Source organism: Serratia grimesii (assembly GCF_900186025.1).
GTDB lineage: Bacteria > Pseudomonadota > Gammaproteobacteria > Enterobacterales > Enterobacteriaceae > Serratia > Serratia grimesii.
In genome coordinates, this window is sequence record NZ_LT883155.1 from 3004484 (window position 1) to 3061128 (window position 56645).

The window sequence follows — 56645 nt, forward strand, 5'->3', positions numbered from 1 at the left end:
TTCCACGTTAGCTTTACCAATACGGCGGCGATTGCTGATCGATTGCTCATGAACGCGCTGGCGATACAGCGCCTTACTGATGTATTTCACCCGCTTGGCATTAAACATCACTTCGGTGGTCCAGGGTATATCCTGGTGATGTAATCCCGGTTCGAAATACAGCTGATGCTGTTTAATGAAATCAAGACGATAAACGGCTAACCAAACCACATGAATAAATTTTCTTGATTTCAGCGCACGCTCCAACCATTGAGTGCCACTGATAACATGCGTATCGCTTAGTCGATTTGGCGGAATAATCGGTTGAAGTTCATCCGCATGGGTGAAATAACGTTCACCATTACACTGCATGACATCCAATTGATTTTTTTCGGCCAGCTCAATGAGCGTTGAATACATTTCAGGCGCTAATAAATCATCGGCGTCAGGAAAGGCAACATATTTGCCTTTGGCAACAGCCAGCCCGGCATTGCGTGCACAGGATACACCGGCGTTACGCTGATCAATGACAGTAATATGTGAGTACTGTCGAGCATAACGATGGGCAATATCGCCAGAGCCATCGGTGGAACCGTCATTGACGATGATCACTTCCAATCGCTGTTCCTTTTGGGCCAGCAATGACGCCAGAAAAGGTTCAAACAGCTCACCCACGTTGTGCAACGGGACAATAACACTCAGCATTAGGGGCATAGGCAGCTCTTCGCAAAAGTAACGAATGAATATTTTTAAAAATATCAGGGTGCATTTAAATAAAGTGAGGCATTCACCAGTCGATTTATTCGAAGGCTTAAATGCGTCTTGTTACCATTTATATTTTTATACGCGCACTCTCACAGGCAGTAATTTATCACCCAAAATACAGAACATCTTTACCGTACTTAATACGAATGGATTCCTGTACTCTCGGCTAGTGATAACAATCAAAAATAATAACCAAATGAAACTAAAAACTGATTCTTCTGTTTTTAGCTTTAGATATAAGAAACATATCAACCATTGACTGATATAATTATTTTTAACATATTAGATTATAGCTAAAGTCGCAAAAAATGCTTCATTTGCAAAATTGTTTACTCGCCGTTTATGCAAAGTGTGCTTCACCTGCCGATGCCAAGACATGCACCCGCCGGTTGAATATGGCAGAATAGCCAACAGAAACAGCCGTCTGTTAGTCAGGTTTATTGAGGCCCATGAGCATAACCGCACCGAATATTAAGTCTTTACCTTATACCCGCACCGCACTGTTAGAGTTGTTTGCACCGCTTGCACAACAGCCTTGGGCGATGCTGTTGCATTCCGGTTTTGCCGAACATTCACACAACCGTTTCGATATCCTGGTCTCCGCGCCCTGCGCTACCTTAACAACCCGTGGCTCCATCACCGAGATCCACTGCGGTGAAGAGCATTGGCAATCTTCGGAAGACCCTTTCAGCCTGCTGCAACAGCAACTGGATCAACTGAATTTGCACCCCGAGATTGATACCTGTTTGCCATTTCAGGGGGGCGCACTGGGGTTGTTCGGTTATGATTTGGGCCGCCGCGTGGAAAAACTGCCGCAATTGTCTCTGGCCGATATCACGCTGCCGGATATGGCAGTTGGCATTTATAACTGGGCTCTGATTGCCGATCATCACCAACAAACGCTGACATTGTTGAGTTATGAGGATGTAGAGCAACGTTGGCAATGGCTCCGCGGCCAACAAGCTGAACCCCGACAAGCATTCACTTTAACCAGTTGCTGGCAAGCCAATATGACGCGACAACAGTACGGTGAAAAATTTCAGCGTATTCAGCGCTATCTGCGCAGTGGTGACTGTTATCAAATCAATCTGGCACAGCGATTTTCTGCTGAGTATCAGGGCGATGAATGGCAAGCATTTCAGCAATTGAGCACCAGTAATCGTGCGCCCTTTTCCGCGTTCTTACGGCTGCCACACAATGCCGTCCTGAGCGTTTCACCCGAGCGTTTTCTATGGCTGGAGAATCACCATATCCAGACTCGCCCGATTAAAGGCACCCTGCCACGCCTGGCCGAACCTGAACAGGATGCTCAACAAGCGCAACGGCTGGCGAGCTCCGCCAAAGATCGTGCGGAAAACCTGATGATTGTCGATCTGTTGCGTAATGATATTGGCCGTGTCGCCGAGCCTGGCAGTGTGAGGGTTCCTGAGTTATTTGTGGTCGAACCCTTCCCGGCAGTGCATCATCTGGTTAGCACCATCACGGCGACCCTGCCGGAACACACCCCTGCGACCGAACTGCTGCGCGCGTGTTTCCCAGGCGGTTCCATTACCGGTGCGCCCAAAGTGCGTGCGATGGAGATCATTGAAGAATTGGAGCCACAGCGGCGCAACGCGTATTGCGGCAGTATCGGCTACATCAGTGCCTGCGGCACTATGGACACGAATATCACCATTCGCACACTCATCACTGAAAACAACCGTATTTACTGTTCCGCCGGTGGCGGCATCGTTGCTGACAGTCAGGAACAAGCGGAGTACCAGGAAACCTTTGATAAAGTTGGCCGCATCTTGCCACAACTGGGGGAGTTTACCGCTTCGTGAACCAACCGACTTATCCAACCTCATTGGCAGCCTTCATCAGTCGTTTTCAACTGCAGCTGCCGCAGGCGTCGCAAATCTCACATAACGTTCGCCCGGCGGCGGTGTTAATCCCTATTATCTGCCGCCCCGAGCCTACGCTGCTGCTCACCCGTCGCGCTGATTCACTGCGTAAACACCCTGGTCAGGTCGCCTTTCCTGGCGGTAAAACCGATGCCGACGACGGCTCAGCGATTATCACTGCCCTGCGAGAAGCCCATGAAGAAGTGGCGATCCCGCCTCAAGCGGTCACCATTTTGGGGCAACTGGCGCCTCTCGACAGCAGTACCGGCTTCCAGGTCACTCCTGTTGTTGGTCTAATCTCTCCAGATGTACGATTTGTCGCCAATGCGGACGAAGTGGCCGATGTTTTTGAAATACCATTACACGAAGCACTGACATTATCGCGTTATTATCCACTCGATATTCAGCGTGCCGGTCATTCACACCGCATTTATCTTTCCTGGTATCAGAGCCAATTTGTCTGGGGGTTAACCGCCGCCATCATTCGGCGCCTCGCACAACAGGTCAGCATTTAGCGTTAATTCCGTGACGCAGCTCACAAGCCAAACGGTTACCTGCACAACAGACGTGGGTAAAGCGATCGGCATCACTTCATTCGTTTGCTTTTTCAACTAGCTTCTGGTTATCAGAGTTTTAAAAAAACTGTAAACCCTCTCTTCAACCTTACGAAATACCTGTAAAATACCGCCGTCCGGAATAAACCACTATGCAAGCAAGGTTTAAGCGGGTGCGTTCAGCAGTGAAAGCTGGCGCGATTGCCATTAACGGAGTTTAGGCAGCGGAAGGTTCCAGGGCCGGCCGAATGTCTGAGGCAATCACTAACAGAACTAACACCACGGATTATTTTATTTCATGCGAAAAAGACAGCCGAACCCGTACGGTCCTTTTACAATATCGCTGTTCCCTGCGCGGTTTTTAACCGATGCAGCCATAACAATATGCCTCTAAGGAGTTTTAGCGTGATTAGCGTTTTCGACATGTTTAAGATCGGCATCGGCCCGTCCAGCTCTCATACGGTTGGACCGATGAAAGCCGGCAAACAGTTTGTCGACGATCTGGTAAATAAAGGCCTGATGCCTTCTATCACGCGTGTTGCTGTAGATGTTTACGGCTCACTCTCATTGACCGGTAAAGGTCACCATACCGATATCGCTATCATCCTCGGCCTGGCAGGTAATATGCCGGATACCGTTGATATCGATAGCATCCCGGGTTTTATTCGCGATGTAGAACAACGTCAACGCCTGATGCTGGCCAATGGCCTGCATGAAGTCGATTTCCCACGTGATGGCGGCATGGTTTTCCGCAGCGACAATCTGTCACTGCATGAAAATGGCATGCAAATCCACGCCTTCGCTGGGGATAAACAAGTTTTCAGCAAGACTTACTATTCAATCGGCGGCGGTTTTATCGTCGATGAAGAAAACTTCGGCAAAGCCGACGAACATGAACTGAGTGTCCCATACCCGTTCAGTTTTGCTCGCGAAATGCTCGATCACTGTCGTGAAACCGGGTTGTCCCTGTCTGGCATGGTGATGCAGAACGAACTGGCATTGCACAGCAAACAGGACATCGAAACCTATTTCGGCAACATCTGGCAGACCATGCGCGCCTGTATCGATCGTGGCCTGAATACCGAAGGCGTATTGCCGGGCCCGCTGCGTGTTCCACGCCGCGCATCCGCACTGCGTCGTCTGCTGGTTTCTTCCGATAAGCTGTCCAGTGACCCAATGAACGTGATTGACTGGGTCAATATGTTCGCACTGGCAGTGAACGAAGAGAACGCAGCGGGTGGTCGTGTCGTCACAGCACCGACCAACGGTGCTTGTGGCATCGTCCCTGCCGTACTGGCTTACTATGACCACTTCATTGAGTCCGTTAGCCCAGACATTTACATCCGCTACTTTATGGCTGCGGGTGCTGTCGGTGCGCTGTACAAGATGAACGCCTCTATCTCCGGTGCCGAAGTCGGCTGTCAGGGTGAAGTGGGCGTAGCCTGCTCAATGGCTGCGGCCGGCCTGGCTGAACTCCTGGGCGGTAGCCCGGAGCAGGTTTGTATCGCGGCAGAAATCGGTATGGAGCACAACCTGGGTCTGACCTGTGACCCAGTTGCCGGCCAGGTTCAGGTGCCGTGCATCGAACGTAACGCCATTGCTTCCGTGAAGGCGATCAACTCAGCACGCATGGCCTTACGCCGTACCAGTGAACCTCGCGTGTCACTGGATAAGGTGATCGAGACTATGTACGAAACCGGTAAAGACATGAACGCTAAATACCGCGAAACTTCTCGCGGCGGTCTGGCGATCAAAGTGCAGTGCGATTAACTTCCTCACCCCGCCTTTACGGCGGGGTTTTTCTTGGTAAGAACGCTGGATAATCAAACCGCTAACTCACACCAAGTGACAACGTCACTATAAAATATGTCGACACTGTCACGCCGATCCTGCGGTTAACCCCCAATTTAGCCCTCTGTTTCGCCAAATTTAAATAATTTACTGGGTTACCATCACTCTTGTATAACGACAGGCTAGAATTAGCCAAGTATCATTTAGGGCAGTTTGGCCTGGCGGTGATTTTGGGCTGGCTTACCGAACAAGGATTTAGCGATGTTGATGACCCAACTTACCGTGACCAAATACCGTTATTACCGTTGGCTGCTGGCCGGGGCGGTTGGGTTGGCTATTCTGCTACTCTCACTCTACACCCGCTATTATCAAGAACTTGGCACTATCGAACAAAACCGACAGTTTCTCGCTACCCGTACCGTCGCCAAGATAAACGATTTGCTGACGCCCGCCAGGCAACAAGCCGAGCGCTCTATCCCGCTGTTGGACCAATCTTGTGAAACCGTGATGTCGGCACTGCGTTTTCGGGCCGCACAAAACCAAGCTTTGCGTGCCATGCTGTTGGTCAAAGATGGCGTTATTTACTGTTCCAGCCTGTTCGGCGCACGTAAGTATGATTTCAGCGCTATTTTGCCCACCATAGCAAACGATGGCGCGACACTGGTGTTGCGCCCTTCGTTGACCGTCGCCAAAGGCGTACCGACGCTGATCATGTGGACACCCGTTGCGCCCGATGATAACCGCAACGGCGTTTTACACGTTTTCAATATAGAGTTGCTGGCAAACTTTCTGCTGGAACCTCAGGAACCCTATGCACAGCGCGTGGTGTTGAACGTCGGCAATTACAGCCTGGAATATGGTCGTCGGGAGATCTTACGCAGCGATACACTGACAGCAGACCTGCGGTATACAGCAAAATCTGCGCAGTATCCGTTCTCGATCTCACTGTTTGGCCCTCAGGCTAACGTGCTGGCGCTGGCGGCGTTGCCGCGTCATATCCCATTGTCACTGTTAATCAGTTTGTTGGCGGCCTATGTGGTGTATCTGCTTACGGCTAACCGCATGAGCCTGTCGTATCATATTGGACACGCCATTTCCCATCGTGAGTTCCGCGTTTACTGTCAGCCGATCATCAATGCCGAAACCGGCCGATGTGTTGGCGTTGAAACCTTGTTACGCTGGAAAAACAAACGCCAGGGGTGGATTTCGCCTGATGTATTTATCCCGCTGGCAGAACAGCATGGCTTGATCATCTCTCTGACACGCTACCTGATAACCACCGTGGTCGATAATCTGCACTTGTTCCCGCCACGCCCCTCTTTTTATATCAGCATCAACGTTGCCGCCGAGCATTTCAACGAGGTTACGATCATCGACGACATCCGTCGTCTGTGGCTGCCAGCCCACCCTATGCCATCACTGATGCTAGAACTGACCGAACGTACGGCATTGTCGGAAATTCAGTATGAGCAAATCAAGACGCTGAAAGAAATGGGTATTATGCTGGCGATCGACGATTTTGGCACCGGACATAGCTCCCTCAGCTATCTGAAAAAACTCAGCCCTGACGTATTGAAGATCGATCGCGGCTTTACTGCAGCCATCGGTACCGATGCGATCAACGCGACCGTCACAGATACCATCATTACCCTGGCGCAGCGTTTGAAACTGAAGTTGGTGGCTGAAGGGGTAGAAACTGCCGAGCAGGCGGATTATCTACGCTCACGTGATGTGAACGCCTTGCAAGGTTTCTATTTTGCCAAGCCAATGCCTATCAATGTATTTCCGTTGTGGTTACAACAGTATGAATCGCGGTTACGGACAGTGAATCCGCGGGACGAGCGGCAGAAAGAACACGAAATCAAGCCGGAGGCGTGATGCCTCCGGCCCGTGATATTACTGATGTTCCTCGTCTTGAGGTTCCACTTTGGTGATACGCACCAGCTCGATGCGGTACTCAGACACCTCAATGATCTCGAAGCGCAGTCGGTTAAGTTCAACCACGTCGCCCGCCGCGGGCATTTGCCCATAATGGGACAGCAAGAACCCTGCTAGCGTGGCATAGTCTGCCGTTGGGCTAACCAGATCTTCGCAGTTCAGGGCCTGCTCCAGTGAGTGCAGATCGGCTCCGCCCTTCACCAGCCACGCTGTACCCTCAACCACAATATCCGGCGTTTCGTCCTCATCGGGGAACTCACCCGCGATCGCCTCCAACACATCCAGTGGCGTAACCAATCCCTGCACGACGCCAAATTCATTGGTCACGACGACCAGACGCCCTTTGGCACGTCGCAAGACCGCCAGCAGGTTAATCACATCCATGGTCTCCGGCACAACAATCGGCGGAGTGCGCGCAGCGAACTCTGCGATATCTTCGCCCCGCTCTACTGCTACCAATAAATCCTTGGCACGAACCACACCGATAATCTCATCGAGAGAATCCCGGCATACTGGGAACAGGCTGTGCGGCGTATCCAGTAATTGTTCGCGGACTTCTTCGCGGGAACGATCGCAATCTACCCATGAAATTTCAGTACGCGGCGTCATGACGCTGCGCAGTGAACGTGAGGCCAACGTCAACACCCCGCTGATCATATAGCGCTCTTCCGCAGCAAATGTTTCATTTACCGGCATCGGCACCGCTTCATCTGTCTGCTGTGCACGTTGTTGCCCCATCAGGCGCATAATCGCTTCTGCGGTACGCTCACGCATCGGACGATGCGCCTGGTGCTTGATAAAATTACGACGTGCAATTTGGTTAAACAGCTCGATCAGGATCGAGAAGCCAATCGCAGCGTACAGATACCCTTTAGGAATATGCAGACCAAAGCCTTCGGCGATCAAGCTCAGGCCGATCATTAACAGGAAACTCAGGCACAGCACCACAATGGTCGGATGCGCATTCACGAAGTTTGTCAGCGGTTTTGACGCCACCAGCATGACTACCATGGCGATAATAACTGCTGTCATCATGACCGGCAGGTCGTTCACCATACCCACAGCGGTAATTACCGCGTCGAGCGAGAACACTGCGTCAAGGATGACAATCTGCACCACCACAGCCCAGAACTTGGCATAGCCACGGTTAGCGCCATCTTGGTGTGTCTGTCCCTCCAACCGTTCATGCAGCTCCATGGTGGCCTTGAACAACAGGAATACACCACCGAACAGCAGGATCAAATCACGACCGGAGAAGCTAAAGTCTGCCACGCTAAACAACGGCGTGGTCAGCGTTACCATCCAGGAAATGACCGACAACAGGCCCAGACGCATAAACAGCGCCAGCGACAGACCGAGTATACGCGCTTTATCACGCTGCTTCGGCGGCAGCTTATCGGCCAGAATGGCGATAAACACCAGGTTGTCGATACCCAGTACAATTTCCAATACCACTAGTGTCAGTAACCCAGCCCAAATTGAGGGGTCCATTAAAAATTCCATATCAGACTCCGAAAAAAAGACAGGATGGCCGAGCGATGCTCAGACGTGACGATGCCGACGCAGGATTCGCGCAAACAACAGCAAGATAACGGGATTGTAGTACCGGGGGATGGCCGAACGGCCGTGTGACTTGTGCTACGCCAGCAGGTGGCGGGTGGAACCTTGAAAAACAGTAACTTCGGTGACAGTCCATAGGGTGGGCTGAGGCCCTTCACTCCTAAATATGAAAGAAGAAATACTCTATCAGGAATTTTTTTGTCGGCAAAGAAGCTTTTTTACCTTCTGCATCGTCTTGTAACAGCTCTGTTGTTTAATTCCGCAAACATCGCGTTAGGACTTATCTGAGCGTTCAATAACAGAGCAATGTCACAAAATTTATTTTTTCACTCACTAAAATAAATAGCGCTGACGTGGTTCAACACGCACAGGCTTTTGAAACTGCGCGAGAAATGTTAAGAGCGGGTTTCCAAATTTCTACCATAATGTATCTGAACCACGGAAGTGACCTGCCAGGAAGCAAATGAACTAAAGAACGACACAATCCGTGCATGAAGTTCAATGAGGAGGTAGCGAGTGGCAATAGCTATTATCATCGGCACACACGGGACCGCAGCGGAACAATTGCTGAAGACGACGGAGATGCTATTAGGCGAACAGGACAACGTCGCTTTTATAGATTTCGTCCCCGGTGAAAATGCCGAAACGTTAATCGAGAAATATAACGAAAAAATCAGCGGACTCGACACCAATGGTGGCGTCCTGTTTCTGGTGGATACCTGGGGCGGCAGCCCTTTCAATGCGGCTAGCCGCATCGCCGTCGATAAAGAAAACTATGAGGTCGTCACCGGGGTTAACATTCCCATGCTGGTGGAAACATTCATGGCAAGAGATGACAACCCAGGCTTTGACGAATTGGTCGCGCTGGCGTTGGAAACTGGCCGTGAAGGCGTGAAAGCCCTGAAGAAACCGGCAGAAGAGAGTGTTAAGCCCGCGGCACAACAAAGTTCTCCCGTCGCAAAACCCGCAGCGCCACAGGCGCCTCTGGGCCCCAATGACCACATGAAGATCGGCCTTGCCCGCATCGATGACCGTTTGATTCATGGTCAGGTGGCCACCCGTTGGACCAAAGAAACTGACGTCAGTCGCATTATCGTTGTCAGTGACGAAGTCGCCGCCGACCACGTCCGCAAAACCTTACTGACTCAAGTTGCCCCACCCGGCGTCACCGCACACGTGGTTGACGTAGCGAAAGCTATCCGTGTTTGGAATAACCCCAAATACGCTGGCGATCGCGTGATGTTGCTATTCACCAACCCCACTGACGTGTGGCGTTTGGTGGAAGGCGGTGTGGACATCAAATCGGTGAATATCGGTGGTATGGCATTCCGTCAGGGTAAAACCCAGGTAAATAATGCCGTTTCTGTTGACGAAAAAGATATCGAGGCGTTTAAGAAATTAAACGAGCGCGGTATTGAATTGGAAGTACGTAAAGTCTCGTCCGACAGTCGGTTAAAAATGATGGACCTGATTAACAAGCTCAATTAATGGCGACAGCCAATAATTATTTTACTCAGAGATCTTTGGTCATAGGAGAAGTGCAATGGAGATTACCACTCTTCAGATTGTACTGATATTTATCGTTGCCTGTATCGCCGGGATGGGTTCCGTCCTCGACGAGTTTCAGTTCCACCGTCCGCTGGTCGCCTGTACCCTGATCGGCTTTATTCTCGGTGATATGAAAACCGGCATCATCATCGGCGGTACGCTGGAGATGATCGCCCTGGGCTGGATGAACATCGGTGCGGCAGTTGCGCCAGATGCTGCGTTAGCGTCTATCATTTCTACCATTCTGGTTATTGCCGGCGGGCAAAGCGTCGGTGCTGGTATCGCCCTGGCCATACCGCTGGCGGCGGCCGGGCAAGTGCTGACCATCATCGTGCGTACGCTGACTGTCGCCTTCCAGCACGCAGCGGACAGTGCGGCGGAACGCGGCAGTTTGCGCGCCATTACCTGGCTGCATATCTCCGCCCTGCTGCTGCAGGCGATGCGTATTGCTATCCCGGCGGTTATTGTCGCCATTTCGGTGGGTACCTCAGGCGTTCACGCACTGCTTAACTCGATCCCAGAAGTTGTCACCAGCGGCCTGAACATCGCCGGTGGGATGATCGTGGTCGTCGGTTACGCAATGGTGATCAACATGATGCGTGCCGGTTATCTGATGCCATTCTTCTACCTCGGCTTCGTGACAGCTGCCTTCACCAACTTTAACCTGGTCGCACTTGGTGTCATCGGTGTGGTGATGGCGGTGCTTTATATTCAGCTCAGCCCGAAATACAACAAGTCTCAGGTTGTACAAGCTGGCCCGGCGAATAATGACCTCGATAACGAACTGGACTAGGAATAGGTGAGAGAAATGGTTGATACAACAGCTCAAAAGAAACTCACGCCAGCCGATATTCGCGGTGTGTTTATGCGCTCGAATCTGTTCCAGGGTTCATGGAACTTCGAACGTATGCAAGCGCTGGGTTTTTGCTTCTCAATGGTACCGGTGATCCGTCGCCTGTATCCGGAAAATAACGACGACCGTAAACAGGCGATTAAACGCCACCTGGAGTTCTTTAACACCCACCCTTACGTGGCAGCGCCAGTGCTTGGTGTGACCATGGCAATGGAAGAACAACGCGCTAACGGTGCGCCTATCGACGATGCGGCCATTAACGGTATCAAAGTCGGTTTGATGGGACCACTGGCTGGCGTGGGTGACCCGATCTTCTGGGGGACTGTGCGCCCGGTATTTGCCGCGCTCGGTGCCGGTATTGCCATGAGTGGTAGCCTGCTTGGCCCGATTTTGTTCTTTGTCCTGTTCAACCTGGTACGCCTGTTGACCCGCTATTACGGCGTGGCTTACGGTTATCGCAAAGGGGTTGATATCGTCAATGATATGGGTGGCGGCTTCCTGCAAAAACTGACGGAAGGAGCGTCCATTCTCGGCCTCTTTGTCATGGGTGCGTTAGTTAACAAGTGGACGCACGTGAATATCCCGCTGGTAGTCTCGAAGATTACAGACCAGACCGGGCATACCACGGTGACCACAGTGCAAACCATCCTCGACCAACTGATGCCGGGCTTGGTACCACTGTTGCTGACCTTCGGCTGTATGTGGCTGCTGCGCAGAAAAGTGAATGCGCTGTGGATCATCATCGGCTTCTTTGCCATCGGTATCTTTGGTTACTGGGTTGGGTTGCTGGGCCTGTAAGTCTGTTGACAGCCGGGGGGAAACCCCCGGTTTGAGTTTGTTGTTTAGCCCAAGGTACTCGGGCCTAGAGCACCGAGAGCGCTCCGATGGACAAGCCGCTACGCTCCCCCTTCGGCACGCTCTTCCTAATAACTGGCTCTGCCAGCCGTATGCCCGGGGGAAACCCCGTTTTTTTATCTGTGGAGTTAAAGATGTCGCTGACCGATGGCGTATTACTTATTTTCACCGCGCTAATGCTGGTGTATGCGATTTACGACGAGTTCGGCATGAACTTGCTGAAAGGCAAAACGTTACTCAAGGTACAGTTAAAACGTCGTAATCGGGTTGATTGCCTGATTTTTGTTGGCCTCATCGCGATACTCATCTACCGTAATGTCACCACCCAGGGTGCGGTATTAACCACCTATCTGCTTATTTCTTTAGCACTGATTGCCATTTATATTTCTTATATCCGTTGGCCCAAGATGTTGTTTAAAGCGCAGGGCTTCTTCTATGCAAATACCTTCATTGAATATAACCGTATTAAAGCCATGAATTTATCAGAAGATGGCATTCTGGTGATAGATTTGGAACGACGCCGATTACTGATTCAGGTTACTCAATTAGATGATCTGGAGAAAATTTATCACTTTTTTGTTGATAATCAGTGAATAAAAAACAACCTTAATCCTACCGCGGCCCGCCCTGCGCTGAATGTGGGTAATTAATCACCAGCGCACAAGGCTACCTGATTATTATTTACGCAACATTGTTGCACTCGCCTACATTATATTCCTTCTTGCATGTTTCATTAATGAAAACAATTATCAATTCAGAAAAAATATCCATTTGGAATAAGGGTTGTTGCTGGCGGAAATAATATGGTATGGTTGCGCCGTCATTGGGGAGTAGCCGGTTTCTGGACAATAAAGCACCAGGAACGCCCGTATCAACATACTCGTTTTTTCATTAAAACGTGGTGCGGGCAGCCAGGTAAGGTTGGCGAGACCATAGACACGTAACTCCGTCGTATGGTTGGGGGTGGGTTACGTGTATATGGAGCCGCCCGGCCGAGGCTATTTAACATGAACTTGTCAGCTACACTAATTCTCGCTTTTGGCATGTCTATGGATGCGTTTGCCGCATCGATCGGCAAAGGTGCCAGTCTGCATCAACCCCGTTTTCGTGAAGCCCTGCGTACCGGACTCATCTTTGGTGTGGTCGAAGCTATTACCCCCATTATCGGTTGGGGTATCGGCCTGTTTGCCAGCCAATACATTATGGAATGGGATCACTGGGTCGCTTTCTCGCTGCTGTTTATTCTCGGCATGCGCATGATCGTAGAAGGTGTCAGAAATCGTCCAGATGAAGTGGAAAAAGTGAAGCGTCACGGATTCTGGCTACTGGTCGCTACCGCTATCGCCACCAGCCTTGACGCCATGGCTATCGGTGTCGGTCTGGCCTTCTTGCAAGTGAACATTGTACATACCGCCATGGCGATTGGCATGGCCACCATGATTATGGCGACATTAGGCATGATGATTGGTCGCTTCATCGGCCCACTCCTCGGCAAGCGTGCGGAAATCCTCGGTGGCGTGGTATTGATAGGCATCGGTATCAATATCCTGCTAGAGCATTTGGGCTACCTTGCCTGATACCGCTAAATGCGAAGAAAAACCTGCCAACGGCAGGTTTTTTTGTTTCTAAACCCTCAATCACCCTGCCCATTACCGGCTGCCGTCATCGGTTTAGCGGAAAGCTTGAGCGCGAAAAACCACCCAGCAGCTGCAATCAATGACAACCCGATGGCACTGCACACGGCGATATAAATACCGCAGGCTTGTGGCAGGAGCATTGACATCAACGCGCCAAAGATCGCCACACCAAACGCCGACCCACTTTGCCGGGCAACGTTAAGCACCCCAGCGGCAATTCCCGCCCTTTCATTCGTGACTTCATTCATTAGCACCGACGTGGCTGCTGGGGTAATCACACCGGCTACCAGGCCAAGCAACGGCAAACACAGCGCAATACGCCAGTAAGGTGGGTTTTCCACCAATACCAACAAACCGGCAAATCCCAACGCATAAAGCAGCAAACCATAAAAGACGACCCGACCTGCCTCTAATACTCGAACCAACCGACCAGAAATAAAGCTGCCAAACGCGACCATGATGGTTAGTGGAAGAAACGCCAGGCCAGCCTGTAATGGCTGCCAACCGCGTACCGTCTGAAAATAGAGACTGAGCAGAAAAAACGCGCCATAGAACACCAGCGCTGAGACCAACGAAACTAACGCCGCCGCGGAAAACATTGCGTTGCCAAATAACATCAAGGGCAATATCGGCTGTTTGCGCCGGCGCTCGATGGCCACAAACATCAACCAACTCACGACTGCAATAGCGGCACCGCAGATGATCCAGCCTGAAGTCCAGCCAAGCCTTGCGCCCTCGATCAGTACGGCCACGGAACTGGCTAACGCCATGATCACCATCCCTTGCCCGGCATAATCCATTTGCCGTAAGGTTATGACCGAATACGTTGCCTTAATGCGCAGGGTAAGACCGATACCCACGGCAATCACGGGTATATTGACCCAAAACAGACTGCGCCATCCTACAAGTGCGATCAGCACACCGCCGACCAACGGACCCGCCGCCATCGCCACCCCACCGCATCCAGCCCATACGCCAATAGCCGCCAACCGTTGTTTCGCATCGGGAAACCCCGTATTAATCAGCGTTAATGAACTGGGCACCAGTAACGCAGCACCAATACCCTGAAGTGCTCGGGCAACCACCAGCTCAGGCAAAGTTTCTGCTAACCCACAAATGGCGGAAGCAGCTGCAAAAACCGCCAATCCGCCGAGATAGGCCCGTTTTGCACCCAACCGGTCCCCCAATAGCCCGCCACTCAATAACAAGCTGGCAAACGCCAACGTATAAGCATTTACCACCCACTGCAAACCGCTTAGCCCAGCGCCCAATTCAGCTGCAATCGACGGCAAGGCGACATTAACAATAGACGTATCGAGAATGACAATGACATAGCTGAGGCTGGTCGCCATCAAGACCGATGTTTGATACTGATTCAAGTTTGCCACGCGCAGCGGCTCCCGCCAGAAGAAATAGGCATTGACTATAAGCAACGATTCGCCTGGAATACTTCGAGCCGTATCGAAGCATGCTTCAAGCGTTTAAAACATCACCAGACATCCGGGGAGGATAACGCCGTGGGTCAACATAATATTGCCATCGTGGCGCACCTGATTGCTGAACCGGTGCGGGCGGTAATGCTGATCGCACTGGCTGACGGCAATGCCCTGTCCGCCAGTGCCCTGGCAGAGGTATCAGGGGTCACCCCACAAACCGCCAGTTCACATCTGGGTAAGTTGCTCGACGGTGGGCTATTGAGTGTCGAACAAAGGGGACGCTACCGCTATTACCGCCTTGCAGGGCCCCATGTTTCACATCTGCTGGAAAGTCTGGCATCGATAGGACCTGTTACCCCTGCCTGGCGCAGCACCCCCAATCGGTCTGCACGCGAGATGCGCTTTGCACGCTGTTGTTACGATCATTTGGCCGGAAAGGTCGGTGTGGCGATAATGCGCGGTTTACTGGAGCAAGGGCTGATAACCGAAAACGGCTTGCGAGAATATGTACTGACCCCCGCAGGCGCCGATTGGCTACAGGAGTTGGGCATTGAGGCCGCTGCTTTGACGTCTGGTGAGGTGAGTAATGGACGCCAGTGTCTGGATTGGACAGAAAGACAATATCATCTTGCAGGACCACTGGCGGCTCAGTTGCTGAAAGCTTTTCATCAGTGCGACTGGTTACAGAGCCTACCGGGCTCCCGAGCACTCGCGGTTACCCCAACAGGATGGCTGGCGTTGAAAAAGTATTTCGCCCTCACGCCTGAAAACCTGGAGGACGATACTTTTCATGATCAACCACTCTGTTCACCGGTTTAATCGGACTGGCGGCGGTACAGCGCTATCGCAAAATCGGTTTCGCAGGCGAACACTTCACAGCCTTTGAGATGTTCCTGCACCTCTGGGGAGGCCCGCCAGGCAAAAGGTGTCATCTGCAACAGATTAGCCGCCTGTTCTCCCGGCAATGTCATCGGATACGCCAACGATTCAACCCGTTCACAGTCAAAACCTGCGAATTGCTCATCCTGCTCTTCATGCAGTTGTACCTGCTGATAGACCTGCTCTTTCAGTTGGTACAAATGGCGTGGGCCCGGCGATACCGTCACGACAACCCCGCCGGGTTTCACCACCCGCGCCAACTCTTCAGCCTTACAGGGCGCGTAAATACGCAGTATGGCGTCTAAAGAACCGTCAGCAAATGGCAGGCGATGGCTGGACGCGACACAAAATGACACCGCAGGATAACGCTTGGCCGCATAGCGGATTGCTACTTTGGCGACGTCCAACCCATAAACCGTAATATCACGCTGTTGCGCCAACCGTGCGGCTACCTCCGCCGTGTAATACCCTTCGCCGCAACCGATATCCAGCAAAGCCTGTGCGTCAGGTGCCAACGTTTGATCCAACAGCTCTGCCACGCGTTGCTGCAAAGGTTGATAGAAACCCGCATCAAGAAATGCACGCCTTGCCTGCATCATTTCAGCACTGTCACCCGGCTGCTTCGAACGCTTATGTTGTACCGGCATCAGGTTTACATAACCTTCTTTAGCACAATCAAACAGGTGGTTAGCGTCACAACGCCATTGCTGATGAGAAAAATGAAGCGGCTGATGACACAGCGGGCACTGATAAGACATGGTTTGGATTCCAAAGAGATACGGCGCGGCTAGTCTAAAGAAGGCTTCTATACGATGCAAGGCACATCCCGTATGGGTCTAGCCAAGGAGGAAAAAAACTGACTACACTGACGTTAAGTTTTCTGACGCAGGCAAAAACGTTATATGACTGATTACTCCCTACTGCTCAACACCATTCCGTCCATTCAACACGGTTTCGGTAATAAGAGCGCACTGCTTCCTGGGCATTTACAGCCCTACCGCACCACCTTGCCGGAAAAAAAGCAGGTCCACGGCACGCGCATTGTTGACGTCACACAGGCAGCGCAACTCTGCGGTGAAGCTGATGGGTTCTATACCACCCAACCTGGTATTTTGCTTAGCGTGTTAACAGCAGACTGTCTGCCCGTCATTTTCAGTCGTCATGATGGTTCAGCGATTGCAGCGGTGCATGCGGGCTGGCGTGGGCTTCTGGACGGTATTCTGGAGCAACTGGCGGCACGTATCCGCCGTGATGACTCAACGGCCAACTGGGTGGCTTCCATCGGCCCTGCTGCCGGCCCATGCTGTTATGAGGTGAACGAAGAACTGGTTGCACGCTTCAAGCAACAGTTGCCACTGCCCATGACGTTAATCAGCCCCCACTATCGCCACCTGGACCTGGCAGCCATTGCCGAATCCAAACTCCGTGAACTTGGGTTTGCTGACGTTGACCTTGCCGGGAGCTGTACCATCTGCACGCCAAATACTGATTCTCTCCAGCCGCAGCGCTTTAAATACACCAGCTACCGTCGAAACAGCCATCGACGTGAGCAAGATCCGAGCCATCCGGGTATTACCGGACGTAATCAATACGCAGGCATTATTATTACCGGCAGATAATAGAAACGAAAAAACCCGCACCAAGGCGGGTTTTTTGTACAGCTGACGCTGATTAGATTGCAGTAACGTTTACTGCAGATGGGCCTTTCTGGCCATCTTGGATTTCGAACTCAACGTTCTGGCCTTCAGCCAGGGTTTTGAAGCCGTTACCCTGGATTGCAGAGAAGTGTACGAACACGTCTTTGCTGCCGTCAGCTGGAGTGATGAAACCGAAACCTTTAGACTCGTTGAACCACTTAACTTGACCTTTGATCTTTGCCATCTTGAGTATTTCCTTTGGATTGTTTAAACCGCCCGTAGGCGTTACATAGACAAACTAGAGTCGTTACTGCTTGAGGCACTAAGATAAGGATCGGCAGAGAAGCGGTATTCAACGCTAACGTTTTTACTCAGAACTTCTTTACTGAAAATGCCACACATATACAGAACTGTACCTCGTTTTACCCAGATGCGTTATCACATACTCTGTATTCGATGGCAAGCCATTTTTAATCACTGATGGAGCTGTCGCACATATTTGAAACGGTCGAGAGCAACATAAGCTTAAATAGACTAAAAGATGTTGAAGCCTTAGCTATTTTCTGCTTAACACTTACACCACGCTACACTCCGCATCCTGACTGAATTTTAACAATTCTTTCATCCAATTGACCCACGCATGTTGCAACATATAAACCCAAACGGACGCTTAGAACGTTAAAAATTTTGAATCTTTATGGAATTTCTTATACAACATTTGAATATCGATGAACGGGCGCATTTGATATCGGATGATCCGACCATTAAGCCGCCATCTGGATGGCCTAACGCGGATACCACCGCCAGCCCGGTACTCCACCTGCCTGCAACAGTGAAATAATACTGAGGCTCATTATTGCCATGAGTGACGGTGGCCATAATTTGTGCAACGACGTTATCGTCACAAAAATCAAATAGCGTGCCACTTTAGGGTGCATAAGCATGCAAAATCAGAATTTACGCACTATGACCGTGCAGCAGCCAATAAATAGCGCGTTCGTAACGGGGATTAAATAACGGCAATAACATTGAGGTTTGTGGGAATGTATCGCGGAATTAGATCTTAAAAACAGAACGGGTATTTGCTCGGCCAATAACAATGTCCGTTTAGTGTATTAATTTTACCTTTTCGTATACGTCATCTCTATTCATAGCGATAGCGTAACCCCGATACCGGATAACACCAGCAACAACCCAGACATGGCTACAACCCGCAACCGAGCTGGCCTGCGGGTAATCACATTGCGCACTCCGGCCATGCCGGCCAGAGGGTTAACGCTTAAGAGTTAGACTCAAGCGCAATGCGCTCGCCAATTTTGATTGGCCGGAACTGGTGCTGCTCTATTCCTGCTGAACTCAACGCCAGATTTAATTGCTGAGGGGGCTCATCCAAAGACTCATCAGCTAACTCAAAAACCCCCCAATGGATAGGAATTACCCGTGGCGCATTTAATTGTTGGTACAGCGTCACCGACTGCTGCGGATCCATATGCTGTTCCTGCATGAACCAACGTGGTGCATAAGCGCCGATCGGCAAAGCCGCAACGTCAAATGGCCCTAAACGGGTACCAATATCCACCAAGCGATCCGAATAACCGCTATCGCCAGAGAAATAAAAACGCAGCGCCGGATGATGGATCACCCAACCACACCATAGGGAACGGTTGCGGTCCCAGAACGTGCGCATGCTCCAGTGACGCGCAGGCGTGCAGTGGAACGTCAGATCGCCCAATTGCAGGCTATCCCACCAATCCAGCTCTTCGACTCGCTGCAGACGATAACGCCTGAACCAATTTTTCAGCCCTAACGGGACAACAAAGGTCGCATTAGGAAAACGCCGTGCCAACTGCCGAACCGTACGTCGATCAAGATGGTCATAATGATTATGTGAAATTAATACCACATCCACCGTCGGTAACTGCTGCACCGTCAACGGCGGCGGCGTTTTACGCTTCGGGCCATAGAAACTCAGCGGTGATGCACGCTCTGACAATACCGGGTCGATCAGGATATAACGCCCCTCAAGACGCAGCAGCATGGAAGCATGCCCCAGCCACCAGATGCTATTATCGCTGCCGCGAAGGTCAGCACGCTGCCACCAGCGCTCTGTGAACTGCTGATACCCCATTTGCGGCGGTTTGGGTAACCCTTGCTGCTTACGCTCATCCTGCCAGCGCTTCAAATCCCCTTCCCGACGCTCAGAGGGTTCCGGATTGCGAAAGCCCTGCGGGGTATGGTGCGATTTGGCGGCATCATAGTAACGATTGGTTATCTTCATCCAGTTGCTCTCCTGACCACTGCGGACACCCTGCACGGGCAGGTTCGATAGCATAACAAGATACGCGATCATCACGTGTTGTGAACCGTGCTCACATTGGGGGACCTTTTCGCGTATTGTGTTGTCACAGTCCTTGTGAGAATGCCAGGGCCGCCTAGAGCCTGTTAAGCATCTCTTAAGATCCTTATGATTTACTTATAGGACATTCAGAAAAGGAGAAGTTATGAGCCGTTCTACATCACGCAAATCACGTGTTCGTATGGGCCGTATCCGTAGCGCGATGCTGGCACAGATGCAGTATTGGAAAATGTATGCCGCGATGAAACTACGTCGGGTACGTGTGCCGGCACCGTTGATGGTGTTATTGGGGGCGTTGGTCAGTGTCTTCATGCTGGGCATGCTGATGCTTAGCGTGGTCGCTATCGATGTCATCACCACCCTGTTCTTGCTGTGCAGGAAAGTCTTGGGGTTGGGCCGCGCAAATCCAGGCAATGCCTTTATGCCACGCAGCTAAAGGTTGAACCGGAGGCGCACCTGGCGCCTCCGTTAACGCTTATCGGCGTACTTTAGCGCTTTTACGGCGCGTCAGCATAAATCCTATCCACAACAGCAAAATCCACACTGGCATCAACAAGACCGAAATACGGATCCCTTCGCTGAAATACATGATCACCAGAATCAGGCTGAGGAACACCAGGCACAGATAGTTGCCAAACGGGTACCACAGCGCTTTGAACACCGGGATGACGCCTTGACGATTTTTCGCCGCACGGAACCGCAGGTGTGCCAAACAAATCATCACCCAGTTAATTACCAGGGTGGACACCACCAGCGCCATCAGCAACTCAAACGCCTTGCCGGGCATCACATAGTTGATAAGTACCCCCACCGAAGTCACCAGCGCCGACAGCGCAATTGACAGCATAGGTACACCGCGCTTATTCACTCGCGTCAATGCCTTTGGTGCATTCCCCTGCGTCGCTAAGCCAAACAGCATGCGGCTGTTGGCATAGACTCCGCTGTTGTACACCGACAGAGCGGCCGTCAGTACCACAACGTTAAGGAGCGTCGCCACCAGGCTACTGTCCAGTGCATGGAAAATCATGACGAACGGGCTACCGCCTTCCACAACCTTGTGCCAAGGATAGAGCGAAAGCAGTACCGTCAACGAACCAATATAGAAAATCAGGATGCGATACACCACCTGGTTAGTGGCCTTCGGAATACTGCGACGTGGGTCAGCCGCTTCAGCCGCAGTGATACCTACCATCTCCAGCCCACCGAATGAAAACATGATCACGGCCATCGCCATCACCAGCCCTTCGATGCCATGCGGCATAAAGCCACCCTGCTCCCACAGGTTATTGATGCTGGCTTGCGGGCCGCCATTACCACTCGCTAGCAGCCAGGCGCCAAAAACGATCATGCCAACGATTGCCACCACTTTGATGATGGCAAACCAAAATTCGGTTTCACCATACAGCCGAACATTGACCAGATTGATCAAGTTAATCAGTACAAAAAACACGGCGGCGGACACCCAGGTCGGGATGTCTGGCCACCAATATTGAATGTAAATGCCGACGGCGGTCAGTTCGGCCATGCCGACTAAGATGAACATCGCCCAGTAATTCCAACCGGACAGAAAACCGGCGAAATCACCCCAATATTTATAAGCAAAATGGCTGAATGATCCGGCAACCGGCTCCTCAACCACCATTTCACCCAACTGGCGCATAATCAAAAAAGCGATAAAACCGCCGATGGCATAGCCCAATAGCACAGAAGGACCGGCCATTTTAATGGTCTGTGCGATGCCAAGAAACAGGCCGGTGCCAATGGCACCGCCCAAGGCGATAAGTTGTATATGTCTATTTTTTAAACCGCGTTTTAGCGGGGTATCCTGATGCTGACCGCCCATCTTATCCTCATTTGGCGTGGGATCCTGTCGAGCCTGCACAAGATTTCGCCAATTAATAAATGTATCTGCGGGCGGCTTTTTAACACTTAACCCCGTGAGCATCAAGGAGTAGCGCCCCGGCAAGGGTGGCCAGGGCGCTATTTTATACTGGGAATTACCCCAAAATGGGGGTGTTTTTAACCGGACAAACCGCACAGTTTAGTGAGATTTCGGGCGCCGATCATCAGCGTGGCGACGTACGATTGGCGGCGCGTTACCACCTCTACGGCCACACGATCGTTTTGATATTTTATCAGGTAGGTGGAAGGCCAGCCCTGTCGGCGCTGACCAAAGCTTTCGGCATGACGATCGATTGCCGCATGGGCAATCACCAGATGAGACAAGTTTTTATCACCTTTAATAATGCGCTTCATAAACAGGCTCCGCCAGAGACAGTTCTGTTGTCATAAAAAGGGAAAAATCATCAGTAATTCTGGTGTTTCAACGTACCATTTCGCTGTTTTGCTGACTCAGCAGGAAGCAGATCATCGCTGCGCGCAGTGGGCTGTTGCTGTCCGCCTGCCATTCGCCACGCTGGGTAATCATACGTGCCTGCCACTGCGGGTTATCACTGTGACTGTCGGCATTGAGACTGATTTTGTTGGCGCAGATAATCGGCCAGGCATCGGAGGGATTCTTGCAATAATCTTTACCTTTAACGCCGCCGTAGGGATACCATTTGTCCGGGTTCTCTCCGGTGATCAACGCAATGCTGCGGTTCACCTCGGCGTCGCTTTCTTCATACCATTTAATCATCGGCTTTATCCATCTTTCGTAGAGTTGGCGCTACATTACGATGCCAATACGACAGATTTATGACAACAAGAGAGCTTTTCACATTATCTACACTAATGTTTTTCAGGCTTTAACTTTTCACTGCGGCTGATTACACTTTTACTGGTTTATCTCGCTCTGGAATACCTCTGATGCTGAACGGCCTTAACCACCTGACTCTCGCGGTTCGTGACGTCGATCGTAGCTTCAATTTTTATATCAACCTGTTGGGGTTTGTGCCACATGCCCGCTGGCAAAACGGAGCCTATCTGTCTCTTGGGGAACTATGGCTGTGTTTGTCATGGGACGCCGCACGAACAGCAAACGCAACAAGCGACTATACCCATTATGCCTTTAGCGTTTCGCCGGCAGATTTCGCAGAGGTGGCATTACGACTGCGCCAGGCAGGCGTTAAAGAGTGGAAAACCAACCGCAGCGAGGGAGAATCACTGTACTTTCTTGACCCCGATGGGCATCAATTAGAAATTCACAGTGGTGATTTGGCGAGCCGTCTTGCGGCATGCCGCGCACAGCCCTATCAGGGGATGGAGTTTTTCTGAGTGCTGCGGGTGGCATAAGGATCGCCCCACCACCCGGCTCACTATTTGATTAACGCTCTGGGATAAAACCTTTGAAATCCAGCGCCGGACTGAGATCATCATCGTCAGTTACGCTCTCGCCACGCGCGCTTTGCGCCAGGCTTTTCAATAATGCCGTTTGCTGACGCTGCTGCTCGGCAATGTCCTGCAGCAGACGAATTTGTTCATTGGCACGCACACTGGCGCGATTCACCAGGAACCAGACCCATAATCCCACCAGCAGTGCCAACGCGGCGATGGCCAGTGATACCAGGCCATTAAGACCAAAACCTAAATCGTACATGGAAAACCCTACCTACTGCTAAAAACAGGCGGACATCTTAGCACTCTGGATATGGACGCGAACATCGTGATAGAAAATTGTTACGCACCGCTACGCATCTCACCATGGAACAAAGCGGGTGACAGAGCAAATACCCAACGCAAAAGTTCCTCCTTCATCGCAATAGCTATCCAGCGCCAGCAGATAAAAAAATACGCAGGCCGCGAGGAAGGCGATTATCACGAAGATTTTTTTCCGTAACAAATTTAGCAGCCTCATTGTTATCTTGGTAATCTATTGATCATGCTATCACAGCCAACTTAAACGAAGTTTAACCTGTCGTTTAGAAACCAGCTTGAAGGTGATTTTTCAGATTGTTACCGTTGCCCCCGACGCCTGCGCATGGCTATATCATCGCAGCAACAATACATAACAAGGAGTCCCAATGGGCAAGCTGATTAAGTGGGTGGTGGCGCTGGCGGTGCTATACGGCGTATTTTTATTTTCGGGGTATGGCATGCTGGTCGGCAGCAATAAAAATGTGGGTGGTCTGGGATTACAATGCAAGTACATGACGGCGCGCAATCTGGTGATAGCGCAATATCTGCATGGTGACAACGGACTGATTGGCGTTGCGGACTGTCCATTGTTTAAAAAAGTCGAAACGGTGGTGGATTGATCACCACCGTCCAAAACCGCCGCTATGCGGCGGTTCCCGCATTTAGTTACGGGTAAACTTCATTTCAATCAGTGCAATCGCTTTTTCGATCGCCCGCCGGGTCACGGGATCAGCACCGGCAGGGTGAGTGGAAAAATCGATGCTTTTCAGCTGGCTTGCCATTTTGTCACGCACCTCGGTTGGCGCAATAACGTCAATAACATCCAAAATCTGCTTGATCACCAGTTGGCAGGCAACCAGGTCGGAGGCCAATTCCTGATCGTTGCTCAGCATGTCAGACATAATTACTTTCCTTCTTAATTCAGACGCCGCACAGAATAGCATGCCGCCTGACGCTTTGCCGCTCCCTGTCCGTTTGCCACTGAATTTTCAACGTTCTTGCGCATTGGACGTCAAAACACTCGACTAAATTGACCTATACTCAACGTTTGAACGGTGCACCTATCGGCGTACCCTTCAGCCACAACCCAACAGGAGAAAAGTTATGGCAAACCACAATGTGAAATCCTGGGCTACCGTGCGTGAAACCTCGGTTGAGATTGCCGAGGCTATTTTTGAACTGGCAAAAAATGATGAAGTTCTGGCACAAAAAATTTGGGAAGAAGGCAGCGATGAAGCGCTGCAAATCGCATTTGCCAAAACCAGTGCCGATCAACTGTACTGGGGTGAAGAAACCGTAGAGCGGAAGAACGTCTGATTGGATTGCGCTCACCAATAAAAAGCCCGGGTCACTTACGCGCCCAGGCTTTTTCGAAAGTCGATCAAACCCCATTGGGGGTCATGTTGTTCCCTGAAATCACGGTTCTTCACCTCCCACACCTTCCGCATTATTCATTCTCATCACCGGTGTCACCATGAAAGCGGCAACACCCACAATTACAACCAGAGTAATAATCACTGTCATTAACATGCGATCACCCCATCAACGCTGAATTGTCACGGCTGACTCTGCTTAGGCTGTTATTTATTGCGACCTGAACCACTTTATCAGCGGTAGCGGGCAACTTCAGATTAGCCGTTTTCCCTTCTCACTGACAAGCCACTTGACGATGGTTTTTCCGAATAATTTCACCTTGATGTGGGCGGCTTTTTGTCCGTGGCGGCAAGTTGTGTATACTTCAGCGCTATGTAGATCTCACACAGACGCACTGATGATACAAGAACATCACCTCTCATTAGTCTGCGCCCTCAGTAAATGGGTCGAAACTCACCTCGGACGAGTGATCCATCTCGAAGAGTTGGCCGAATACTCCGGCTACTCTCTGTGGCACATGCAGAAGCTGTTCAAAGAAGCGACAGGGATCTCGCTGGGTAAATACATCCGTGAGCGTAGGCTTGCCGGTGCGGTTTACCAATTGCGCAGCAGCGACGCCTCTATTTTCGACATCGCGCTCGATTTTGGTTTTGGCTCTCAATCACATTTCACGTATATGTTCAGAAAGCGGTTCAATATCACGCCTTATGATTTTAGGCAGGATCTGAGCGTGGATCTGCACATCGCCCCACCGCTGCACGTGATTCATCAGAAAACAGCCTGACTGAATTTCCCGCCGCCCCTCACGGCGGGTTAATGCGCCCACACTACGATCAATAAGGCAATCAATGCAGGTAACGCTTGTACCCTGAGAATTTTACGGCTCGCCGTTAGGCCACCAAATACGCCTGCCACCAGCACACAACCGAGGAAGAATACCTGCACTGCGGGATCAGCACACCAGACACCCCATGCCAGACCTGCCGCCAAAAAACCGTTATACAACCCTTGATTGGCCGCCAATATCCGCGTTGCAGCTGCAAATTCTGCTGTGGTAGCGAACACTCGCCTGCCTGTCGGCTTCTGCCAAAGGAACATTTCCAGGATCAGGATATACAGATGAATCGCAGCAATTAACAACACGACGACGTTAGAGAGAATTATCATTGCACTTCACAAGGTTAATTAGACATTGGTTTAATAAGTATTAACTGTCTTCTGAATATTGCGAATATCCAGTCATAAAAAAACCCGCCGTAGCGGGTTTATTGCATAATCATTCAGAGTTAGTTCAGAGCAACAACCAGCATGGCTGCAATTGAGATCCAAAACACCGCCGTTGCAATAACAACATGGGACAATCTTGCACGATAGAGTACTTGGCTCATAATAACCTCACAGACTTCTGACTAGCGGTAGATAACATCACTTCTTGAGAGTTATCTTAATCCACTGCTCCGACCTTTTATTTGCGCCAGATCACTATTTCCCAGATAAACTATATCGGTACTAAAACATGTAATTGCGATCACATTAATTTAACGTTAATAGAGCCAAATGAATAAAACCATCCCGTTGTTATAGCTTGAAGATATCAAACATCGCTCCAGGGCAGCTGTGGCGCGGCCATCCGAGGACCAGAATAGCCAACAACATCGGGGAAACGTATATTCCCCTGCTCCCAGTCAAGCTGTGCACGCGTAATCTCTGGCTTACTGTGTCCAACAAAATTCCACCAAATGAGAATATCCTCGTTTAATGGCACGCCGCCGATTAATAATGCGCGACTGCCCTTCCTGCCATGTAACTCGATACGGTTAAGATTCTTACCTAAATAGGCAAACTCATCAGGTGAAAATTTTTCATCATTAACCCCAAATGCACCAATAAGGGGCAGAAAACCTATTTCAAAATCGTCTCGCAAAGGAAGCTGCAAATATCCGTCTTCCTGCCATTCCAAATCAATGGCGATTAACGGCGAAAACGTTAAAACCGGAGAACGGTATTGTTGAAACTCCCCCACCAGCAACGTCTGCTTAACCCCATCGCTCAGCCAACACGGCAAGTCTGAATAATGATCAAAGCGTGGTGACATATCGGCATATTCGGCAGGCAGCGCAATCCACAATTGTGCGGCATGTAAACGTCGCTCTTCCCCCGTAGATTGTTCCGTATGTGCAATACCACGGCCTGCGGTCATCAGGTTAACCTGCCCAGGGCGTATGACCTGTTCACTGCCCAAGCTGTCGCGGTGCAACACTTCGCCTTCAATCATCCAGGTGAAGGTTTGCAGCCCAATATGCGGATGTGGCCCTACGTCCATACCTTGTGAGGAGCCACTAAATACCGATGGTCCGGCATGGTCCAGAAAGCACCATGCGCCAACAGTACGACGTTCACGTGTGGGTAACGCACGATTAATCGCAATGCCACCGACTTCAGCATTGCGCACAGCAATGCGTTGGATCTGACGTACACCATCGATGACAGGACAATCACGGGAAGATGAAGAATAAGTTGGGCGGGAATTGCTCATCGTAAAACACCTCCAGAACGGCACACAGGTTGAGTGAGTTGCTGGACGCCAGCTTAACATGAGCAAGCGACCAGAACGCAACCTGGGAGGCAGGACGCTAAGGCGCCCTTATATAGCAGCCTTTTATATCGATTTCATCACGCGCATGCTTTAGATCAGAGAAGTAAGTCACACCAAAAAGTATTGATACGACTAACAACACGGAAACCAGAAGGCCAATAATAGCCAACAGCTTGGTTTCATCGTGGAGATTGTGCTCCATTTTATCCCCTGTATTGAACGACGTCATGTCAGCCACAACGTGACTGACAGCGTAAAAATGATCAGGGAGCAAGACGCTATCGCCAGCACAATGATAGCAAATTGCGCATCTCCCAAAGTTTCACGGTAATTTTTATCTTGTGAGGTATTACGCTGTTGTTTCACAGAATCTATCTTAACTCATCACGCGTTAACGTTATTGTGAGGGGTGATTGATAAATAAAAAGCCCGCCATAGCGGGTTTGTCAGATTCCGCGCTCGATACCGCTCAGACCTCAGTTGGGCTGAGACGCTATCAATTTTCCTCATCAGGGTCAACACTCCCCCCAGATGATGAGGATGAACGGCGTGGGACATTCATAAATTTTATTAAAATACCAAAATAATTAGACCAACTTATACCAATTGTGATTAAAAAGCCCGACCAAAGATCGGGCTATACCAAACGCGTCCGTATTATTGCGGAATACGCAGAACCTGACCCGGATAGATCTTATCTGGGCTAGACAGCATTGGCTTATTCGCTTCGAAGATTTTGTTGTACAGATTCGCGTTACCATACACTTCTTTCGAAACAGCGCTCAAAGTATCGCCTTTCTTCACCGTGTAGAAACGGCTCTCTGCGGCAGATTGCTCAACCGTCACCTTGTCTTCTACACCACTGATGCCGGCCACGTTGCCGAGTGCCACCAGAATTTTCTCTTTCAGCTCTTGGCTGGCTGCATCGCCAGTCACCACAGCTTTACCGTCAACCACCTGTACATCAACTTTATCGGTGCCCGGCAAACCCGTTTTATTGAGATGATCCTTCAGTTTGGCGCTTTGGTCTTCGGCTGTTGCATTGCCGGTCACTGTGTCCCACAGTTTTTCGCCCGCTTCTTTGACGAAGTTAAACAAACCCATATTCACTCCTTTCGATGGTTACAATGTTGCGTTGACTTAAGGCCTGTTAAGCTTAGCACTGCAAGAGGGATATTCAATTGGCCCTGAGGTATTAAGCGGTTAGAGTAATCCGAAAGTGCCGCTTTTCACTGCAAATCCGTCTCTTCGGGCCGAGCCAGACATGAAACAATTGCCATTTTTACCTACAATAAAGGAACGGAGAGATTGATGAAGGATATAAGACGCAATGTACGCCTTGGTGATGTTTGTCTGTTATCTGGATGGTGGCTGCGCTGATATCGTGGTGGACGTCCTGCGCGATGAACGCCAGTGTCTAATCAGTATGAAAGAACAAAATCTGCGTCACGCCGGTTGCTTCCCATTTGAGGACTTCATCGACGGCTTCTGGCTCCCCGCCAACGAATATGCGCCGATGTAAAACACCCATCGACTTTTCTGCTAGTTTCTTCTGAGGAATTTCTGAATTCACTGGAAAGCCAGCATACCAACGATGCTTTATGCCACGATTTTGCTAAATTGCTTCACCCGAACGATATGGAGACGGCACCATGACCGTATCTACCCTTTCAAACGAACATTATGAAGCCCTATTGCGCGACGTCAGCCTGGTGGTTGGCGGCGCAGTAATTCAACTGATCAATCTCAATAAAAAAGTCTCCGGCAATAATATTCTGGCCCATTTGGTTAATGAAATTGAGCATGAGACCAATCAGCAGCGCTTTGCCTCATTGCGCTCCGCCATCGAAGTGATGGGTCAAGCCCCGAAAGGATGATAACGCCCCAATAAATAAGGCAGAGCTTACGCTCTGCCTGGTTACCGTTTTTTCCCGACACAGGAAGAAGAAGGTAATAGCGTTGAAACTTAGAAACGATAGGTCAGGTTAACCGCGACAATATCGTCGGTGCTCAGTTTCAGCTTGTTATCGTCGTTCAGCTGGTTGATTTTGTAGTCAACGTAGGTGTACATGTTCTTGTTGAAGTAGTAAGTCGCACCCACTTCCACGTATTTCACCAGATCGACATCACCGATCCCTTCGATATCCTTGCCTTTAGACTGCACGTAGGCCAGGGAAGGACGCAGACCGTTCTCAAATTGGTACTGGGCCACAACTTCGAAGTTCTGTGTTTTGTTGGCAAAACCAGAGACACCGTTACCGCTGATTGGTGTCATGTTACGCGTATCGGCATACATCGCTGCCAGATAAACCTGGTTGGCATCATATTTAATTGCCGTGGTCCAGGCCGTAGCGCTGTCGCCTTTACCGTAAGCCAATTTTTTCTGATCGCTAGTACGGTTAGAGTCAGAGAATGCTGCCGCCACACCGATGCCCGAGCCGCCGATGTCCTGATAATCCAGGGACATGCCGTAACCATCACCGTTTTGCTTGGTTACACTCCGGCTGTCACTGTCGTTTTTACCTTGATACTGCAACGCCAGGTTCAGACCTTCTACCAAACCGAAGAAATCACGGTTACGGTAGGTAGCCAGACCGTTGGAACGCGCAGTCATGTAGTTATCGGTGTAGCTGTAGGAGTCCCCGCCGAATTCCGGCAGCATATCGGTGTAAGCTTCTGCGTCGTATACGACACCGTAGTTACGGCCGTAATCAAATGAACCGTAGTCGGCAAATTTCAAGCCCGCAAAGCCCAGACGGGTTTTGGTGCCTTTGGAGCCTTGCGCTTCGTCGTGGTTCGCTGCAACCTGGTATTCCCACTGGCCGTAGCCGGTCAGTTGGTCATTGATTTGCGTTTCGCCTTTAAAACCCAGACGAACGTAAGTCATATCACCATCTTCACCTTTATCTTTGCTGAAAACATGTTTGGCAGCAACGCGACCGTAAAGATCGAGCTTATTGCCATCCTTATTATAAATTTCAGCCGCGTTGGCAAATGAGGTGATTGCCCCAAGGGCAATAGCTAAGGCTAATACACTGCGTTTCATCATTTATTTTCCTAGATATTATAATTTTTAAATCCTGCCCATCACGCCCAATTTATGGTTTGGGCTGTGATCTTTATCATTTAGTGTTTTATGAGCGCCCCTAATAAAGGAGCCATGTGACATTAGCATCATGAATCCAAACTTAAAATAAAAAAGTTCATAAAACACCGTGGATAAAGCATGTTTATTTGTAACTAAGTATTACCATACCGTAAACAAACAAATCATTGATTAGTAATAAAATTTATCACATATCTTATAACCATATTGGTGCAACGCACCTTTTTGGTGCAAATTAGTTTCTTTTTGTATGCTTTCCATTCGATCTACAAATATCATGAAAGTTAGCATGGTTATTAATAACGTTACTTATTTCACATTTTTATCTGAGTAAAGTCATCAGGCGAATTTAGTGCGTCAAATCACGTTTTAATCAAAGCTTTTACTGCATCGAATAATTAATTCCATTCAACGCATCAAAAATGACAGCAGGGAATGATTAAAGAAAAAAATGGCAATAACGAGCAATAGGATATAAAGAGGGATAAATAAGAGGAATTAGCAGCATTATATAGCGCTGTTATTTAATGTTGCAGCTAACATCGCTGCAACATTAAATTGTACAAGTATAAAACGGTATTCGGCACTAACGATTCAATACAGCGTGCTCCGCGGTGCTTCAATTAACACCATACCGGCACGCAGACCTGATGCAACCTTAGGATTAGGGAACAAGATCCACTCACTGGCATGCTGAACCCGGTACTCTTCACCTGGCTGCTCACATAACAGCGTCCCCTGCTTGAGTTCGGTAAAATTGGCAGTATCGTCACTGAGATGCAGCCTAAACGCCTCACTGCGTTTGATAAGCGATCGCTCTACACGGAACACTCTCAGCGCATCGCCAGGACGCTGCGGTAAAGGCTCATTACTCACTGCGGCCTGCAATGCGCGGTTGATAGCGGCAAATTGCTGCAAGTCGTTACTGCCAAACGGCCGTGCCTTGCCCAGTTCCAGCGTACAACTGGCGGCTCCAGCATGTTCACTGGTGAAATGACTGAAGGTGCCGCCCGGCGCACTGTGGATCACCAACGCATCCAGGTCGGCAGCATCCAACAATGCCAGCATATCTGCACTGTAAGGCCGTGTCTGGAAAGGCAGAATACCAAAACGTGGCAACCGAGAATCGCGGATCGCCGTATGCAGGTCATAATGGAATCGTGCCGCTTTCTCTGCGTCGAAAAACGCCGCAATAATTTGCTCAAGTTGCTGTGCCCGCGCGGTTTCGCCACTGTGTTCAAAATCACGATGACGGCCACCAAACATTCGGTTCATATCACTGTGCAAGTAACGCTGACCAGCCCGCATCGCCGCAGGATTGCCCAGCACTACCAGCAACCTAACGGCTAACGGACGGGCTCCAGTGAGCAAATCCTTGACCAACTGATTCAGCAGTTCAATGGGAGCAGTTTCATTACCGTGAATGCCCGCAGAAACAACCACTGCTTGCTGATAATCCTGCCGCGGCGTTATTTCCAGCAGGCCTTCGCCCAGCCAACGCCAACGCAAATTTTCGTTCTCACCCTGTTGCTCAGCGGGGACCTTCCCCGCCAGCGTCAGGGCCAACAAATCAAACATGGTTGCTTCGCCTATTGTTGGAATGGATAAACCGAGCCCAAGCCGAGAATCGACGTCAGGGCATCCAGTGCATCACGCCCTTCACGCAGCAGTTGCGGATCGGCCAAATCATTTTGCGTCAGGCGATCGCGGTAATAACGATCAACCCACTCATTCAACGTAACAAACAGCGTATCGTTCATCATTACACGCGGATTAACCGCCCGTAGCTCTTGCTCATTCAATGCCACGCGTAACCGTAAACAGGCCGGTCCACCGCCGTTACGCATGCTTTCACGCAGATCAAACACCTTGATTTCATCGATCGGCCCGCCACCAGCCACCATCTCACTCAAATAGCCCCACACACCACTGTGTTGACGCGATTCTTCCGGCACCACGATCATCATTTTGCCATTGGGCTTAGTCAGAATCTGGCTGTTAAACAGATAGGTCGCGACCGCATCGGCCACAGAAACCCGTGCTGTCGGCACCTCAATTGCCACCAGCTCGCTGTCCAGCGTCGCCATCTTGCGGCGCACGTCATCCAGGGCCTGCTGCTGCTGATAAAATGCCTGTTGATGATGGAACAACACATTCTGGTTACTGACAGCAATCACATCGTTATGGAACACGCCCTGATCGATCACGGCCGGGTTCTGTTGTACGAATACCGTATGCTGCTCATCCAACTGATGCAGGCGAGCAATTGCCTCACCGGCTTCACGTGTTTGACGTGCCGGATAACGTGTCGGGGCAGTTTCGCCACCAAATTCCTGGCGACCATAAACAAACATTTGCACACTACGTTTACCGTAGTCGCCGCCCAATCGGTTGTGGTTGGCTGCACCTTCATCACCAAACAACGCCACCTGCGGCAAAGCCTCGTGGTGAGCAAAATGACGCGGATCGTTAAAAATCGCCCGCAACACACCGGAGGTCGTTTCAGCCTCAATCGCACGGTGGAATTTATTGTTCAAGTTGGCGGCAGTAAAATGTACCTTGCCGTCAGCACTGTCAGCCGACGGTGACACCGTGGCCGCATTGGCGGTCCACATACAAGACGCCGAGCTTAATGCGGACAACAGACGTGGAGACTGTCGCATCGCCTGTGCCAATACCGCCTCATCGCTGCCGCTGAAGCCTAACTTGCGCAGCATTGGCACATGAGGTCTTTCCTGTGGCGGCAAAACCCCCTGCTGGAAACCGAGATCCGCCAAGGCCTTCATCTTCAGCAGCCCCTGCTTGGCCGCCAGCTTTGGGTTCGACACACTGTTTTGGTGCTGTGTCGACGCTTCATTACCAAATGACAATCCGGCGTAATGATGCGTCAGGCCCACCAGACCATCGAAATTGACTTCATATCCTGACATGTTGTTCTCCTGGGGCCGAGCAGGCTCGACCCTGCACAACAAAGAGCTGAGTGCTTAGTTAAATGAGAGTCCTGGCGACAGACTGGCTGGCAACGTCAAACTTTCGCTTTCCAACGACGCCATTGGCCAGGCGCAGTAATCCGCTGCGTAGTAGGCACTCGGACGGTGGTTACCGGAAGCCCCAACACCGCCGAAGGGTGCTGCACTCGATGCGCCAGTCAATGGTTTATTCCAGTTGACGATACCCGCGCGAGCTTCCAGCAACAGGTGATCAAAACGCTCACGCTGCGGCGATACCAGACCGACCGACAGACCATAGCGCGTCTGATTAGCGATACGCACCGCTTCATCAAAGTCGTTATAACGAATGATGGTGGTCAGTGGGCCAAAGTATTCTTCATCCGGCACGTCTCGCACGCCAGTCACATCAATAATGCCTGGGCTCAGCAACGCACTACCACTTTCTAACCGTTGCATGGTCAACAAGGCTTTTCCGCCCAACGCCAGCAAGTGATGCTGCGCCGCCAGCATTTTTTCTGCCGCTGCCGAGGAGATCACCCCGCCCATAAACGGCTGTGGTTCAGCATCCCAGCGACCAATGCGCAACGCACTCGCCACCTGCACCAAACGCTCGATAAAGGCATCGCCTTCACTGCCACGTTTCACCAGAATACGGCGTGAACAGGTGCAGCGCTGACCGGCAGAAATAAATGCCGACTGAATAGCCAGATTAACCACCGCATCACGATCGTCGATCTGATCGATAATCAGCGCGTTGTTACCGCCCATCTCCAATGCCAGAATCTTTTCAGGCTGCCCCGCCAATTGGCGATGCAGGTGATAACCAGTGCCGGCACTGCCGGTAAACAACAGGCCATCAATGTCTGCGCGGGCGGCCAGAGCTTCACCGGTTTCACGCCCGCCTTGCACCAGGTTGATCACCCCATTGGGCAAACCGGCTTGCTGCCACAGCTTCAACGTTTCTTCAGCGGTCTGCGGCGTCAACTCACTCGGTTTAAACACCACGGTGTTGCCCGCCAACAGAGCCGGGACAATGTGACCATTGGGTAAATGGCCCGGGAAGTTATAAGGCCCAAACACCGCCAACACCCCATGCGGCCGGTGGCGCAGTACTGAAACACCGTCCGCCATCGCCGTCTGGCTAACACCGGTACGGGTCTGATAAGCCTGCAGTGAAATCCCCACTTTACCGATCATTGCCTGGACTTCGGTCAGCGTTTCCCAGCGCGGTTTGCTGGTTTCGCGGCTGATCACCGCAGCCAAATGCTGTTTGTGTTCTTCCAGCAGCGCAGCAAAACGTTTCACTATCTGCTCGCGTTGCTCAAAAGGCGTACGTGCCCAGGTTGGGAACGCCGCACGAGCCGCTTCACAGGCTGCGGCAACATCGCTACCATCGGCAGCGTTTGCTTGCCATAGCGGCTGATTATCGACCGGATCGGTTTTGCTGAATTCAGCACCGTGGCCTTGTTGCCATGTGCCATTAATAAACAGTGCAGGATGTGACATTACGCTTTCTCCTGTGCAATAAGGGGGATAACCCGCACCGGGCTGCCTTGCTCAACACCCAACGCTGCTACTGTGGCCGCATTAAGATGTAGACGATCGTCATACAGATCGGCATTGACCAGCAGTGCGCGGTAATTCTGATAATGATCGTTGGCCACCAGATAGAGCGGCGCATCAGCGCGCATCGGCGTCTCGTCCAGCACCACTTTCACCAGACGGCTTTGTTTGACCGCACGAATCTGATCGATTTCCGCTTCCAGCGTTGGGCCACCGTCGAAGATATCGACATAACCCTGGTAACGCAGGCCTTCCGACTCCAATACCCGGCGCGCCGGTACTGTCTGCGGGTGCACTTCACCAATCACTTTTTGCGCGTCTTCGGCCAGGAAATCGACATACAACGGGTGTTTCGGCATCAGCTCGGCAATAAATGCCTTTTGCCCGGTGCCGCTAAGGTAGTCCGCCTTGGCGAACTCGATAGAAAAGAAGTGGTTCCCGACACTCTCCCAGAAAGGTGAGCGGCCATTTTCATCGGAGAAACCACGCATTTCAGCAATCAGCCGAGCGGAGAAACGCTCACGGAAAGCGGCGATGAACAGGAAACGCACCTTCGAGAGCAATTTACCGTTTTCACCGTGGCGATAGTCCGGATCAAGGAACAACGTACATAATTCGGAATGACCAGTGTGATCATTGCTGAGGAACAGCGTCGGCACCGATTTATACACATTCAGCTGTTTAGACGCATGCACCTGGGTGCCAACGCGGAAGCTGTACCATGGCTCAGTAAGCCCAACGGCCACTTCAATGGCGCAAACCCCAACGGCCTGCTGGCGTTCGCTGTCCTCCAGTACAAACAGATAACACTGCTCACCACGCGGAAGTTCGCCTTGCCAGGTTTTTAACGCCCGCTCAATGCGTGCCGACAAGGTATCTTCATCTTGTGGCAGGGAAGTGAGACCGATGCCGGACTTGCCGGCCAGCGTCAATAAGTCAGCCAAATCGCGACGCTCTATAGGGCGAATAATCATCATAATGCGAACCTCGTCTTAATCAGGCTGCGCCGGTAAGGGCGCAGCCTGTGTATTAGCTGCAAATTCGCGCCACGGCTCGCGCGAATCGCGCCAGCCCCTCTTTCACATCCTGTTCAGGGATGATCAGTGAAGGGGTAAAGCGCACCACATCCGGGCCGGCGATCAGGGCAATCACGCCCTCTTCGTTGGCCAATTGCGTGATCTGTTTCGCCTTGCCGGCATAATCTTTGGTCAACTGGCAACCAATCAGCAGGCCACCGCCACGGATTTCAGAGAAAATCGGGTACTGCTGATTAATCTTGTTCAAACCGTCGAGGAACCACTGGTGGCGCTGTTTAACCCCATCCAGCACTTCTGGCGTATTGATGATAGAGAACACCGCACCTGCCACTGCTGTCGCCAGCGGGTTACCGCCGTAGGTGGTGCCGTGCGTACCGACGCCCAGCGTTTTAGCCAGTTCATCAGTGGTCAGCATCGCGCCGATCGGGAAGCCGCAACCCAGCGCTTTCGCCGTAGTCAGCACGTCAGGTACCACGCCGTATTGCATGTAGGCATACAGGTCACCAGTACGGCCCATGCCGGTTTGCACTTCATCGAAGATCAACACCGCATCATGGCGATCACACAATTCACGCAAGCCCTGCAGGAAAGCAGGATCGGCAGGTAATACACCACCCTCGCCCTGAATCGGCTCAACAATCACCGCACAGGTGTTGTCGTTGATCACGTCTGCCGCCGCCGCCAAATCGTTAAACGGTGTATGGGTGATGCCGCCCGGCAATGGCGCGAAATCTTTTGAATACTTCGGCTGTCCGCCGGCAGAAACTGTAAACAGCGTGCGGCCGTGGAAGGCGTTGTTAAATGCGACAATCTGATTTTTGCTGCTGTTGCCCTGGTCCAGCGCACGTTTGCGTGCCAGTTTCAGTGCCGCTTCGTTGGCTTCCGCCCCGGAGTTACAGAAGAACACCTTGTCGGCAAAGGTGGCGTCAATCAGCTGTTTTGCCAAACGCAGCACCGGCTCATTGGTGTAGCCGTTGCCCAGATGCCACAGTTTGCCCGCCTGCTCCACCAACGCCGCCGTCACCACTGGGTGAGCATGGCCCAACGCGTTGACCGCGATACCACCGGCAAAATCGATGTAAGACTTACCCTGTTGATCCCATACCTGCGATCCTTCTCCCCGCACCAAAATAAAATCAGCGGGGGCGTAAACCGGGACCATCCAGTCATCGAAAGACTGGCGGGTAACTGCGATTGGCTGTTCCATAATGACCTCATAACTTCAGCAAAGACTGAATTTTGACTGTAAGGGCCGTTCCTGCCCGGATGTTCCACAACAAAACAAAAAAACTGCGCCGCTGAATCCACTTTTCGACCGGTGATAACTCTGCCTCTCACCGTCTATTCAGAAACAAATCTGTTACATCAAACGCGTTTTTCGCTATTTATGCCGGGTATCAGGTCCTGGAACGGGGAATAAATGTTAACGAGCAGTTAAAATACATGCCGTTTGATAAAGAGTGTAGAGCAGCTATCGTGCCAAACTGGGATTTTCGGCGAATTTTGCGTTTTTTTACGCTAAAACAACGGGTTACAATGCATACTTATTCAATAAATATGCATTGGTAATGAATAATTGGAAAAATAAGGCGAAAAATCATCGTTGACTGCGAAATCCTATTCAATTACAAAAAACTTCAATAATTCTGATCGCGCTCGCAAAAATAATTTGGCCTGATTTGCGTCCCATCACACTTTTGCCTCACATCAGTGCAGGCAATGCACCTTATGCGTGCAAACCCACGTCAGCTAAGGCTCTGCGCGACAGAATGCGGATCATTATTGGGCGTATGTTTGCGCAACCCCGCGTCAGATCTCATATTTGTTAACTTAGCGAACAAATTGTTGACAGTCTGGGAGCGCGATAATAGGTTAATTTCAATGGAACACGTGTTCCATGATGAAAAAACACACACCACATCGACTGCACAGCATCGGGGTTATCATGGCTCATTTCTGCTTGCGTACTAACCATAGGATCACCGGGACCGCACTGGCCGTGCTGCTGGGCCTGCCCATTTCCGTCAGCGCCAACACCAGCATTACCTTCGCCAACTATTTGCCGAATGATTACATCAATAAGGTGATTAAAGATTTTGAGGCGGCGCATCCGGACATTCAGGTGCAGTCGATCAAATGCGGGTTCGCCGACTGCCACCAAAAACTGACGACCGCTCTGGCCGTTGGTCAAGGTGCCGCCGATATCTTCAGCGTCAGTACCATTAAGCTGGGCAGCTTCGCCAATTCCGGTGGCCTGAACAACCTGAGCGCCCCACCATTCAGCATCGATAGCCAAGGCTGGCAGTTTGATCCTTCAATGGTCAGTCTGGCAAAAGGTAGCGATGGCAACATCTATGGTGTGCCCTACGATACCGGCCCGGTAATCATGATCTACCGTAACGATATGGTGCAAAAGGCGGGGATTAAGATTGAAGACATCACCAAAAGCTGGGACAGCTTTATCGCCTTCGGCGAGAAGCTGAAAAAAGAACAAGGCGCCTATTTGCTGCCTGCCGCTACCAGCCTGATCAACCCGCTGGTAGTGGGCATGAACAGTGAACCGGGCAAGCCGGTATACACCAAAGATGGCAAACCCAATCTCGATTCACCGCAAATCAAACAGCTGATGACGGTAATTAAAACGCTGTATGACAAAGGTCTGGCGGCTTCGCTCGACGGTTCAACCAATTCGCAGGAATACATCAAGCTGTACCGCCAGGGGAAACTGTTCGCGGATATCGACGGGCCGTGGGACGAAGGCCGTATTGAACAGGAATTGGATCCGGACGGTGCCAAAGCCGGCCTGTGGCGTGTCACGGGCGTACCGGGCAACATCAAGGTTAATGCCGGTGGTACCACACTGGTGATCCCGAAACAGAGCAAAAACGCCCAGGCCGCATGGCAGTTCATTCAGTACTTTATGCAACGAGATGTGGTGATTGATGCCGCTAAAACTGCCGGAACCCTGCCAGCCCGCCTTGACGTGTATAACGCGCCCTACTTTGACACACCGAGCAATATTCTCGGCGGGCAGCATTCGATGCGCTACTACGCCAGTCTGGTGCCGGATCTGAAACCGGTCGCCTCATCGCCAGAGGACAATATCGCCAACGAAATTCTTAACGAAGCGGCGAAAAAAATTCTGGTGCAGCATCAGGACATTGACAGCACCTTACGCGATGCCAACAAGCTGCTGGAACGGCGGATGCGCGCTTTGTAATCATCAGATACGGCGGTCAGCCGGCCGCCGACTTTATGTTTCCGTCGGTTCGGGGAGTCTATGCGTAAGCGATTTTTCAAAGGGCTGCTGCACGATCACCGCACCGCCTACCTGCTGCTGCTGCCGTTTATGCTGCTGTTCGCGGTGTTCAACGCGTTCCCGATCTTCTTTTCGGCTTTTCTGTCATTTCAGTCGTGGAACCCGGTCAAGGGCCTCAGTTCGATGAAATTTGTCGGGCTGGATAACTTTTACTACGCCTTCACAGACGATGCCTTCTGGGTGTCACTGGTCAACACCATCAAAATTACGCTGGTGTCCGGCCTGTGCCAGCACCTGTTTGCGATTACCCTGGCTTACTCACTGCTGCATATCATCGTGCGCGGCAGACGCTTTTTGAAGGCGGCGATCTTCCTGCCCTACATCACCTCTTCCGTTGCCGTCAGCCTGATTGTGTTCAACCTGTTTTCTCCGGTCGGCATGGTTAACGAAATGCTCAGCGGGCTGGCGACCAAATTGCACCTCAACGCATTAGCCGCCGCGTTACCCATCAACTTCTTTGACAGCGACTGGATCCGCTTCACCATCGCCAATCAGGTGACCTGGAAGTTTACCGGCATCAATACGGTGATTTACATGACAGGCCTGGCATCAATCTCACCGGACCTGTATGAGGCCATTGAGCTAGACGGCGCAAACCGTTGGCAGAAATTCCGCTATATCGCGCTACCGCTCCTGGCGCCCTTTATCTTCTTCGCCACGCTGATGACGCTGATTGGCAACATGCAATTGTTCAACGAACCGATGATCTTGACTCAGGGTACGGGTGGCGTTGACAACAGCGGCCTCACGGTGTCGATGTACGTGTATAAAACCGGCTGGTCCTATCTGGATATGGGTACCGCTTCGGCGATCTCCTGGATATTGTTCCTGTTGATTGCCGTGGTCAGTGCGCTGGTGTTCTGGGGCTTTGGCAAGCGCGGAGGATTAAAAAATGAACGCTAATGGCCGCCGTTTCGACACCGGAAAACTGGTGATTTACCTGTTGGTATCCTTGTTCGCTTCGTTGTCGCTGTTTCCGTTCTATTGGTCTGCCTTGCTGGCAACGCAGGACACCCGCAGCATCATGGGCATGTCGTTGCGTTTTGGCAGCCACTTGCTGGAAAACTACCGCGGGCTGGAACAACAGGTGCCCTTCACCCACTCGCTACTTAATACCCTGTATGTCACCGCCATGGCGACGTTGACCAGCGTATTGGTTTCCGCTGCTGCGGGTTACGCTTTCAGCGTTTATCAGTTCAAGGGCAAAAAGGTGCTGTTCACCACCCTGATGCTGACCATGATGGTCCCCAGCGTGGTCAACCTGGTGCCCTACTTCTTCGTCATCAAAAGTGTTGGCCTGCTGGATCAGTTTGCCGCCGTTTGGCTGCCTGCCGGGGTGAACATCTTCGGTATCTTCCTGGTACGCCAATACGTCAGCGCCTCATTACCCAGCGAAATCCTCGACAGTGCACGTATGGATGGCCTGAACGAACTGCAGATTTTCCTGCGCATCGGTCTGCCACTGATGCGCCCGGCGCTGCTGACGGTAGCGATCGTGGTGGTGGTCGATACCTGGAACAACTTTATGCTGCCGTTGGTGGCATTACAGTCACCGGATAAACAAATTCTTCAGTTGGTACTGCGTAGCCTGAGCGGTGCCACCGCCACGCCGTGGAACCTGGTAATGACCGGCAGCTTCCTGGCGATCGTGCCGCTGCTGATTGCCTTTATCTTCTCGTCCAAACAAATGATGGAGAGCCTCACGCGTGGGGCGGTCAAAGGGTAACTTATGCAATCAATCGATATTTACAGCGTTAACGGCGCGGCTGCGCAGCAGCAAGTCATCTTGTTTGCTGCCGCAGAAGATCAACTGCCTGCCGCCCTGCAAAATGCCGGCCTGCAACGGGCTTGCATCGGTGTACTTTATCCACTGGGCGAAGGCCGATTTGGGCTCAACATCGGCCCCCTTCTGGCACCTGCCGCGTTGCAGGATGCTGGTGCCGTTATCGCCGCGGGGCAAAAAGACTTTGGGCTGCAACAGTTACGGCTGACGTTAGCCCCAGACCTGACGGCAGACGATGAGACCTGGCGCTGGCTGTTGTTCGGCCTGCGTCTGGGTGCCTACCGCTACCAGCACCACACCAGCGTAACGCTGGCCGATCCAACGCTGCAACTGGGCAGCAAAGATGCAGCTACGCAAGCGTTGTGCGACTGGGCAAACCTGCATGCCGAAGGCGTGATCGCCGGTCGTGAGCTGATGAATAAACCCGCCAATATTCTCTATCCGGAAAGCTTTGTTGACGCAGTCGCGCAACTGCCATTCCGTCATCTACGCCAGGAAGTGTTAGGGGATGAACAAATGGCGGCGTTGGGCTTTGGCGGCCTGCTTGGGGTCGGTCAGGGCAGCGCCCGGGCATCGCAGTTGCTGATCCTCGATCACCATCCGGCCAACGCTCGTCCCACCCTGGCGCTGGTCGGTAAAGGCGTCACCTTCGACAGCGGTGGTATCAGTATCAAAGGTGCGGCACGCATGAGCACCATGAAGTTTGATATGGGCGGAGCTGCCGCAGTGGTGGGCGCAATGCGTATCATCGACGCACTGCAATTGCCGATCCGCGTCATTGGCCTGTGCGGGCTGGTGGAAAACATGCCCTCTTCACGCGCCCAGCGCCCTGGCGACGTTGTGACCATGCACAACGGCAAGTCGGTGGAAATCATTTCGACTGACGCTGAAGGGCGTATGGTGTTGGCGGACGTCATCAGTTATACCCAGCAACGCTTCCAACCGGATTACCTGTTGGATATTGCTACCCTGACCGGTGGTGCAGGCGTAGCGCTAGGCAAGGAATATGCCGCCATGATGGGCAACGACGATGACTTTCTGGCGCAGGTCACCCAAGCGGGCAAGGCTAGCGCAGAGCCGGTATGGCCAATGCCACACGGCGGCTGGTATCGCGGCGTGCTGAAGTCTGAATTTGCCGACTACCGTCACGGCGGAGAGGATCCGCATGGTAGCCCGTGTGTGGCAGCAACCTTTATCAGTGAATTTGTGCAGCCTGGCCAACGCTGGGCACACCTGGACATCGCCGCCATGTCGACGGATATGCCGCACCGTAAGCTGTACGCCAACGGTGCCTCCTCATTCGGTGTGCTCTTGCTGGCACGCCTGAGTTCCCTGCTTGCCCAAACGGAGCGCTGATGGCTTACGTAGAATTGGTTGATATCAACAAACGCTATGACAACGGCTATCAGGCCGCCAGTAACGTCAATTTGCAGGTGGAGAAAGGCGAGTTTGTGGTGCTGCTTGGCCCGTCAGGGTGCGGTAAATCGACCACTCTGCGGATGATAGCGGGGCTGGAAACCCTGTCTTCCGGTGAATTACTGATCGACGGCGAACGCATGAACGAAGTGCTGCCCAAATACCGCGATATCGCCATGGTATTCCAGAGCTATGCGTTGTACCCGCACATGACGGTGTACGAAAACATGGCGTTATCATTGAAAATTAAAGGAATGGCCAAAGCGGAGATCGCCAGCCAGATTGCCACCGTCGCCGAAATGCTGCATCTGACCGAATTTCTGAAGGTTAAACCGGGCCAGCTTTCTGGCGGACAACGCCAGCGTGTGGCATTGGGGCGCGCCATCGTCCGGCGTCCCAAGGTGTTCCTGTTTGATGAACCGCTGTCCAACCTTGACGCCAAACTGCGTAATCGCATGCGCCAAGAGCTATCGGCACTGCACAAGGCGATCGGTGCCACCATTATTTATGTCACTCATGACCAGGTCGAAGCCATGACCATGGCCGATAAAGTGGTGATCATGAATCAGGGCAAAGTACAGCAGATCGGCACACCGCTGGACCTTTATCATCGGCCGGTTAACCGTTTTGTCGCCGAATTTATCGGCTCACCACAGATGAATTTGTTCGATGTACAGGTACAGGTTCAAGGTGCGCAGATTGTGCTGCAAGGTGATTCAGGATTAGTGCTACCACTGGCTACGGCCGATTTCCCGGCACTGACGACCCACGCAGGAGCCTGGCTAACGCTGGGTTGCCGCCCGGAAGCCTGTAGTATCAGCGCACCACAGGTGGAGCCGCACCTGCGCGGTACGCTGGTGTACAGTGAAAATTTGGGGGCAGAAAGCAATCTGTTTGTTCAGGGTGACAATGGCGCACAATACATCGTGAAACAACATGTTCAGCAGCACTATCCACAGGGGTTGCCACTGGCAGTGACGCTGGATACCACCGCCCTACACTTTTTTGACCCGAAGACGGGTGAGCGTCTGGCGCCACACGGGGAAACAGTGTTGCCGACCGGCATTCTGTGAGACCATATCGCCGCTGCACATCCTTACCGCAGCGCCCTGTTTCCCGTTGAGTACTTGTACCATGCCGATTAAAAAAGTCACGTCTCACGATGTCGCCCGCGTTGCCGGCGTTTCACGCACCGTGGTTTCCCGCGCCTTTTCCAATCAAGGGCGGGTCTCGCAAAAAAACCGTGAGCTGGTGATGCGTGTGGCCAGTCAGTTGGGCTATGCACCCGATGCTATTGCCCAAAGCCTGCACACCGGTAAAACCGGCTTTGTCGCCGTCGTGGTTAACCACTTTCATGACCTGTCTGATCTGGAGTTTTTCGATCGTTTGGTGGAGCAGTTGCAAAACAGCAACCGGCAGGCGGTGATGATTCGGCTGGAAGGCATTGAAGATCCTGCCAGCTATCTCAAACAAACCATTTCTTATCATGTCGATTCTGCTGTGGTGTTCGCCGACAACATTAGCGCTCGCACAGCGAAGGATCTGTTCCGTATCGCTACACCGATTATGCTCAATGGGTTAGCCGGTGATGCCCTGTGCGATGCGCTCAACGCCGATGAGGCTCCCAGCCTGCAACAACTGGCAGCGCTAATGGCACAAAAAGGCCAACGACAGGTAGCGGTCCTTGGTGGGCGCAGCAGCGCCAAAGGCGAACAAGTGCGCCAGCAGACCTTTTTAACGCATGCGGCTGCACAGCAATTGCAGATCGTGGCGCAACTCAGCGGCGACTACAGCTATCAGAGTGGTTTCAAACTGGCGCCACAACTGCTGGCGGCACAACCGGCCCCACAGGCTATCTTCTGCACGGCCGATTCGATGGCGATGGGCGTGATGGATTATATTCGTTTACATACACCGCTGCGCATTCCACAGGACGTCGCGGTCTACGGCTTTGACGATATCCCGATGGCCGCCTGGCCGAGCTATCAACTGACTTCGGTGCGGCGGGATATCAGCGCGATGATCGCAGCCATTGTACAGCTGGTTGAATTACGCAGCAGCAGCCCGCAGGCTGCGCCGCAGCAGGTGACCATCCCCACCGAACTGGTGGTACGTGCCTCCTGTTAACTCCGCCCTCAGCGGGTCGTTATAATCTCGGCATGACGCAATTCTGGTGCCGCCATGCCGGTTTGCCACAGCCAGTATTGGATAGGACCAGGACAGTTCAGACTCACCACCTTGTGGTTGCCGTGTTTATCGACGGCATGGATCGTCACCCCTTCGGTATAACCGTCCTTCAGGTAGTTCAGATCTTCGATCGCTTCATATACCGCCTGATCCAGCGTCATCCCCATCTTCATGTACAGCACGACGGCGCGACTGGTGCCACAACGGATGGTCATTTCCCCGGTATGGGTGCAGGCACAAGCGCCGTAACGGCTGTCGGCATAAGAACCGCTACCAATGATTGGGCTATCACCCAACCGCCCTGGGTATTTCCACGCCCAACCAGAGGTCGAAGTAGCAGCGCTAAGTGTTCCACCGCCATCAAGCGCTAAAAATACCGTGGTATCGCGTACTCGCTCGGGATCAGTGGCATTATTCGACAACCCCGCCAGTGGAATATTCGGCCAATCGCGTCGCTGCTCTGCGCTCATCGCCTGTTCCAGCTTCTCCCACCACACGCGTTTGGAATCAGCTATCAGGTTGTCGCCCGCCAACGCCCCTATTTCGGCCGCGAAACGTGCAGCTCCGGCCCCCACCAGAATTTCGTGGTTAAGATCTTCCATTACCCGGTACGCTACCTCCACCGGATGCAGGTAGCCTTGTAATGCTCCCACTGCGCCGGTGCGCAAGCTATCACCGTCCATTACCGAGGCGTCCAATTCCATCTCACCCAAGACATTGGGCCAGCCACCATAACCAACGGTGCGCACGCTTGGATCCAGCTCCACCAGCTTGATGCCATCAACAATGGCGCGCAGGCCGTTGTGCCCCTGTTGCAGCCGTTCGGCCGACAGACCGATGCCCGGATGTCCTTCAGAGTTTGCAATTACAATCATAGGGTTATGTTTCCTGCACGGCGTTGACCGATAAAAGAGATGCACCGGGGCCTCCGGTGATTACCGCCAATGGAACACGTGTTCCATCGATAATTAAAAAGTATCGTTGCCCTGCTGAAAAGTCAAACTCTGGCGGCGAAAAGCGTGGCGCAACACGTCTTTTCACTGCGTGCTGTACGGCCAGCAAACACCAGCCGTTCGACTACACTGTGATCTCGACCGCAAAGCGCTTGAGGAGCCATGATGTCTAAAAAAACTGTAGATCCAACCCAACCGGCAGCACAGCACGATATCCGTACCTTTCTGGACGCGTTGAATGCCGGTGGCGGCAAGCCGATGGAAGAGATGAAACCAAAAGAAGCGCGTAAGGTGTTGGAGGGCGCACAACGCAGTGTCGACGTGCCGCTTCGCGAGGTCGAGATCAGCGAGAAAACTATTCATGTTGAGGGACAGGACATCCTGTTGCACATCGTGCGACCGGCCAAGGTCAAAGAAACGCTGCCGGTATTTATGTTCTTCCACGGTGGCGGATGGGTGCTGGGTGACTTCCCTACCCATGAACGGCTGGTACGGGATTTAGTCTACAGTTCTGGCGCCGTCGCGGTGTTCGTCAACTATACTCCCTCGCCGGAAGCCCATTACCCGACCGCCATCAATCAGGCCTATGCCGCCACCGAATGGGTGGCTGAATACGGCGAGAAAATCAACGTTGATGGCACGCGGTTGGCCGTGGTCGGCAACAGCGTCGGCGGCAATATGGCAGCGGTGGTCAGCTTGATGGCCAAAGAAAAAGGCACTCCGGCGCTGCGCACTCAGATCCTGCTGTGGCCAGTGACGCACGCCAGCTTTGATACCGACTCTTATCACCAGTTTGCCGAAGGCCACTTCCTGACCCGCAATATGATGAAGTGGTTCTGGGACAACTACACCACCGATAAAGCGCAGCGTAAGGAGATTTACGCCTCACCGCTCAACGCTACGCTGGAACAGCTAAAAGGCCTGCCGCCAGCGCTGGTACAGACCGCTGAACTGGATGTTCTGCGTGATGAAGGTGAAGCCTATGCCCGACTGCTGAACGCTGCCGGGGTGGAAGTCACCTCCACCCGTTACAATGGCTTGATCCACGATTATGGCCTGCTGAACCCCATCGCCCATGTCCCAGCAGTGCATTCAGCTATCCATCAGGCCGGGCGAGCACTGAAGCATTATCTGGCCTAAGTCACCCGGCATAATGGCAAGCCACCCGGTGCCCCGGTGCCACCGTACGTAACGCCGGGGCCAATTCCCGGCATTGTGCGGTAGCCAGCGGACAGCGAGTGTGAAAGCGACAACCGTGCGGCGGTTGTGCAGGGTTAGGCAGCTCCCCCTGGACCATCGCCTGCGGCTGCCGTGAAGGATCCAGACTGGGTACCGCCGCTAACAACGCCTGCGTATAAGGGTGCCGAGGCTGGCGAAACAGGCTATCGCGATCGGCGCTCTCAACAATCTGACCAAGATACATCACCGCCACGTCCTGACACAGATGCTCCACCACTCCAAGATCGTGCGAAATAAACAGGAAGGTGACCCCTTGCTGCTCCTGGAGATCAGAAAACAGGTTGATGATCTGCGCCTGGATCGAAACGTCAAGCGCCGAAATCGGCTCGTCGGCGACGATAAACTCCGGCTGCAAGATCAGCGCGCGCGCAATACCGATACGTTGACGCTGACCGCCGGAGAACTCATGCGGAAAACGCCCATACTGTTGCGCCGATAATCCGCAGATCTCCATCGTGTTGATCACGCGGTCACGCAATGCACTTTTATGCACCAACCCATGCTGCAACAAGGCTTCGCCAATCGCATCGCCAATACGCATCCTCGGATTTAGCGAGCTGTAAGGGTCCTGAAACACCAACTGCATCTTCGGGCGCATGGCACGCAACTGGCGAGGGCTGAGTTTATCCAGCGCCTCACCGTTGAATAACACGTCACCGGCAGTTTTGTCATGCAACCCCAGCAACGTGCGACCCACGGTGGTTTTCCCACTCCCTGACTCACCGACCAGGCCGAAAATAGTGCCTTTGCGAATACCAAAGCTGACATCATCCACCGCCCGCAGTTGTCCGGTTGTTTGTCCAAACACCCCTTCACGTAACGGAAAATGCTTCTTCAAACCTCTCACTTCCACCAAAAAATCAGACGGCATGGAAATGCCCTCCCGCGTTGATAAAGCAGGCGGACTGGCGCTGCAAAGTACCGTACAGAGGGGGAATGCCGTCACGGCAACGTGCACTGGCCTGAGTGCAACGATCGGAAAACGCACAGTGATCGGGCAAATTGGCCAGATCCGGCACCTGGCCGGGGATCGAATACAATCTGCGCCGCCGCTGTCCAGCTACCGGTCGTGAAGCCATTAATCCTTGGGTATAGGGATGCTGTGGGTTAGCTAACACCTCACGCGTATCTCCCTGCTCGACAATCCGTCCGGCATACATCACCACCAGTCGATCGGCCATCTGAGCTATCACGCCAAGGTCATGGGTGATCAGCATCATCGCCATGTTATTTTTGCGGGTTTGCTCACGCAACAGCACCAAAATTTGCGCCTGCACGGTGACATCCAACGCCGTGGTCGGCTCATCAGCAATCAACAAGGCTGGCCGACAACTGATAGCCATGGCGATCATAACGCGCTGTAACATGCCGCCAGAAAGCTGGTGCGGATAACTGGTCATCAACTGCTCCGCTCGCGCCAGCCCGACCTCAGTAATCAGTGCCGTCGCCTCGTGCCAGGCCGCCTTCGGCGAAGTGCCACGGTGACGAATCAGCGGTTCCACCAACTGTTCGCCGATCGTCAGTACCGGGTTCAGTGCGCTCATCGGCTCCTGAAATATCATTGCCAGTCGGTTGCCACGCAAATCACTCATCTGTTGCGGACGTAGTTTGAGCAAGTTTTGCCCGTCGAAATGGATTTCACCGCCGTCTATCTGTGCCAGCGGCTGCGGTAACAACCCCATCAGCGCCATAGCAGTAACGCTTTTACCGCAACCGGACTCACCGACGATTCCCAGCGTCTGTCCTGCATGCAATTCAAAGCTCACTTGCTGTACCGCACGAACCCGCCCTTGCTCGCCATTGAAAGCCACCGACAGTTGATTAAATGCCACCAGTGGTCGGCTCATCGTCTCACCCCGTTCATTTTCGGATCGAGTGCGTCCCGTAGGCCGTCACCCAGAATATTAATCGCCACTACGGTGATAAAAATGGCCAGACCTGGCGGCATCCATAGCCAGGGGCGACGCTGAAAATCAATCAGGCTGTTGGCAGCATCCATCATATTGCCCCATGACGGCGTCGGCGGCACCACACCCAGCCCCAGATAACTGAGCGCTGACTCACTGAGAATGGCATTGGCGACACCCATGGTCGCCACCACGACCAAAATAGGAATGGTATTCGGCAACAGATGACCGAACAAACGTCGGCGTGTGGACAGACCCAAAACCTCTGTCGCCAACATAAAATCGCGTTCGCGCAGCGACAGGATCTGGCCGCGCACCAGCCGCGCCAATGAGGGCCAGCCCAGCAGGCTGAGCATGATCATCACCATGTAGATACGGTAGTCCGGCGAGACGTCCAGCTCGGACAGCATCGCGCCCATAATGATCAGCAGTGGCAGGCTGGGGATGGTCATCAGCAGATCGGCAAAGCGCATAATCAACTTGTCCACCATGCCGCCCAGATAGCCTGACAGCGCCCCTAGCAAGTAGCCAAGTGTGACGGACAGCAGCATGGATACCAGACCGATGGTCAGCGAGATACGGCCCGCCAACAACAGGCGAGTATAAATATCACGACCGAGAAAATCGGTGCCTAGCCAGTGTTCGGCATTAGGCGCATGGTTGATGTTTAGCGCATCGCCGGCATCGTCTTGCCAGGGCGACAGCATCGGCCCGAAAATGCACAGCACCGCCAGTATCAACAGCAACAGCAGCGAGGCCATCGCCAAGCGGTGGCGCCGCAGCCGTTGCCAGGCCTGTGCTGCCGGTGGCGGCGACACTTGCGCCAGTGCGGGGAGTTGCGCCTGCCGCCAGCGGCGACGGCGTCCAAAAAACAGCGTTGCCAACATGTTCACCTCAAACGAATTCGCGGATCGGCATAGGCGTACAGAATGTCCGCCAGCAGATTGCCCAAAATGGTCAGCACCGCCAGAAACAGCGTAAACCCCATCAGCACCGGGTAGTCGCGCGCAGCCAGTGAATCAATATGAATGTGCCCCGCCCCGGGCCAGTTGAAGATTTTTTCAGTGATCAACGCACCGGAAAACAGCGCCGGTAATTCAAAACCCAGCAGCGTGATGATGGGCAACAACGCATTACGCAGCGCGTGTTTGACGATCACCGTTTTTTCCTTCAGACCTTTGGCCCGGGCGGTACGGATATAGTCCATGCGGATCACATCCAGCATGCTGGCGCGGAAATAACGCGTCAGGGTACCCGCTTGTAACATCACCAACGCCAGTACTGGCAGCAACAAATGCGCCGCCACTTCCACCACCCAGGCCAATCCGGTCGCCTCACTGCCGGTGCGCAGCATACCGCCCGCCGGTAGCCAGTGCAGATCGACGGCAAACCATTTGATTAACAACAAGCAAAGGAAAAAGGTCGGGAATGACATCGCGCCGAACACCGCAACCGTGACCAGATGATCAAACAGCGAATAGGGCTTCATCGCTGAGGCCACACCGACCGCCAACGCAATGCCCCAGTAGAGAACCAGTGCCACTGACGCCAGCAGGAACGAATTCCAGATATACTGATTCAGCAAGGTACTGACCGGGATTTGGTACTGCAACGAAAAGCCGAGATCGCCTTGTAGCAGACGTCCGAGCCAATGCAGATAGCGGGTAAACAGCGGTTGATCCAACCCATACAGTGCCCGCAGTTCAGCGGCGCGCTCCGCGGTCAGATTGATATTGCCATCAATAAAGTCGCCGGGCGTCAGCGCGAAGATGAAGAAAATCAACAGCGACGCCAGTAACATCATTGGAATGGTTTGCAGTAAACGGCGCAGGATAAAGTTTCTCATGGTGTTTTCCATCGCCGCCGCACAACATCGCGCGGCGGCGCATTGCCGTTACTGAGCCAGTTTGACGTCCGGTAAACTGCCAGTCAGACCGTTGTAGACATCCGGCTTAAAACCGGTGACGCGGGCACTGCTGGCACTGAGGACTTTACGGTTCCCCAGCAGGATCACCGGTGGATCCTCAGCCAATACCTGATACAGCTTATGGTACAAAGGCTTGCGCTGTTCAATATCCAACGTGGCGTTAGCCTGGCTAATCAGCTGATCCACCTGCGGGTTTTTATAACCGGTTTCACTCATCTGACTGATGAAGTCACGCACTCCGTCATGCGGGTCATTCAACCCACTGGTGCTCAGCGATGCCAGGTCGTAATTGCCCGCCTTGCGTTGCGCCAACAATGCATTGAAATCCAGTACCTGCGGCTTTAATAACACCCCGATCTGCCGATAGTTGTCTTTAGCAATGGGCACTAGCGCATCGTTAATCAACTTTTTGGTCACCAACAGTGTCAGTTCCAGCTTTTTGCCGTCTTTCTGACGAATACCGTCTGCACCGGGTATCCAGCCGGCCTGATCCAGCAGATGTTTCGCTTTGTTGGCATCGTAAGCGTAGGGATTGATGCCCTGCGGATCATAGGCCCATGAAACGGGAGAAATAGGCTGATTAGCCACCGAGCCATAACCTTGGTACACCACCGTAATCAGTTTCTGACGGTCCAGGCCGTAGATCAGCGCCTGACGTACGCGTGCGTCCTGTAACGCCGGGCGCTTCACGTTAAAATCCACCCGACTGTAGTCGCTTGAGCTGTACAAGTTGATGTTGGCAAAGCCCAAGAGTTTCAGCTGTTCAATATCATCGGGCTTTGAGGTGAAGGCGTCGTAGTCGGTTTCGCCGGTTTGGAACAACTGGAAGTTGGTGGCCGGGTTGGTAACGCGGTAAATAAAGCGCGCCACCGCTGGCTGACCGAGATAGAAATTAGGGTTGGCGTGGAAGCGAATCTCCTGCCCGGGAATGTATTTGTCGTAAATATAAGGGCCGTTGCCCAATGGCTTGCCATTCAATGCGCGAACGCTTTCCAACTTACCGCGCTGATAGTCCTTGCCGTAATACGTTTTCGACAATACCGGCCCGCCGATCAGTTGCAGCGTGGTGGCACCCGGCTGGGTGGTGGTGATCTGAATCGTCCGATCGTCGATCACCTTCAATCCGCTGATGCCAGGCGCAGTGCCGTTTTTGTATTCCGCGCCGCCTTGAATATGCGCCGGGGTAATGTCGGTTTCACCGTCATAGGCCGGGTCATGCAACAGCGTCAACGTAAAGGCGATGTCTTCTGCTGTTATGGGTGAACCGTCACTGTAAACCAGGTTGGGGCGCAGTTTGATAGTATAAACCCGGTTATCCGGGCTGACCTGCCAGGATTGAGCTAACCGCGCTACCGGTTTACCTTCACTGTCCAGGCCAATTAGCCGGGTGAAAATCACGTCGGTGACGTTCTCATCCCAACCGTTGGTGAACAGATAAGGGTTAAAATTACCCTGTGGCTCGAGGATACCTGCCACCACGGTGTCTTTACGCAACTTGGCAGCGTTCGGTACCAGGCTGGCATCGCTGGCCGGCGTGATCCCTTCCGCCAGCGTTTCCGCCTGTGCACTGCCTGAAAGACTTATCGCAGTAACCAACGCCAACGGCACCAAACGTTTTTGCAACAGCCTGTTTATCTTATTTTTTATTCTGCTCACCACTGCCCCTTGTCTACCCGTTGATAAAATGTGACAAAATTTATCGCAGAGTAATGGGCGGCCGGAGGACTGTCTAACAACGAAACCGGCATTCCATTGCCGGAAAAAGCATTATGAATTTTTCTATTGCGAAACTCGGCTGGCCTGTGTTGCTCAGTCTGCCGGTTCAAGCTGCCGGATAAGTTTGGCTAAGGTTTTGATCGCCGCTTCGTGCTTGTCGTTCCAGTCAAAAGAGGCATTCAAACGGAAGCAATGGTTGAAATGGTTGCCGGTAGTGAACATTCTGCCCGGCGCAATACTCACCCCGAGTGCCAGCGCTCGCTGATACAGCTCCATCGACGACAACGCCGGATCCAGCTCCAGCCACAGGAAATACCCCCCATCGGGTTGGCTGACTTTTACTGTGGGTGGGAAATGATGTGCGATAGCCTGGCGCATCATACTTTGGCGCTGTGCCAACAACCGTCGCAAGCGCCGCAGATGCGTATCGTAGCCGCCGTGCAGCAAATAATCGGCGAGCGCCAACTGTGTAGGGACGCTGGTCGATACGGTGCTCATCAACTGCAACCGTTGGATTTGCTGCGCATAGCGCCCCGCTGCCACCCAACCCACACGAAAGCCCGGAGCCAGGCATTTGGAGAACGAAGAGCAGTGTAAGATCTGTCCACCACTGTCCAACGCCTTGGCCGGTTGCGGACGTTCGGCGCTAAAATACAGCTCGCCGTAGACATCATCCTCGATCAACGAAATCTGACGCTCACGCAGTAAGCTCACCAACCGCTGCTTATTATCGTCTGGCATGCTGGCACCCAATGGGTTCTGGAAGTGGGTCATCAGCCAACAGGCCTTGATCGGATACTGCTCCAATGCCTGCTCCAGCGCGTCCAAATCGATACCGTCCTGCGGGTGCGTAGCGATCGCCACTGCTTTCAGCCGCAGTCGCTCCAACGCCTGTAATGCGCCATAAAAAGCCGGCGATTCGATCGCCACGTAATCCCCCGGTTGAGTCACTGCCTGAAGACTCAAACTCAATGACTCCATCGCCCCGGCGGTAATCACAATTTCGTCCGGTGCCACCTGCATGCCACTCAGAGCATAGCGTTGGGCAATATGGCGCCGTAACGCATCATTACCGGGCGGTAAGTTAGCCAGTGAACTGTGTGGCGTAAGTTTGCGCGCAACGCTGCTCAACGCCCGCGCCAGTTTGGGTTGAGCAAACAAGGTGGCGTCAGGAAACGCCGAACCGAAAGGGACAATAGCCGGATCTTTGCATGCCTGTAACACATCAAAAATGAACGTATTGATGTCCACCTGCTCGCTCAGCAGCATTTTTTCGCCACGTACCGGCTGTGGCAACGGTTGCGGACGCGCCGCTACGTAATAGCCAGACTGCGGCCGCGCGACGATCCAACCCTGACTCTCCAACAGTTGATAGGACTGCACCACCGTCATCAGACTCAATCCTGCACGTTTACCGCTCTCACGCAGTGATGGCAGTTTATCCCCCGCCCGCCATACCCGGTTCTGGATCTGTTCGCGAATCTGTTGTGCAAGCTGCTCGTATCTGGTCATAGGCCCTAACTGTTATATAAAAAAGTGAAATAACTGTCACTATTATAGTCACTGTACTCCGTGATTAACTTGGCGCCAAGCTTTCCACAGAAAAATTACCGCTATACTGAAGAGGCCATTTTATGTTCAACCCAAGGAGGCGCCATGCTGGGTCTTGATGCACTGGAACTTGCCAGAATACAGTTCGCCTTCACCGTTTCTTTCCATATTATTTTCCCGGCGATTACCATCGGCCTGGCCAGTTATCTGGCCGTGCTGGAAGGTTTATGGCTGAAAACACGCAATGAAACCTACCGCGATCTGTACCATTTCTGGTCAAAAATTTTCGCCGTTAACTTCGGCATGGGCGTGGTTTCCGGCCTGGTTATGGCCTATCAATTTGGCACCAACTGGAGTTTCTTCTCCGAGTTTGCCGGCAGTATCACAGGACCGTTGCTGACGTATGAAGTGCTGACCGCCTTCTTCCTGGAAGCAGGTTTCCTGGGTGTCATGCTGTTTGGTTGGAACCGCGTCGGTCCCGGCCTGCACTTTTTCGCTACCTGCATGGTCGCGCTGGGCACACTGATTTCCACCTTCTGGATCCTGGCGTCCAATAGCTGGATGCAGACGCCTCAGGGACACGAGATCATCAACGGTCAGGTAGTGCCGGTCGACTGGCTGAAAGTAATTTTCAACCCGTCATTCCCGTATCGACTGTTGCACATGTCAACCGCCGCCTTCCTGTCTTCGGCGTTCTTCGTGAGTGCCTCTGCCGCCTGGCATTTACTGCGCGGTCGCGACACGCCTGCCATGCGTAAAATGCTGTCGATGGCGATGTGGATGGCACTGATTGTCGCACCAATACAGGCGATGATCGGCGATGCCCACGGCCTGAATACACTAAAATACCAGCCGGCAAAAATTGCCGCCATCGAAGGGCACTGGGAAAACCCGCCGGGGGAAGCTACACCACTGATCTTGTTCGGTTGGCCAGATATGCAGCGTGAAGAAACCCGTTTCAAGCTGGAAGTCCCCTACCTCGGCAGCTTAATCCTGACCCACAGCCTGACCGAACAGGTACCGGCATTGAAATCCTTCCCACCGGAAGACCGTCCGAACTCCACAGTGGTGTTCTGGTCGTTCCGCATTATGGTGGCGTTGGGTATGTTGATGATCCTCGCCGGGGTCTGGAGCCTATGGCTACGCTGGCGTGGCGGGTTATATCAATCCCGACCCTTCCTCTATTTCATTCTTTGGATGGGGCCTTCCGGATTGCTGGCGCTGCTGGCGGGCTGGTTCACCACCGAGATTGGACGTCAACCGTGGGTCGTTTATGGCCTGCTGCGTACCAAGGATGCCGTTTCTGCACACGGCGACCTGCACATGAGCATCAGCTTATTGGCGTTTATCATCGTTTATTGCTCGGTATTCGGCGTGGGTTACTCCTACATGATGCGGTTGATTCGCAAAGGGCCGCAGCAGCATGAAGTGCACGAAGATGACACCGAAGGCCGACCGGCACGTCCGCTGTCTGCGGTGAAAGAAACTCTGGATGACAGGAGCTGAGCATGGGCATTGATCTTCCGCTGATTTGGTTTGTGATCATCGTGTTCAGCACCATGATGTACGTGGTAATGGACGGCTTTGATTTAGGTATCGGCATCCTGTTCCCCTGGGTTAAGGACAGCGGTGACCGTGATGTGATGATGAACACCGTCGCCCCCGTCTGGGACGGCAATGAAACCTGGCTGGTACTGGGTGGTGCGGCGCTGTTCGGCGCCTTCCCATTGGCTTACGCGGTAATTCTCGACGCGCTGGCCATTCCGCTGACCCTGATGTTGTTTGGCCTGATCTTCCGCGGCGTAGCTTTTGAGTTCCGCTTTAAGGCCACGGCAGAAAAACGCCACATTTGGGACAAGGCGTTTATCTGGGGCTCTATCTTCGCCACTTTCAGCCAAGGGGTCGTGGTGGGCGCCATCATCAACGGTTTCCCGGTCAATGGCCGCACCTATGCCGGTGGCGCCCTCGACTGGCTGACGCCGTTCGCGCTGTTTTGCGGATTGGGGCTGGTGGTGACCTATGCGTTACTCGGCTGCACCTGGCTGGTGATGAAAACTGCCGGCGACTTGCAGGCACGCATGTATCGGTTAGCAACACCGCTGCTGGTGATCCTGCTGCTGGTGTTGGCAGTCGTCAGTATCTGGACGCCGATTGCTCACCCGGAAATCGCCACCCGGTGGTTCACGTTACCTAATCTGTTTGTGCTGCTGCCCGTGCCTATATTAGTACTGCTCAGCGCCTGGGGCATCCAGCATGGTGTGAAAAATGCTGCGCATTACTCGCCGTTCTTGCTCACTCTGCTGCTGGTATTTCTGGGCTTGAGTGGTCTGGGCATCAGCATTTGGCCGCTGTTGATTCCACCGTCCATCACCCTGTGGCAAGCTGCGGCACCGCCGCAAAGCCTGGGTTTCATGCTGGTGGGCGCGCTGTTTATCATTCCAATTATTTTGGTTTATACCTTCTGGAGCTACTACGTGTTCCGCGGCAAGGTCAGCCATGAACATGGTTATCACTGATGAGGGAAGAAACTATGCAGGATAAAACCTCACCCGCACCGGCGCCCTGGTGGAAACGCATCGGCTGGCTGGTCGTGATCTGGAGTGCCAGCGTACTGGGGCTGTTTGCAGTCGCTTCGATGTTCCGCCTGTTGATGAATGCAGCGGGCATGAGATCGCATTAACCCAGGTGTTGTCTGGCAAGCGTGGGCGGTAAAATGCCCACGCTAATAACTACTCCGGTTTGCGCCCCATCGCGCTAAGAAAACGCTGTTGCA

General features: G+C 52.5%; 58 protein-coding genes and 1 riboswitch (2 of these 59 running past the window's edge). Of the genes, 28 read left to right on the forward strand and 30 right to left on the reverse strand.

Going from position 1 to position 56645, the window contains the following annotated elements; translation table 11 throughout:
* Positions 1–693 carry the 5' portion of a glycosyltransferase gene (locus tag SGBXF1_RS14170; RefSeq protein WP_186427029.1) on the reverse strand. 315 nt of this gene lie to the left of the window's left edge, so only the first 693 of its 1008 coding nucleotides appear in the window; the start codon lies at positions 691–693; its stop codon lies beyond the left edge, outside the window.
* 500 nt (positions 694–1193) lie between these two features.
* Here SGBXF1_RS14170 and pabB point away from each other — a divergent pair, with 500 nt between their 5' ends.
* The 4 genes from pabB (at position 1194) to SGBXF1_RS14190 (ending at position 6850) form a co-directional block, all read left to right on the forward strand.
* Positions 1194–2567 (forward strand): aminodeoxychorismate synthase component 1, encoded by a 1374-nt coding sequence (gene pabB, locus SGBXF1_RS14175; RefSeq protein ID WP_186427030.1) that lies wholly within the window; start codon positions 1194–1196, stop codon positions 2565–2567.
* Positions 2564–3142: a CoA pyrophosphatase gene (locus tag SGBXF1_RS14180; protein ID WP_186427031.1), complete on the forward strand. Its 579-nt coding sequence runs from the start codon at positions 2564–2566 to the stop codon at positions 3140–3142. The genes pabB and SGBXF1_RS14180 overlap by 4 nt, the downstream gene beginning before the upstream one ends.
* Before the next feature lie 444 nt (positions 3143–3586).
* Positions 3587–4951, forward strand: a complete 1365-nt coding sequence (sdaA, locus tag SGBXF1_RS14185) for an L-serine ammonia-lyase (protein WP_037419890.1) — start codon at positions 3587–3589, stop codon at positions 4949–4951.
* A 282-nt stretch (positions 4952–5233) separates the two neighbouring features.
* Positions 5234–6850, forward strand: coding sequence for an EAL domain-containing protein (locus SGBXF1_RS14190; RefSeq protein WP_186427032.1), 1617 nt, complete (start codon positions 5234–5236; stop codon positions 6848–6850).
* Positions 6851–6868: 18 nt separating this feature from the next.
* On the opposite strand, the gene SGBXF1_RS14195 is transcribed toward SGBXF1_RS14190, so the two are convergent.
* Positions 6869–8413 (reverse strand): TerC family protein, encoded by a 1545-nt coding sequence (locus SGBXF1_RS14195; RefSeq protein WP_037419896.1) that lies wholly within the window; start codon positions 8411–8413, stop codon positions 6869–6871.
* Between the two features lie 573 nt (positions 8414–8986).
* Here SGBXF1_RS14195 and manX point away from each other — a divergent pair.
* The 5 genes from manX to mntP all read left to right on the forward strand — a co-directional run bounded on the left by manX (position 8987) and on the right by mntP (position 13303).
* The gene (manX, locus tag SGBXF1_RS14200; RefSeq protein ID WP_186427033.1) at positions 8987–9958 is read left to right on the forward strand and encodes a PTS mannose transporter subunit IIAB; all 972 of its coding nucleotides are present in this window, start codon (positions 8987–8989) and stop codon (positions 9956–9958) included.
* Between the two features lie 55 nt (positions 9959–10013).
* A complete protein-coding gene (locus SGBXF1_RS14205) occupies positions 10014–10811 on the forward strand; it encodes a PTS mannose/fructose/sorbose transporter subunit IIC (RefSeq protein ID WP_037419902.1) in 798 nt (265 codons plus the stop codon).
* 15 nt (positions 10812–10826) lie between these two features.
* On the forward strand, positions 10827–11669 hold the full coding sequence (locus SGBXF1_RS14210; RefSeq protein ID WP_012145539.1) for a PTS mannose transporter subunit IID: 843 nt from the start codon (positions 10827–10829) through the stop codon (positions 11667–11669).
* A 191-nt stretch (positions 11670–11860) separates the two neighbouring features.
* Entirely contained in the window at positions 11861–12319 is a 459-nt protein-coding gene (locus SGBXF1_RS14215; protein WP_037419903.1) for a DUF986 family protein, read from the forward strand.
* 220 nt (positions 12320–12539) lie between these two features.
* Positions 12540–12722: riboswitch (yybP-ykoY riboswitch) on the forward strand.
* An 11-nt stretch (positions 12723–12733) separates the two neighbouring features.
* Positions 12734–13303, forward strand: a complete 570-nt coding sequence (gene mntP / locus SGBXF1_RS14220; RefSeq protein WP_037419904.1) for a manganese efflux pump MntP — start codon at positions 12734–12736, stop codon at positions 13301–13303.
* A gap of 56 nt (positions 13304–13359) precedes the next feature.
* Here mntP and SGBXF1_RS14225 read toward each other — a convergent pair whose 3' ends face one another.
* Positions 13360–14751 (reverse strand): MFS transporter, encoded by a 1392-nt coding sequence (locus SGBXF1_RS14225; protein WP_186427034.1) that lies wholly within the window; start codon positions 14749–14751, stop codon positions 13360–13362.
* Positions 14752–14880: 129 nt separating this feature from the next.
* Here SGBXF1_RS14225 and SGBXF1_RS14230 point away from each other — a divergent pair, with 129 nt between their 5' ends.
* A complete protein-coding gene (locus SGBXF1_RS14230) occupies positions 14881–15618 on the forward strand; it encodes an ArsR/SmtB family transcription factor (RefSeq protein ID WP_186427035.1) in 738 nt (245 codons plus the stop codon).
* Here SGBXF1_RS14230 and rlmA read toward each other — a convergent pair.
* The gene (rlmA, locus tag SGBXF1_RS14235; RefSeq protein WP_037419909.1) at positions 15615–16436 is read right to left on the reverse strand and encodes a 23S rRNA (guanine(745)-N(1))-methyltransferase; all 822 of its coding nucleotides are present in this window, start codon (positions 16434–16436) and stop codon (positions 15615–15617) included. The two genes, SGBXF1_RS14230 and rlmA, sit on opposite strands and share 4 nt — an antisense overlap.
* 144 nt (positions 16437–16580) lie before the next feature.
* On the opposite strand from rlmA, the gene pgeF reads away from it, so the two are divergent.
* Positions 16581–17297: a peptidoglycan editing factor PgeF gene (gene pgeF / locus SGBXF1_RS14240; RefSeq protein WP_037419912.1), complete on the forward strand. Its 717-nt coding sequence runs from the start codon at positions 16581–16583 to the stop codon at positions 17295–17297.
* Positions 17298–17349: 52 nt separating this feature from the next.
* Here pgeF and cspE read toward each other — a convergent pair whose 3' ends face one another.
* The 3 genes from cspE to SGBXF1_RS14255 form a co-directional block, all read right to left on the reverse strand.
* On the reverse strand, positions 17350–17559 hold the full coding sequence (cspE, locus tag SGBXF1_RS14245; protein WP_002221949.1) for a transcription antiterminator/RNA stability regulator CspE: 210 nt from the start codon (positions 17557–17559) through the stop codon (positions 17350–17352).
* 41 nt (positions 17560–17600) lie between these two features.
* A complete protein-coding gene (locus SGBXF1_RS14250) occupies positions 17601–17717 on the reverse strand; it encodes a DUF2627 domain-containing protein (RefSeq protein ID WP_071593021.1) in 117 nt (38 codons plus the stop codon).
* A gap of 877 nt (positions 17718–18594) precedes the next feature.
* Complete coding sequence (locus SGBXF1_RS14255; protein ID WP_186427036.1) at positions 18595–19593, reverse strand: MBL fold metallo-hydrolase; 999 nt, start codon at positions 19591–19593, stop codon at positions 18595–18597.
* Between the two features lie 223 nt (positions 19594–19816).
* Here SGBXF1_RS14255 and SGBXF1_RS14260 point away from each other — a divergent pair, with 223 nt between their 5' ends.
* The gene (locus tag SGBXF1_RS14260; RefSeq protein WP_037419918.1) at positions 19817–20107 is read left to right on the forward strand and encodes a hypothetical protein; all 291 of its coding nucleotides are present in this window, start codon (positions 19817–19819) and stop codon (positions 20105–20107) included.
* A gap of 39 nt (positions 20108–20146) precedes the next feature.
* Here the strand turns inward: SGBXF1_RS14260 and SGBXF1_RS14265 are convergent, their stop codons facing one another.
* The 3 genes from SGBXF1_RS14265 to SGBXF1_RS14275 all read right to left on the reverse strand — a co-directional run bounded on the left by SGBXF1_RS14265 (position 20147) and on the right by SGBXF1_RS14275 (position 22309).
* Positions 20147–21514 carry an amino acid permease gene (locus tag SGBXF1_RS14265; protein WP_037419921.1) on the reverse strand — a complete coding sequence of 456 codons (1368 nt, stop codon included), beginning with the start codon at positions 21512–21514 and terminating at the stop codon, positions 20147–20149.
* 176 nt (positions 21515–21690) lie between these two features.
* Entirely contained in the window at positions 21691–21927 is a 237-nt protein-coding gene (locus tag SGBXF1_RS14270) for a DUF4060 family protein (protein ID WP_037419924.1), read from the reverse strand.
* Between the two features lie 67 nt (positions 21928–21994).
* Positions 21995–22309: a phage protein NinX family protein gene (locus SGBXF1_RS14275; RefSeq protein ID WP_037419927.1), complete on the reverse strand. Its 315-nt coding sequence runs from the start codon at positions 22307–22309 to the stop codon at positions 21995–21997.
* Positions 22310–22479: 170 nt separating this feature from the next.
* On the opposite strand from SGBXF1_RS14275, the gene fos reads away from it, so the two are divergent.
* Complete coding sequence (gene fos, locus SGBXF1_RS14280; RefSeq protein WP_061806470.1) at positions 22480–22887, forward strand: fosfomycin resistance glutathione transferase; 408 nt, start codon at positions 22480–22482, stop codon at positions 22885–22887.
* A gap of 49 nt (positions 22888–22936) precedes the next feature.
* On the opposite strand, the gene SGBXF1_RS14285 is transcribed toward fos, so the two are convergent.
* The gene (locus SGBXF1_RS14285) at positions 22937–23209 is read right to left on the reverse strand and encodes a YebO family protein (RefSeq protein WP_061806471.1); all 273 of its coding nucleotides are present in this window, start codon (positions 23207–23209) and stop codon (positions 22937–22939) included.
* Between the two features lie 99 nt (positions 23210–23308).
* On the reverse strand, positions 23309–23452 hold the full coding sequence (mgrB, locus tag SGBXF1_RS14290; protein WP_461531917.1) for a PhoP/PhoQ regulatory lipoprotein MgrB: 144 nt from the start codon (positions 23450–23452) through the stop codon (positions 23309–23311).
* Between the two features lie 181 nt (positions 23453–23633).
* Here mgrB and SGBXF1_RS14295 point away from each other — a divergent pair, with 181 nt between their 5' ends.
* Positions 23634–23867: a YobH family protein gene (locus tag SGBXF1_RS14295; RefSeq protein WP_037419940.1), complete on the forward strand. Its 234-nt coding sequence runs from the start codon at positions 23634–23636 to the stop codon at positions 23865–23867.
* 42 nt (positions 23868–23909) lie between these two features.
* On the opposite strand, the gene SGBXF1_RS14300 is transcribed toward SGBXF1_RS14295, so the two are convergent.
* Positions 23910–24149: a DUF2766 family protein gene (locus tag SGBXF1_RS14300; RefSeq protein WP_004945684.1), complete on the reverse strand. Its 240-nt coding sequence runs from the start codon at positions 24147–24149 to the stop codon at positions 23910–23912.
* 202 nt (positions 24150–24351) lie between these two features.
* Between SGBXF1_RS14300 and SGBXF1_RS14305 the strand changes: the two genes are divergently transcribed.
* Entirely contained in the window at positions 24352–24564 is a 213-nt protein-coding gene (locus SGBXF1_RS14305; RefSeq protein WP_037419942.1) for a YccJ family protein, read from the forward strand.
* A 454-nt stretch (positions 24565–25018) separates the two neighbouring features.
* The gene (locus tag SGBXF1_RS14310) at positions 25019–25405 is read left to right on the forward strand and encodes a helix-turn-helix domain-containing protein (protein ID WP_037419945.1); all 387 of its coding nucleotides are present in this window, start codon (positions 25019–25021) and stop codon (positions 25403–25405) included.
* Between the two features lie 29 nt (positions 25406–25434).
* Here the strand turns inward: SGBXF1_RS14310 and SGBXF1_RS14315 are convergent, their stop codons facing one another.
* The 3 genes from SGBXF1_RS14315 to lysM all read right to left on the reverse strand — a co-directional run bounded on the left by SGBXF1_RS14315 (position 25435) and on the right by lysM (position 28321).
* Positions 25435–25788 carry a DUF1304 domain-containing protein gene (locus tag SGBXF1_RS14315; RefSeq protein WP_186427037.1) on the reverse strand — a complete coding sequence of 118 codons (354 nt, stop codon included), beginning with the start codon at positions 25786–25788 and terminating at the stop codon, positions 25435–25437.
* 427 nt (positions 25789–26215) lie between these two features.
* Complete coding sequence (locus tag SGBXF1_RS14320; protein ID WP_061806473.1) at positions 26216–27157, reverse strand: pirin family protein; 942 nt, start codon at positions 27155–27157, stop codon at positions 26216–26218.
* Between the two features lie 717 nt (positions 27158–27874).
* Entirely contained in the window at positions 27875–28321 is a 447-nt protein-coding gene (lysM, locus tag SGBXF1_RS14325) for a peptidoglycan-binding protein LysM (protein ID WP_037419951.1), read from the reverse strand.
* Between the two features lie 226 nt (positions 28322–28547).
* Between lysM and SGBXF1_RS14330 the strand changes: the two genes are divergently transcribed.
* Together SGBXF1_RS14330 and SGBXF1_RS14335 are read left to right on the forward strand one after the other, a co-directional pair.
* The gene (locus SGBXF1_RS14330) at positions 28548–28739 is read left to right on the forward strand and encodes a YdfD/YebW family protein (protein ID WP_012145560.1); all 192 of its coding nucleotides are present in this window, start codon (positions 28548–28550) and stop codon (positions 28737–28739) included.
* A gap of 130 nt (positions 28740–28869) precedes the next feature.
* Positions 28870–29094, forward strand: a complete 225-nt coding sequence (locus SGBXF1_RS14335; RefSeq protein ID WP_037419954.1) for a biofilm development regulator YmgB/AriR family protein — start codon at positions 28870–28872, stop codon at positions 29092–29094.
* A gap of 89 nt (positions 29095–29183) precedes the next feature.
* Here SGBXF1_RS14335 and ompC read toward each other — a convergent pair whose 3' ends face one another.
* The 6 genes from ompC to SGBXF1_RS14365 form a co-directional block, all read right to left on the reverse strand.
* A complete protein-coding gene (gene ompC, locus SGBXF1_RS14340) occupies positions 29184–30266 on the reverse strand; it encodes a porin OmpC (protein WP_037419956.1) in 1083 nt (360 codons plus the stop codon).
* A gap of 651 nt (positions 30267–30917) precedes the next feature.
* Positions 30918–31901, reverse strand: a complete 984-nt coding sequence (astE, locus tag SGBXF1_RS14345; RefSeq protein WP_186427038.1) for a succinylglutamate desuccinylase — start codon at positions 31899–31901, stop codon at positions 30918–30920.
* An 11-nt stretch (positions 31902–31912) separates the two neighbouring features.
* Positions 31913–33253 carry an N-succinylarginine dihydrolase gene (gene astB, locus SGBXF1_RS14350; RefSeq protein WP_037419960.1) on the reverse strand — a complete coding sequence of 447 codons (1341 nt, stop codon included), beginning with the start codon at positions 33251–33253 and terminating at the stop codon, positions 31913–31915.
* A gap of 54 nt (positions 33254–33307) precedes the next feature.
* Positions 33308–34780: a succinylglutamate-semialdehyde dehydrogenase gene (astD, locus tag SGBXF1_RS14355; protein WP_037419964.1), complete on the reverse strand. Its 1473-nt coding sequence runs from the start codon at positions 34778–34780 to the stop codon at positions 33308–33310.
* Positions 34780–35814: an arginine N-succinyltransferase gene (gene astA, locus SGBXF1_RS14360; RefSeq protein ID WP_037419966.1), complete on the reverse strand. Its 1035-nt coding sequence runs from the start codon at positions 35812–35814 to the stop codon at positions 34780–34782. The genes astD and astA overlap by 1 nt, the downstream gene beginning before the upstream one ends.
* 52 nt (positions 35815–35866) lie before the next feature.
* Complete coding sequence (locus tag SGBXF1_RS14365) at positions 35867–37081, reverse strand: aspartate aminotransferase family protein (RefSeq protein WP_037419968.1); 1215 nt, start codon at positions 37079–37081, stop codon at positions 35867–35869.
* A 690-nt stretch (positions 37082–37771) separates the two neighbouring features.
* Here SGBXF1_RS14365 and SGBXF1_RS14370 point away from each other — a divergent pair.
* From SGBXF1_RS14370 to SGBXF1_RS14395, 6 genes are all read left to right on the forward strand, one after another.
* Positions 37772–39094, forward strand: a complete 1323-nt coding sequence (locus tag SGBXF1_RS14370) for an ABC transporter substrate-binding protein (RefSeq protein ID WP_202819429.1) — start codon at positions 37772–37774, stop codon at positions 39092–39094.
* A 60-nt stretch (positions 39095–39154) separates the two neighbouring features.
* Positions 39155–40096 carry a carbohydrate ABC transporter permease gene (locus SGBXF1_RS14375; RefSeq protein WP_061806476.1) on the forward strand — a complete coding sequence of 314 codons (942 nt, stop codon included), beginning with the start codon at positions 39155–39157 and terminating at the stop codon, positions 40094–40096.
* Positions 40086–40919, forward strand: coding sequence for a carbohydrate ABC transporter permease (locus SGBXF1_RS14380; RefSeq protein ID WP_186427039.1), 834 nt, complete (start codon positions 40086–40088; stop codon positions 40917–40919). The genes SGBXF1_RS14375 and SGBXF1_RS14380 overlap by 11 nt, the downstream gene beginning before the upstream one ends.
* A 3-nt stretch (positions 40920–40922) precedes the next feature.
* On the forward strand, positions 40923–42332 hold the full coding sequence (locus SGBXF1_RS14385; protein ID WP_186427040.1) for a leucyl aminopeptidase family protein: 1410 nt from the start codon (positions 40923–40925) through the stop codon (positions 42330–42332).
* A complete protein-coding gene (locus SGBXF1_RS14390) occupies positions 42332–43465 on the forward strand; it encodes an ABC transporter ATP-binding protein (protein ID WP_186427041.1) in 1134 nt (377 codons plus the stop codon). The genes SGBXF1_RS14385 and SGBXF1_RS14390 overlap by 1 nt, the downstream gene beginning before the upstream one ends.
* A gap of 61 nt (positions 43466–43526) precedes the next feature.
* Positions 43527–44519 carry a LacI family DNA-binding transcriptional regulator gene (locus SGBXF1_RS14395; protein ID WP_061806480.1) on the forward strand — a complete coding sequence of 331 codons (993 nt, stop codon included), beginning with the start codon at positions 43527–43529 and terminating at the stop codon, positions 44517–44519.
* An 8-nt stretch (positions 44520–44527) separates the two neighbouring features.
* On the opposite strand, the gene SGBXF1_RS14400 is transcribed toward SGBXF1_RS14395, so the two are convergent.
* Positions 44528–45454: a glycosylasparaginase gene (locus tag SGBXF1_RS14400; RefSeq protein ID WP_061806481.1), complete on the reverse strand. Its 927-nt coding sequence runs from the start codon at positions 45452–45454 to the stop codon at positions 44528–44530.
* A 243-nt stretch (positions 45455–45697) separates the two neighbouring features.
* Here SGBXF1_RS14400 and SGBXF1_RS14405 point away from each other — a divergent pair, with 243 nt between their 5' ends.
* Entirely contained in the window at positions 45698–46672 is a 975-nt protein-coding gene (locus SGBXF1_RS14405; protein ID WP_130381069.1) for an alpha/beta hydrolase, read from the forward strand.
* Position 46673: 1 nt separating this feature from the next.
* Here SGBXF1_RS14405 and SGBXF1_RS14410 read toward each other — a convergent pair whose 3' ends face one another.
* The 6 genes from SGBXF1_RS14410 to SGBXF1_RS14435 form a co-directional block, all read right to left on the reverse strand.
* Complete coding sequence (locus SGBXF1_RS14410; RefSeq protein ID WP_186427042.1) at positions 46674–47642, reverse strand: ABC transporter ATP-binding protein; 969 nt, start codon at positions 47640–47642, stop codon at positions 46674–46676.
* A complete protein-coding gene (locus tag SGBXF1_RS14415) occupies positions 47632–48618 on the reverse strand; it encodes an ABC transporter ATP-binding protein (RefSeq protein WP_186427043.1) in 987 nt (328 codons plus the stop codon). The genes SGBXF1_RS14410 and SGBXF1_RS14415 overlap by 11 nt, the downstream gene beginning before the upstream one ends.
* Entirely contained in the window at positions 48615–49565 is a 951-nt protein-coding gene (gene opp4C, locus SGBXF1_RS14420) for an oligopeptide ABC transporter permease (RefSeq protein ID WP_186427044.1), read from the reverse strand. The genes SGBXF1_RS14415 and opp4C overlap by 4 nt, the downstream gene beginning before the upstream one ends.
* A 2-nt stretch (positions 49566–49567) precedes the next feature.
* On the reverse strand, positions 49568–50524 hold the full coding sequence (locus tag SGBXF1_RS14425) for an ABC transporter permease (RefSeq protein ID WP_037419221.1): 957 nt from the start codon (positions 50522–50524) through the stop codon (positions 49568–49570).
* A 48-nt stretch (positions 50525–50572) separates the two neighbouring features.
* Positions 50573–52261, reverse strand: a complete 1689-nt coding sequence (locus SGBXF1_RS14430) for an ABC transporter substrate-binding protein (RefSeq protein WP_130381077.1) — start codon at positions 52259–52261, stop codon at positions 50573–50575.
* 153 nt (positions 52262–52414) lie between these two features.
* Positions 52415–53833: an aminotransferase-like domain-containing protein gene (locus SGBXF1_RS14435; RefSeq protein ID WP_037419215.1), complete on the reverse strand. Its 1419-nt coding sequence runs from the start codon at positions 53831–53833 to the stop codon at positions 52415–52417.
* Between the two features lie 144 nt (positions 53834–53977).
* On the opposite strand from SGBXF1_RS14435, the gene SGBXF1_RS14440 reads away from it, so the two are divergent.
* Genes SGBXF1_RS14440 through SGBXF1_RS14450 form a run of 3 tightly spaced genes read left to right on the forward strand, consistent with a single transcriptional unit; the run spans position 53978 to position 56552 of the window.
* Positions 53978–55378 carry a cytochrome ubiquinol oxidase subunit I gene (locus SGBXF1_RS14440; RefSeq protein ID WP_037419213.1) on the forward strand — a complete coding sequence of 467 codons (1401 nt, stop codon included), beginning with the start codon at positions 53978–53980 and terminating at the stop codon, positions 55376–55378.
* 2 nt (positions 55379–55380) lie between these two features.
* Complete coding sequence (gene cydB / locus SGBXF1_RS14445; RefSeq protein WP_037419211.1) at positions 55381–56388, forward strand: cytochrome d ubiquinol oxidase subunit II; 1008 nt, start codon at positions 55381–55383, stop codon at positions 56386–56388.
* Positions 56389–56402: 14 nt separating this feature from the next.
* A complete protein-coding gene (locus SGBXF1_RS14450; protein ID WP_073963403.1) occupies positions 56403–56552 on the forward strand; it encodes a DUF2474 domain-containing protein in 150 nt (49 codons plus the stop codon).
* 49 nt (positions 56553–56601) lie between these two features.
* Here the strand turns inward: SGBXF1_RS14450 and SGBXF1_RS14455 are convergent, their stop codons facing one another.
* Positions 56602–56645 carry the 3' portion of a fatty acid desaturase family protein gene (locus SGBXF1_RS14455; protein ID WP_186427045.1) on the reverse strand. It continues 1042 nt past the right edge of the window, so 44 of the gene's 1086 nt are visible here — the last part of the coding sequence; its start codon lies beyond the right edge, outside the window; its stop codon occupies positions 56602–56604.

Excerpts from the sequence above, each read along its gene's own strand:
- SGBXF1_RS14315 (WP_186427037.1), bottom strand. The coding sequence starts at position 25,788 with ATGATAATTCTCTCTAACGTCGTCGTGTTGTTAATTGCTGCGATTCAT.
- SGBXF1_RS14300 (WP_004945684.1), bottom strand. The coding sequence starts at position 24,149 with ATGTCTGACATGCTGAGCAACGATCAGGAATTGGCCTCCGACCTGGTT.
- SGBXF1_RS14295 (WP_037419940.1), top strand. The coding sequence starts at position 23,634 with ATGGGCAAGCTGATTAAGTGGGTGGTGGCGCTGGCGGTGCTATACGGC.
- SGBXF1_RS14275 (WP_037419927.1), bottom strand. The coding sequence starts at position 22,309 with ATGATTAAATGGTATGAAGAAAGCGACGCCGAGGTGAACCGCAGCATT.
- SGBXF1_RS14210 (WP_012145539.1), top strand. The coding sequence starts at position 10,827 with ATGGTTGATACAACAGCTCAAAAGAAACTCACGCCAGCCGATATTCGC.
- SGBXF1_RS14385 (WP_186427040.1), top strand. The coding sequence starts at position 40,923 with ATGCAATCAATCGATATTTACAGCGTTAACGGCGCGGCTGCGCAGCAG.
- astB (WP_037419960.1), bottom strand. The coding sequence starts at position 33,253 with ATGTCAGGATATGAAGTCAATTTCGATGGTCTGGTGGGCCTGACGCAT.
- SGBXF1_RS14215 (WP_037419903.1), top strand. The coding sequence starts at position 11,861 with ATGTCGCTGACCGATGGCGTATTACTTATTTTCACCGCGCTAATGCTG.
- rlmA (WP_037419909.1), bottom strand. The coding sequence starts at position 16,436 with ATGTCTTATCAGTGCCCGCTGTGTCATCAGCCGCTTCATTTTTCTCAT.
- astA (WP_037419966.1), bottom strand. The coding sequence starts at position 35,814 with ATGATGATTATTCGCCCTATAGAGCGTCGCGATTTGGCTGACTTATTG.
- SGBXF1_RS14435 (WP_037419215.1), bottom strand. The coding sequence starts at position 53,833 with ATGACCAGATACGAGCAGCTTGCACAACAGATTCGCGAACAGATCCAG.
- SGBXF1_RS14405 (WP_130381069.1), top strand. The coding sequence starts at position 45,698 with ATGTCTAAAAAAACTGTAGATCCAACCCAACCGGCAGCACAGCACGAT.
- SGBXF1_RS14370 (WP_202819429.1), top strand. The coding sequence starts at position 37,772 with ATGATGAAAAAACACACACCACATCGACTGCACAGCATCGGGGTTATC.
- SGBXF1_RS14395 (WP_061806480.1), top strand. The coding sequence starts at position 43,527 with ATGCCGATTAAAAAAGTCACGTCTCACGATGTCGCCCGCGTTGCCGGC.
- SGBXF1_RS14425 (WP_037419221.1), bottom strand. The coding sequence starts at position 50,524 with ATGAGAAACTTTATCCTGCGCCGTTTACTGCAAACCATTCCAATGATG.
- SGBXF1_RS14390 (WP_186427041.1), top strand. The coding sequence starts at position 42,332 with ATGGCTTACGTAGAATTGGTTGATATCAACAAACGCTATGACAACGGC.
- SGBXF1_RS14195 (WP_037419896.1), bottom strand. The coding sequence starts at position 8,413 with ATGGAATTTTTAATGGACCCCTCAATTTGGGCTGGGTTACTGACACTA.
- SGBXF1_RS14410 (WP_186427042.1), bottom strand. The coding sequence starts at position 47,642 with ATGCCGTCTGATTTTTTGGTGGAAGTGAGAGGTTTGAAGAAGCATTTT.
- SGBXF1_RS14310 (WP_037419945.1), top strand. The coding sequence starts at position 25,019 with ATGATACAAGAACATCACCTCTCATTAGTCTGCGCCCTCAGTAAATGG.
- SGBXF1_RS14265 (WP_037419921.1), bottom strand. The coding sequence starts at position 21,514 with ATGGGCGGTCAGCATCAGGATACCCCGCTAAAACGCGGTTTAAAAAAT.
- SGBXF1_RS14250 (WP_071593021.1), bottom strand. The coding sequence starts at position 17,717 with ATGTGTGGCATTTTCAGTAAAGAAGTTCTGAGTAAAAACGTTAGCGTT.
- SGBXF1_RS14415 (WP_186427043.1), bottom strand. The coding sequence starts at position 48,618 with ATGAGCCGACCACTGGTGGCATTTAATCAACTGTCGGTGGCTTTCAAT.
- astD (WP_037419964.1), bottom strand. The coding sequence starts at position 34,780 with ATGTCACATCCTGCACTGTTTATTAATGGCACATGGCAACAAGGCCAC.
- SGBXF1_RS14400 (WP_061806481.1), bottom strand. The coding sequence starts at position 45,454 with ATGATTGTAATTGCAAACTCTGAAGGACATCCGGGCATCGGTCTGTCG.
- mntP (WP_037419904.1), top strand. The coding sequence starts at position 12,734 with ATGAACTTGTCAGCTACACTAATTCTCGCTTTTGGCATGTCTATGGAT.
- cspE (WP_002221949.1), bottom strand. The coding sequence starts at position 17,559 with ATGGCAAAGATCAAAGGTCAAGTTAAGTGGTTCAACGAGTCTAAAGGT.
- SGBXF1_RS14375 (WP_061806476.1), top strand. The coding sequence starts at position 39,155 with ATGCGTAAGCGATTTTTCAAAGGGCTGCTGCACGATCACCGCACCGCC.
- ompC (WP_037419956.1), bottom strand. The coding sequence starts at position 30,266 with ATGATGAAACGCAGTGTATTAGCCTTAGCTATTGCCCTTGGGGCAATC.
- SGBXF1_RS14190 (WP_186427032.1), top strand. The coding sequence starts at position 5,234 with ATGTTGATGACCCAACTTACCGTGACCAAATACCGTTATTACCGTTGG.
- pabB (WP_186427030.1), top strand. The coding sequence starts at position 1,194 with ATGAGCATAACCGCACCGAATATTAAGTCTTTACCTTATACCCGCACC.
- SGBXF1_RS14450 (WP_073963403.1), top strand. The coding sequence starts at position 56,403 with ATGCAGGATAAAACCTCACCCGCACCGGCGCCCTGGTGGAAACGCATC.
- SGBXF1_RS14260 (WP_037419918.1), top strand. The coding sequence starts at position 19,817 with ATGAGCCGTTCTACATCACGCAAATCACGTGTTCGTATGGGCCGTATC.
- pgeF (WP_037419912.1), top strand. The coding sequence starts at position 16,581 with ATGACTGATTACTCCCTACTGCTCAACACCATTCCGTCCATTCAACAC.
- SGBXF1_RS14335 (WP_037419954.1), top strand. The coding sequence starts at position 28,870 with ATGACCGTATCTACCCTTTCAAACGAACATTATGAAGCCCTATTGCGC.
- SGBXF1_RS14440 (WP_037419213.1), top strand. The coding sequence starts at position 53,978 with ATGCTGGGTCTTGATGCACTGGAACTTGCCAGAATACAGTTCGCCTTC.
- SGBXF1_RS14320 (WP_061806473.1), bottom strand. The coding sequence starts at position 27,157 with ATGAGCAATTCCCGCCCAACTTATTCTTCATCTTCCCGTGATTGTCCT.
- cydB (WP_037419211.1), top strand. The coding sequence starts at position 55,381 with ATGGGCATTGATCTTCCGCTGATTTGGTTTGTGATCATCGTGTTCAGC.
- SGBXF1_RS14305 (WP_037419942.1), top strand. The coding sequence starts at position 24,352 with ATGGCAAACCACAATGTGAAATCCTGGGCTACCGTGCGTGAAACCTCG.
- SGBXF1_RS14270 (WP_037419924.1), bottom strand. The coding sequence starts at position 21,927 with ATGAAGCGCATTATTAAAGGTGATAAAAACTTGTCTCATCTGGTGATT.
- SGBXF1_RS14205 (WP_037419902.1), top strand. The coding sequence starts at position 10,014 with ATGGAGATTACCACTCTTCAGATTGTACTGATATTTATCGTTGCCTGT.
- astE (WP_186427038.1), bottom strand. The coding sequence starts at position 31,901 with ATGTTTGATTTGTTGGCCCTGACGCTGGCGGGGAAGGTCCCCGCTGAG.
- SGBXF1_RS14285 (WP_061806471.1), bottom strand. The coding sequence starts at position 23,209 with ATGTACGATTTAGGTTTTGGTCTTAATGGCCTGGTATCACTGGCCATC.
- SGBXF1_RS14380 (WP_186427039.1), top strand. The coding sequence starts at position 40,086 with ATGAACGCTAATGGCCGCCGTTTCGACACCGGAAAACTGGTGATTTAC.
- SGBXF1_RS14365 (WP_037419968.1), bottom strand. The coding sequence starts at position 37,081 with ATGGAACAGCCAATCGCAGTTACCCGCCAGTCTTTCGATGACTGGATG.
- SGBXF1_RS14330 (WP_012145560.1), top strand. The coding sequence starts at position 28,548 with ATGTACGCCTTGGTGATGTTTGTCTGTTATCTGGATGGTGGCTGCGCT.
- opp4C (WP_186427044.1), bottom strand. The coding sequence starts at position 49,565 with ATGTTGGCAACGCTGTTTTTTGGACGCCGTCGCCGCTGGCGGCAGGCG.
- SGBXF1_RS14255 (WP_186427036.1), bottom strand. The coding sequence starts at position 19,593 with ATGAAGATAACCAATCGTTACTATGATGCCGCCAAATCGCACCATACC.
- fos (WP_061806470.1), top strand. The coding sequence starts at position 22,480 with ATGCTGAACGGCCTTAACCACCTGACTCTCGCGGTTCGTGACGTCGAT.
- lysM (WP_037419951.1), bottom strand. The coding sequence starts at position 28,321 with ATGGGTTTGTTTAACTTCGTCAAAGAAGCGGGCGAAAAACTGTGGGAC.